Source organism: Streptococcus australis, from assembly GCF_047463015.1.
Lineage (GTDB): Bacteria > Bacillota > Bacilli > Lactobacillales > Streptococcaceae > Streptococcus > Streptococcus australis_F.
On the sequence record NZ_JASHER010000001.1, the window covers coordinates 288,358 to 346,028 of the forward strand.

General features: G+C 44.1%; 51 protein-coding genes (1 of these 51 running past the window's edge). 18 read left to right on the plus strand and 33 right to left on the minus strand.

Annotation, left to right across the window (positions count from 1 at the left end; genetic code table 11):
* Positions 1 to 106 precede the first annotated feature (106 nt).
* The 4 genes from QM873_RS01400 to zapA all read right to left on the minus strand — a co-directional run bounded on the left by QM873_RS01400 (position 107) and on the right by zapA (position 4,894).
* The gene (locus QM873_RS01400; RefSeq protein ID WP_342991590.1) at positions 107 to 1,525 is read right to left on the minus strand and encodes a C69 family dipeptidase; all 1,419 of its coding nucleotides are present in this window, start codon (positions 1,523 to 1,525) and stop codon (positions 107 to 109) included.
* A gap of 80 nt (positions 1,526 to 1,605) precedes the next feature.
* Positions 1,606 to 3,942 (minus strand): endonuclease MutS2, encoded by a 2,337-nt coding sequence (locus QM873_RS01405; protein ID WP_414278668.1) that lies wholly within the window; start codon positions 3,940 to 3,942, stop codon positions 1,606 to 1,608.
* 96 nt (positions 3,943 to 4,038) lie between these two features.
* The gene (locus QM873_RS01410) at positions 4,039 to 4,593 is read right to left on the minus strand and encodes a CvpA family protein (RefSeq protein WP_129269979.1); all 555 of its coding nucleotides are present in this window, start codon (positions 4,591 to 4,593) and stop codon (positions 4,039 to 4,041) included.
* A 10-nt stretch (positions 4,594 to 4,603) separates the two neighbouring features.
* Positions 4,604 to 4,894, minus strand: coding sequence for a cell division protein ZapA (zapA, locus tag QM873_RS01415; protein ID WP_023024429.1), 291 nt, complete (start codon positions 4,892 to 4,894; stop codon positions 4,604 to 4,606).
* Positions 4,895 to 5,046: 152 nt separating this feature from the next.
* Between zapA and QM873_RS01420 the strand changes: the two genes are divergently transcribed.
* The 4 genes from QM873_RS01420 to recD2 all read left to right on the plus strand — a co-directional run bounded on the left by QM873_RS01420 (position 5,047) and on the right by recD2 (position 9,643).
* Positions 5,047 to 5,526 carry a glutathione peroxidase gene (locus QM873_RS01420; protein WP_414278669.1) on the plus strand — a complete coding sequence of 160 codons (480 nt, stop codon included), beginning with the start codon at positions 5,047 to 5,049 and terminating at the stop codon, positions 5,524 to 5,526.
* A 55-nt stretch (positions 5,527 to 5,581) separates the two neighbouring features.
* Positions 5,582 to 6,472: a ribonuclease HIII gene (gene rnhC, locus QM873_RS01425; RefSeq protein ID WP_414278670.1), complete on the plus strand. Its 891-nt coding sequence runs from the start codon at positions 5,582 to 5,584 to the stop codon at positions 6,470 to 6,472.
* A gap of 3 nt (positions 6,473 to 6,475) precedes the next feature.
* Positions 6,476 to 7,114: a signal peptidase I gene (gene lepB / locus QM873_RS01430; RefSeq protein ID WP_023024433.1), complete on the plus strand. Its 639-nt coding sequence runs from the start codon at positions 6,476 to 6,478 to the stop codon at positions 7,112 to 7,114.
* A 93-nt stretch (positions 7,115 to 7,207) separates the two neighbouring features.
* On the plus strand, positions 7,208 to 9,643 hold the full coding sequence (recD2, locus tag QM873_RS01435; RefSeq protein WP_414278671.1) for an SF1B family DNA helicase RecD2: 2,436 nt from the start codon (positions 7,208 to 7,210) through the stop codon (positions 9,641 to 9,643).
* 28 nt (positions 9,644 to 9,671) lie between these two features.
* On the opposite strand, the gene dinB is transcribed toward recD2, so the two are convergent.
* Positions 9,672 to 10,784: a DNA polymerase IV gene (dinB, locus tag QM873_RS01440; protein WP_023027275.1), complete on the minus strand. Its 1,113-nt coding sequence runs from the start codon at positions 10,782 to 10,784 to the stop codon at positions 9,672 to 9,674.
* Between the two features lie 225 nt (positions 10,785 to 11,009).
* Between dinB and pflB the strand changes: the two genes are divergently transcribed.
* From pflB to QM873_RS01470, 6 genes are all read left to right on the plus strand, one after another.
* Positions 11,010 to 13,325 (plus strand): formate C-acetyltransferase, encoded by a 2,316-nt coding sequence (gene pflB, locus QM873_RS01445; protein WP_023027276.1) that lies wholly within the window; start codon positions 11,010 to 11,012, stop codon positions 13,323 to 13,325.
* Between the two features lie 140 nt (positions 13,326 to 13,465).
* Positions 13,466 to 14,224 (plus strand): threonine/serine exporter family protein, encoded by a 759-nt coding sequence (locus tag QM873_RS01450; RefSeq protein WP_006595565.1) that lies wholly within the window; start codon positions 13,466 to 13,468, stop codon positions 14,222 to 14,224.
* Positions 14,225 to 14,228: 4 nt separating this feature from the next.
* Positions 14,229 to 14,696 carry a threonine/serine exporter family protein gene (locus QM873_RS01455; protein ID WP_023027277.1) on the plus strand — a complete coding sequence of 156 codons (468 nt, stop codon included), beginning with the start codon at positions 14,229 to 14,231 and terminating at the stop codon, positions 14,694 to 14,696.
* A 106-nt stretch (positions 14,697 to 14,802) separates the two neighbouring features.
* Positions 14,803 to 15,033 (plus strand): hypothetical protein, encoded by a 231-nt coding sequence (locus QM873_RS01460; RefSeq protein WP_023027278.1) that lies wholly within the window; start codon positions 14,803 to 14,805, stop codon positions 15,031 to 15,033.
* Between the two features lie 344 nt (positions 15,034 to 15,377).
* Positions 15,378 to 16,556 (plus strand): hydroxymethylglutaryl-CoA synthase, encoded by a 1,179-nt coding sequence (locus QM873_RS01465; protein ID WP_414278672.1) that lies wholly within the window; start codon positions 15,378 to 15,380, stop codon positions 16,554 to 16,556.
* On the plus strand, positions 16,549 to 17,817 hold the full coding sequence (locus QM873_RS01470) for a hydroxymethylglutaryl-CoA reductase, degradative (protein ID WP_125334964.1): 1,269 nt from the start codon (positions 16,549 to 16,551) through the stop codon (positions 17,815 to 17,817). The genes QM873_RS01465 and QM873_RS01470 overlap by 8 nt, the downstream gene beginning before the upstream one ends.
* A gap of 46 nt (positions 17,818 to 17,863) precedes the next feature.
* On the opposite strand, the gene fni is transcribed toward QM873_RS01470, so the two are convergent.
* The 7 genes from fni to QM873_RS01505 all read right to left on the minus strand — a co-directional run bounded on the left by fni (position 17,864) and on the right by QM873_RS01505 (position 24,909).
* On the minus strand, positions 17,864 to 18,880 hold the full coding sequence (gene fni / locus QM873_RS01475) for a type 2 isopentenyl-diphosphate Delta-isomerase (RefSeq protein ID WP_414278673.1): 1,017 nt from the start codon (positions 18,878 to 18,880) through the stop codon (positions 17,864 to 17,866).
* The gene (locus QM873_RS01480; RefSeq protein ID WP_414278674.1) at positions 18,858 to 19,883 is read right to left on the minus strand and encodes a phosphomevalonate kinase; all 1,026 of its coding nucleotides are present in this window, start codon (positions 19,881 to 19,883) and stop codon (positions 18,858 to 18,860) included. The genes fni and QM873_RS01480 overlap by 23 nt, the downstream gene beginning before the upstream one ends.
* A complete protein-coding gene (gene mvaD, locus QM873_RS01485; protein WP_414278675.1) occupies positions 19,873 to 20,823 on the minus strand; it encodes a diphosphomevalonate decarboxylase in 951 nt (316 codons plus the stop codon). The genes QM873_RS01480 and mvaD overlap by 11 nt, the downstream gene beginning before the upstream one ends.
* Positions 20,805 to 21,683 (minus strand): mevalonate kinase, encoded by an 879-nt coding sequence (gene mvk / locus QM873_RS01490; protein WP_125334968.1) that lies wholly within the window; start codon positions 21,681 to 21,683, stop codon positions 20,805 to 20,807. Before mvk ends, mvaD begins: the two co-directional genes overlap by 19 nt.
* A gap of 119 nt (positions 21,684 to 21,802) precedes the next feature.
* Entirely contained in the window at positions 21,803 to 22,756 is a 954-nt protein-coding gene (locus tag QM873_RS01495) for a serine hydrolase domain-containing protein (protein WP_023027285.1), read from the minus strand.
* 35 nt (positions 22,757 to 22,791) lie between these two features.
* Positions 22,792 to 23,526 carry a CppA N-terminal domain-containing protein gene (locus QM873_RS01500; protein ID WP_023024457.1) on the minus strand — a complete coding sequence of 245 codons (735 nt, stop codon included), beginning with the start codon at positions 23,524 to 23,526 and terminating at the stop codon, positions 22,792 to 22,794.
* A 105-nt stretch (positions 23,527 to 23,631) separates the two neighbouring features.
* Complete coding sequence (locus QM873_RS01505; protein ID WP_414278676.1) at positions 23,632 to 24,909, minus strand: DUF308 domain-containing protein; 1,278 nt, start codon at positions 24,907 to 24,909, stop codon at positions 23,632 to 23,634.
* A 101-nt stretch (positions 24,910 to 25,010) separates the two neighbouring features.
* Between QM873_RS01505 and QM873_RS01510 the strand changes: the two genes are divergently transcribed.
* From QM873_RS01510 to QM873_RS01520, 3 genes are all read left to right on the plus strand, one after another.
* Complete coding sequence (locus QM873_RS01510; RefSeq protein WP_129269961.1) at positions 25,011 to 27,290, plus strand: Xaa-Pro dipeptidyl-peptidase; 2,280 nt, start codon at positions 25,011 to 25,013, stop codon at positions 27,288 to 27,290.
* 112 nt (positions 27,291 to 27,402) lie between these two features.
* Entirely contained in the window at positions 27,403 to 27,918 is a 516-nt protein-coding gene (locus QM873_RS01515; RefSeq protein ID WP_048690819.1) for a DUF536 domain-containing protein, read from the plus strand.
* 87 nt (positions 27,919 to 28,005) lie between these two features.
* Positions 28,006 to 28,599 (plus strand): 3'-5' exonuclease, encoded by a 594-nt coding sequence (locus QM873_RS01520; protein WP_238656735.1) that lies wholly within the window; start codon positions 28,006 to 28,008, stop codon positions 28,597 to 28,599.
* Between the two features lie 37 nt (positions 28,600 to 28,636).
* Here QM873_RS01520 and QM873_RS01525 read toward each other — a convergent pair whose 3' ends face one another.
* The gene (locus QM873_RS01525) at positions 28,637 to 28,936 is read right to left on the minus strand and encodes a YbaB/EbfC family nucleoid-associated protein (RefSeq protein ID WP_156676976.1); all 300 of its coding nucleotides are present in this window, start codon (positions 28,934 to 28,936) and stop codon (positions 28,637 to 28,639) included.
* Positions 28,937 to 29,076: 140 nt separating this feature from the next.
* Positions 29,077 to 30,423: an Nramp family divalent metal transporter gene (locus QM873_RS01530; protein WP_156676975.1), complete on the minus strand. Its 1,347-nt coding sequence runs from the start codon at positions 30,421 to 30,423 to the stop codon at positions 29,077 to 29,079.
* 285 nt (positions 30,424 to 30,708) lie between these two features.
* Between QM873_RS01530 and QM873_RS01535 the strand changes: the two genes are divergently transcribed.
* From QM873_RS01535 to QM873_RS01545, 3 genes are all read left to right on the plus strand, one after another.
* On the plus strand, positions 30,709 to 31,239 hold the full coding sequence (locus tag QM873_RS01535) for a hypothetical protein (RefSeq protein ID WP_006595548.1): 531 nt from the start codon (positions 30,709 to 30,711) through the stop codon (positions 31,237 to 31,239).
* Between the two features lie 87 nt (positions 31,240 to 31,326).
* On the plus strand, positions 31,327 to 32,499 hold the full coding sequence (locus QM873_RS01540) for a BaiN/RdsA family NAD(P)/FAD-dependent oxidoreductase (RefSeq protein ID WP_414278677.1): 1,173 nt from the start codon (positions 31,327 to 31,329) through the stop codon (positions 32,497 to 32,499).
* A gap of 197 nt (positions 32,500 to 32,696) precedes the next feature.
* Entirely contained in the window at positions 32,697 to 34,034 is a 1,338-nt protein-coding gene (locus tag QM873_RS01545) for a sodium-dependent transporter (RefSeq protein WP_414278678.1), read from the plus strand.
* A 323-nt stretch (positions 34,035 to 34,357) separates the two neighbouring features.
* Here QM873_RS01545 and QM873_RS01550 read toward each other — a convergent pair whose 3' ends face one another.
* The 7 genes from QM873_RS01550 to tsaB form a co-directional block, all read right to left on the minus strand.
* A complete protein-coding gene (locus QM873_RS01550) occupies positions 34,358 to 35,029 on the minus strand; it encodes a hypothetical protein (RefSeq protein WP_414278679.1) in 672 nt (223 codons plus the stop codon).
* 122 nt (positions 35,030 to 35,151) lie between these two features.
* A complete protein-coding gene (locus QM873_RS01555; protein ID WP_414278680.1) occupies positions 35,152 to 35,481 on the minus strand; it encodes an AzlD domain-containing protein in 330 nt (109 codons plus the stop codon).
* Positions 35,468 to 36,163: an AzlC family ABC transporter permease gene (locus QM873_RS01560; protein WP_048690835.1), complete on the minus strand. Its 696-nt coding sequence runs from the start codon at positions 36,161 to 36,163 to the stop codon at positions 35,468 to 35,470. Before QM873_RS01560 ends, QM873_RS01555 begins: the two co-directional genes overlap by 14 nt.
* 99 nt (positions 36,164 to 36,262) lie before the next feature.
* Entirely contained in the window at positions 36,263 to 37,174 is a 912-nt protein-coding gene (locus QM873_RS01565) for a hypothetical protein (protein WP_414278681.1), read from the minus strand.
* Positions 37,175 to 37,342: 168 nt separating this feature from the next.
* Positions 37,343 to 38,353, minus strand: coding sequence for a tRNA (adenosine(37)-N6)-threonylcarbamoyltransferase complex transferase subunit TsaD (tsaD, locus tag QM873_RS01570; RefSeq protein ID WP_414278682.1), 1,011 nt, complete (start codon positions 38,351 to 38,353; stop codon positions 37,343 to 37,345).
* Entirely contained in the window at positions 38,343 to 38,780 is a 438-nt protein-coding gene (rimI, locus tag QM873_RS01575) for a ribosomal protein S18-alanine N-acetyltransferase (protein ID WP_123159589.1), read from the minus strand. The genes tsaD and rimI overlap by 11 nt, the downstream gene beginning before the upstream one ends.
* On the minus strand, positions 38,777 to 39,460 hold the full coding sequence (tsaB, locus tag QM873_RS01580) for a tRNA (adenosine(37)-N6)-threonylcarbamoyltransferase complex dimerization subunit type 1 TsaB (RefSeq protein ID WP_023027296.1): 684 nt from the start codon (positions 39,458 to 39,460) through the stop codon (positions 38,777 to 38,779). Before tsaB ends, rimI begins: the two co-directional genes overlap by 4 nt.
* 283 nt (positions 39,461 to 39,743) lie before the next feature.
* On the opposite strand from tsaB, the gene QM873_RS01585 reads away from it, so the two are divergent.
* The gene (locus tag QM873_RS01585) at positions 39,744 to 39,974 is read left to right on the plus strand and encodes a DNA-dependent RNA polymerase subunit epsilon (RefSeq protein WP_023027297.1); all 231 of its coding nucleotides are present in this window, start codon (positions 39,744 to 39,746) and stop codon (positions 39,972 to 39,974) included.
* 3 nt (positions 39,975 to 39,977) lie between these two features.
* A complete protein-coding gene (rnjA, locus tag QM873_RS01590; RefSeq protein ID WP_006595536.1) occupies positions 39,978 to 41,660 on the plus strand; it encodes a ribonuclease J1 in 1,683 nt (560 codons plus the stop codon).
* 97 nt (positions 41,661 to 41,757) lie between these two features.
* Here the strand turns inward: rnjA and glnA are convergent, their stop codons facing one another.
* The 12 genes from glnA to QM873_RS01650 form a co-directional block, all read right to left on the minus strand.
* Positions 41,758 to 43,104 (minus strand): type I glutamate--ammonia ligase, encoded by a 1,347-nt coding sequence (gene glnA / locus QM873_RS01595; protein ID WP_006595535.1) that lies wholly within the window; start codon positions 43,102 to 43,104, stop codon positions 41,758 to 41,760.
* A 41-nt stretch (positions 43,105 to 43,145) separates the two neighbouring features.
* Positions 43,146 to 43,511, minus strand: coding sequence for a MerR family transcriptional regulator (locus tag QM873_RS01600; protein WP_061564425.1), 366 nt, complete (start codon positions 43,509 to 43,511; stop codon positions 43,146 to 43,148).
* Between the two features lie 69 nt (positions 43,512 to 43,580).
* Positions 43,581 to 44,114, minus strand: a complete 534-nt coding sequence (locus QM873_RS01605; RefSeq protein ID WP_125329229.1) for an FUSC family protein — start codon at positions 44,112 to 44,114, stop codon at positions 43,581 to 43,583.
* A 409-nt stretch (positions 44,115 to 44,523) separates the two neighbouring features.
* Positions 44,524 to 45,723, minus strand: coding sequence for a phosphoglycerate kinase (locus QM873_RS01610; protein WP_048715731.1), 1,200 nt, complete (start codon positions 45,721 to 45,723; stop codon positions 44,524 to 44,526).
* 211 nt (positions 45,724 to 45,934) lie between these two features.
* Complete coding sequence (locus QM873_RS01615) at positions 45,935 to 50,737, minus strand: endo-beta-N-acetylglucosaminidase (RefSeq protein WP_414278683.1); 4,803 nt, start codon at positions 50,735 to 50,737, stop codon at positions 45,935 to 45,937.
* A 228-nt stretch (positions 50,738 to 50,965) separates the two neighbouring features.
* Positions 50,966 to 51,976, minus strand: a complete 1,011-nt coding sequence (gene gap / locus QM873_RS01620; protein ID WP_129269939.1) for a type I glyceraldehyde-3-phosphate dehydrogenase — start codon at positions 51,974 to 51,976, stop codon at positions 50,966 to 50,968.
* A gap of 257 nt (positions 51,977 to 52,233) precedes the next feature.
* Positions 52,234 to 54,315 carry an elongation factor G gene (gene fusA, locus QM873_RS01625; RefSeq protein ID WP_223357270.1) on the minus strand — a complete coding sequence of 694 codons (2,082 nt, stop codon included), beginning with the start codon at positions 54,313 to 54,315 and terminating at the stop codon, positions 52,234 to 52,236.
* Between the two features lie 265 nt (positions 54,316 to 54,580).
* Positions 54,581 to 55,051 carry a 30S ribosomal protein S7 gene (gene rpsG / locus QM873_RS01630; protein WP_048715723.1) on the minus strand — a complete coding sequence of 157 codons (471 nt, stop codon included), beginning with the start codon at positions 55,049 to 55,051 and terminating at the stop codon, positions 54,581 to 54,583.
* A gap of 19 nt (positions 55,052 to 55,070) precedes the next feature.
* A complete protein-coding gene (gene rpsL / locus QM873_RS01635; RefSeq protein WP_001142332.1) occupies positions 55,071 to 55,484 on the minus strand; it encodes a 30S ribosomal protein S12 in 414 nt (137 codons plus the stop codon).
* A 216-nt stretch (positions 55,485 to 55,700) separates the two neighbouring features.
* Entirely contained in the window at positions 55,701 to 56,237 is a 537-nt protein-coding gene (locus QM873_RS01640; protein WP_306474702.1) for a hypothetical protein, read from the minus strand.
* Between the two features lie 22 nt (positions 56,238 to 56,259).
* The gene (gene purR, locus QM873_RS01645; RefSeq protein WP_048715719.1) at positions 56,260 to 57,084 is read right to left on the minus strand and encodes a pur operon repressor; all 825 of its coding nucleotides are present in this window, start codon (positions 57,082 to 57,084) and stop codon (positions 56,260 to 56,262) included.
* A gap of 130 nt (positions 57,085 to 57,214) precedes the next feature.
* A protein-coding gene (locus QM873_RS01650) for a 3'-5' exoribonuclease YhaM family protein (RefSeq protein WP_129269931.1) crosses the window boundary here: on the minus strand, positions 57,215 to 57,671 show its final stretch. Its footprint extends 494 nt past the window's final position; the window shows 457 of its 951 coding nt (coding positions 495-951); the start codon falls outside the window, past its right edge — the gene reads right to left on this strand; the stop codon is at positions 57,215 to 57,217.

Sequence of the window (57,671 nt, forward strand, 5' to 3'; positions counted from 1 at the left end):
GAAAAACTTCATCCGGTATGATGTTCAATTTGTTCTATTTTAGCATAATTTGAAAAGAAAATCAATATTTTCAGAAACTATCATGAAATAGTACAACTTGGTCCAACTAGTCACTCAAAGAGAAATGGTTGGTCATCAGGTTACTAGCATCCAACAAGACCTTATCCAATAAGCAATCCGTCGCTTCTTGAATCTGATCACTCATTTCCTGATTTTCTCTTTCGAAATCAACGGTTTGTCCTGCTGCCAAGGCTTGATCCACTCGTCCAATCCGGGCATGCCCAAGGGCCATAGTGCTTTCTTGGTAATCTTCTAAATCTCCAACATGATGACTATAGTGGGCATCTGCCAGACCAGCAATGATTCGATTGGTCCAATAGAAGGAATCTGTCGTCACTTTTTCTGTCGTATTGGCAAAATAATCCGGTGTCGTATCGACCTGGGTAAAGAAAGGAACGGCCGTATTGAAAGGCATTGACCCATAGCAAAGCCATTGAATCCCGGTTGTCTCTTGAGGACGATTTGGCCGCAACTGGAGAATGGCCGTCTGGCTGGTCCGGTTAATGCCAATGGTACGGAAGGTCCGACGACTATGACTATCCCCTTCTAAAGCGTAAGGATCATAGGCTGAATCCTGGTAGTGACTGCTGAGGACATATTTGACATCTTCAATCGTAATCTTGCGGTAAGGTTTTTGACACCAAGGAAGGAAGAAGGAACGAGGATCTTGCTCCACTTCTGGGTTGAGGAATCGTTGAATATCCCAAGCCCGTGGCGTGTTGTAATGGCGGTCCTTATCTCGTTGGCTCCCAAAAGCATAACGAGGGTTAAAAGACGAACCGTCAAAATCCAAGGCCAGGTGATGGCGTTCCACAAAATCTTTCAAGTCTGGGTCACATAAAAACTCTTCCGGGCGATCAAACTCAAAGCGATCACTTCCCAATTGATTGGGATTGGTCACATAGGCATCGTCTGGCACACGGCGGGCCATCCAGTGATGACCTCCGATGGTTTCCAACCACCAGATCTCATTGACATCGCTGATAGCTACTCCGTTAGACTCATAGGTTCCGTATTCTTCTAGGATTTTCCCCAAGCGAAGCACTCCTTCTCGGGCAGTCTGGACATAAGGAAGGACCAAGGTCAGCATGTCTTCCTCCCCAATTCCACTTTCCACCAGAGGGTCCGCCCCCAAGACTCGGCTATTGGTCGTAATGGTCTCTGTCTCACTCATAGCCACATTGTACCGATTGATCCCCGCTTCTCCCCAGATACCATCTTTTGGAATGGCATCTGGAACAGCTGTGTAACGAACAGGGTTATCTGGCAGGTCTAACTCAAAAGGAGATAGGACCGACCGATAATGACGGGGTTGATCCTCTGGCTGAACAACGATAAATTTCTTAGGAGTAAACACTCCGTTTTGAGAGTCTTCCGTGCGAGCTACAATGGTTGAACCATCATAACTGGCATCTTTTCCGACAAGTATGGTAGTACAAGAATCGGACGAACGATTAGGGGTCATATGCTTTCCTTCTTTCCGTTTAAACTGACTGTATTATAGCAAAAAGCGTGCCTGATTAAAAGGCACGACTGACTCTTTGCTTATTTAAAGGTCACAATTGTCGCTCCGCTTCCTCCTGCATTTTGAGGAGCGTACTCGAAGCTTTTGACATGCTTATTGCGACGGAGGTACTTGGTAACTCCTTCCCGGATGACCCCAGTTCCGATACCGTGGATGATATCGACTTGGGCCATATTATTGAGAAGGGCTTGGTCGATAAAGCTGTCCAATTCTTCCATGGCTTCCTCATACCGTTTGCCACGAAGGTCCAAGCGAGCCCGAGGTCCATTGGCATTGGAACGTTTGACTACGTGGACCTGGTGTTTTTTCGGTTGAGAAGCATCTTTTTCAGCTTTCAACAGATTAAATTCTTTTTCTTCCAAGGTCATCTTGATCAGTCCCACTTGGGCTTCCCAACGACCATCCTTGAGCTGCTTGGTAAGACTTCCTCTTTGTCCATAGCTGATGACCAAGATCTCGTCTCCGACTTTTGGAGCACGGGCTTTCTTAGCCTGTTTCAAGACCTTGTTTTTCGATAGATCGACTGTTTCTGGGGCCAATTTTTTCAACTGAGACTTGGCTTCAATAATTTCATGGGGCTTGAGTTGCGATTTGGCATGAAGACCTTGCAAAATCTGATCGCTTTCTGCTAGAGCAAGATCCACAATTTCTTGCGCTTCTTTACGCGCCTTGTTGAGCTCTGTTTCCCGCTCTCGGGTCAACTCATTGTACAATTTCTTGAGGACGCGGTTGAATTTCAGATTTTCCTGTTCAACATCTCGGATGGACTCGAGTCGTTTGCGACTTTCTAGGGTCTGAGCTTCCAACTTTTCAATGATGCGGTTGACATCCCGATCCTGATTGGTCAACCCCTGCGCTTGACGAACAATCACTTCTGACAAGCCTAGACGACGCGCGATTTCAAAGGCATTGGAACGTCCTGGTACCCCCTGCATAAACCGATAGGTCGGACGCAGGCTGTCCGTATCAAATTCCATGCTGGCATTTTGAACACCAAGTGTCTCAATCCCATAGGCCTTAAGTTCTGGATAGTGGGTGGTCGCCATGGTCTTGATCCCTCGTAAGCGGAGATCTTCTAGGATGGCGATCGCCAGTGAAGCCCCTTCCTGAGGATCCGTTCCAGCTCCCAACTCATCCAGCAAGACCAAGGATTCCTCATCGACCTGCTCCAAAATAGAGACAATATTGGTCATGTGACTGGAGAAGGTAGACAGGCTCTGCTCGATCGACTGCTCATCCCCGATATCAGAGAAGATTTGCGTGAAGACAGCTACCTTACTCCCAGCATCTGCTAGGATTGGCAAGCCCGACTGGGCCATTAATTGGGCTAGTCCCAGGGTCTTGAGCATGATGGTCTTCCCACCCGTATTCGGTCCGGTAATCACAATCTCTGTGAGGTCTTTGCCAAAGTGGATATCATTAGGAACAGCCTTCTCAATCAAGGGATGGCGAACCTGCAAGAGCTGAATCTCCCCTTGATCTGACAAGGTTGGAATAGTTCCTTTTCGGTCCTGTAAAAAGCGATGTTTGGCCCGAACGAGGTCAATATGACCGATCAGCCAAGCATTGTTTCGGATTTCCCCCGCATGAGGACGAAGGAGGTTTGAAATTTCTTCCAAGATCCGGAGCATCTCGAAGCGTTCATCTGCACGATGGTTGGCAATATCTTCATTAAGATTGACGACCGCTCGAGGTTCGATATAGACGGTATTTCCACTAGCTGAAATATCGTGCACCACACCGGCAATCCGATTGCGGTAGGTGTTTTTGACTGGCAAGACATTTCGTCCATTCCTGCTAGCAATGATCTGATCAGCCAGCATTTCTGACTTGGTCTTCAGCAATTCTTGGAGAATGTCTCTTACTTGGTGTTCATTCTCTTGAATACGCCGACGAATTTTAGCCAAGGTTTCACTGGCAAAGTTTTCAATAAATCCTGCCTCATTAATGGCATGGAGACTTCCCTGCAACTGTGGAAGGTCGACTAGATTTTCAAATATCCGATCCAGTTTTTCTAAGCGGACATTTTCTAATTCATCATAAAAATTTCGCAATTCATGGGTCACGCGCAGGACTTTCTTCACCGCTAACAATTCATCGATATTGAGCGATGTTTCTAGTTCTAAACGCTTGGTCACTGGACGAATTTCTTGGATGGTGGGCACGCTAAAGTGCGGATGCTCCACAAAGATCTGAGCCATATCTGCCATTTCAAGAAAGGCGGTTTCAATTGCTTCTTTTTTTGCAAGTGGAGATAATTCCTGCAACTCCACTTCACCCTGCTCCGTTTGCAAATAAGGCTCTACTAAGTTTTTAACTTTTTGAAACTCTAAGGTTTCGAGAATTTTTTGATTCATGTTTCTCCACAACAGAAAAGGAGGCTGATTTTGGTCTGAGCCTCCCCTTCCTTTCTATAATATCTCTCATGAACTGTTAGACATGATGAGAAGTGATTACGCACCTAAGATTTTTACAACCCAAAGTTGTTTCAAGAGGCCTGCTGTAAGGGGGCTATACTGCACCATAAATCGAATGAGGAAACTTCCATGGAGTCGATCTTGAATTGCCGCCATGGGGATGGTTGACAAAATCGTGAATCCCATTTGCAGAACAAAGTAGGTCACAAGTACAGCTAACACACCACTGGCAATCTGAAACGGATACTCCTCCCACTTTTCAGGCGTTGGAATTAAGGGAATAAAAAGTCCAATCACTCGACCCATCGCATAGACTAAAACAAACAATATGAAATAAGCCAAACCAGCGTAAAAAACTTTGTCTAAGTGAAAGAGTTGATCTGCACCATAAAAATAGGTTTTTGAAGCTTGTGTTGCACTCGAAAATGGGATCCATAGACTAATGGTTTTTGCCAAGGACTGATAGCCTGATCCTGCGACCAACATGGCAACAATCATGGTTAAAAAATAATATCCTTGAAGCAAAATCCCTCTTGAATACCCAATATAAAAACTCCAAGCTAGGATGAATAAAATCAGGATTGAAAACATGCAACTCCCCTTAATTAGATGATCTACCGACCAGGCCATCTAGGGCCTTGCGACGAAAATCTTCCAATTCTTTTTCCTTATCGTCAAACTCAATCTCACGACTCAATTGTGTTGATAAACTATTGATTGCTAGTAAAATGGCCAGGGTCTCATCATCAGCAGCTGGCATTTGTTCTTTAATCGCTTCATATTTTTCCTTCGCGACCCGTTCAACCTCTTCCATAAAGAGATTATCATGATTGGTTGTAAGAGTCAGCGATTTATTACCGAAAGTAAATTTGTATCTATTTAAGCTGGACATAAAAATCACCTCACGATATTATATCAAAATCTAGCCCGCTTGTCAGTAGGAAAATCCCCTTCCCATAGGAAATACCAAAGCACTAGGGCCACGGTTTAACTTTTTTCGACTCAAGCATGATACAATAGAGAAAGTAGGAAAGGACGTGTAAAATGACTATCTATGATTTCACCGTAATGGCCCAAGATGGGAGCCCCTTCTCCCTCGAAGCATATCGAGGCCAAGTACTCCTCATCGTCAATACAGCAACTGGTTGCGGTCTGACGCCTCAATACCAAGGATTGCAAGAGCTCTATGAGCGCTACCATGACCAAGGATTTGAAATCCTTGACTTTCCATGCAATCAATTTATGGGCCAAACACCGGGAAGTGCGGAGGAGATTAATCAATTTTGTAGCCTCCATTACCAAACCAGCTTCCCACGTTTCGCAAAAATAAAAGTCAATGGGAAAGAAGCCAGCCCCCTCTACCAATGGTTAAAAGAACAGGCTAGCGGTCCTTTGGGCTCCCGCATTGAATGGAATTTCGCCAAATTCTTGATTAATCGCCAAGGCCAGGTCGTCCACCGCTTCTCTTCAAAAACCGATCCTCAAGCAATTGAAGCAAGCCTAAAAGAAGTTCTTTCAGACTAAACTCAGCTGGTCTTTTTCTGGCCTTTCATCTAGCTTTTATGATACAATAAGGACTATGGAAACAATTACATTGTCCCCTCAAAATGAGGATATCCAAGCATTTGTTGGTCAGTACCAAGAGCATCTGGCACCTTCAAAAAATCCATATATCCGTTATTTTTTTAAGGCACCTGGGGCAACAATTTCGATTTACACATCAGGAAAGGTTGTCCTACAAGGTAGTCAGGCAACGCGCTATGCAGAGTTCTTCGGTTACCAACAAGATCCGATAGACCAAGCACAGGCCGGACAAGACTTCCCCTTAATCGGAACAGACGAAGTCGGAAACGGCTCTTACTTTGGAGGGCTTGCTGTAGTGGCTTCACTGGTCAGCCCGGACCAACATGCCCGCTTAAAAAGTCTAGGAGTTGGGGATTCTAAGACCCTGGATGATCGAAAAATTCGAGCTCTCGCACCGATTCTCAAAAAAGAAATCCCACATCAGGCCTTACTGCTGACACCTAAAAAATACAATCAGGTCATCGCCTCTGGCTACAATGCGGTTTCTGTCAAGGTCGCCCTCCACAATCAGGCTATTTTTTTGCTCTTGCAACAAGGGGCAAAAGCTCAAAAAATTGTGGTCGATGCCTTTACGACCAAGAAAAACTATGATCGCTATGTTCAGGCAGAAGCGAATCAGGTCCCACAAGTCGTCACCCTAGAAGAGAAGGCCGAAGGAAAATACCTGGCGGTCGCTGTGAGTTCCATTATTGCTCGTGACCTCTTCCTCCAAAATCTGGAAGACTTGAGTCAAGAACTCGGCTATACCCTTCCTAGTGGAGCTGGTACGCCCTCAGATAAGGTAGCTGCTCAACTATTACAGGCCTATGGCATTCAAGCCCTTGACTACAGTGCCAAACTTCATTTTAAAAATACAGAAAAAGCAAAAAAATTGATAGAAAGATAAAGCATGAAACGTTCAAAAAAATCAAATAATCCAGTCCGTTCTTTCCTGAAAGAATGGGCGCTCTTTGGCCTCATTATTGGAGGCATTATTCTCTCGCGTATTTATCTGTGGACGCCTGTCCGTGTCGATGGCCATTCTATGGATCCAACCTTGGCAGACAGTGAATACCTTCTCGTTATCAATAAACTACCTATCGACCGTTTTGATATCGTGGTCGCTAGTGAAACAGAAAATGGAAAAACCAAAGAAATCGTTAAACGGGTCATTGGACTCCCTGGCGATACAATTGAGTACAAAAACGATGTCCTCTATATCAACGGCAAAGAAACTGACGAGCCCTACTTGAAAGAATACATTCAAAAATTCAAAGAGGATAAATTACAGTCAACCTATTCTGGAAAAGGGTTCGAAGAAAATGGAGAACTCTTCCGCCAAATGGCACAGATAGCCGAAGCTTTCACCGTTGATAAAGACGGAAGTGCGACCTTCACGAAAAAGCTCTTGGATGATGAGTATCTACTCCTTGGTGATGATCGCATCGTTTCAAAAGACAGTCGCCAGGTTGGGGCTTTCAAGAAGGATCAAATCAAAGGAGAAGCCGTTCTTCGCCTCTGGCCACTCCTTCCATTCCAGACGTATTAACCCATGATGAGGTTGGGACTCTTGTTCCAATCTCTTTCAATATCTTCATGAGAGATAAGCTCTCTCAGACTTTTACTTAAAAGGAAACTCTGCATGGAATACTATTTCTCAGGAACCATTGAGCGGGTCATTTTTGAAAATCAAAGTAGTTTTTTCCGTATCTTATTGTTGGATATCAATGATACAGATGCAGAGGACTATGATGACTTTGAAATTATCGTTACTGGAACGATGGCAGATATCGTCGAAGGGGAAGATTATACCTTCTGGGGAGAGCTGGTCCATCATCCGAAATATGGCCAACAGTTGCAAATGAATCGCTATGAACGAGCCAAACCCACTAGCAAAGGCTTGGTTAAATACTTTTCTAGCGACCATTTTAAAGGAATTGGACTCAAAACCGCCCAAAAGATCATGGATCTCTATGGTGAGGATACTATTGATAAAATCCTTCAAGCACCTGAAAAGCTGGCCTCTATCTCCGGACTTTCTAAAAAGAATCGCGAGGCCTTTGTCGAAAAACTACAGCTCAACTATGGTACGGAACGGGTCCTCGCCCAACTTGCTAACTATGGCATCCCCAATAAACTAGCCTTCCAAATCCAAGATTTCTACAAGGAAGAAACCTTGCAAATCGTCGAATCGGCTCCTTATCAACTGGTCGAAGATATTCAAGGCATGGGCTTTAAAATTGCTGACCAATTAGCAGAAGAATTAGGGATTGCCAGTGATGCACCTGAACGCTTTCGAGCTGGACTGGTTCATAGTCTTTTAACCCTCTCCTTAGAAACAGGGGACACCTACGTTGAAGCCAAAGAATTGCTCCAAGCCACCATCCAACTCTTAGAAGCATCTCGTCCAGTCGAGCTCGATCCAGCCAGCGTCGCCCAAGAATTGGCCAGTCTCATCGAAGAAGACAAGGTGCAAAATATTGACACCAAGATCTTCAACAACAGCCTCTTCTTTGCGGAAGAAGGGATCCGAAGCCATATCGGTCGCCTGCTAGAAAAAGGAAAGCAAGAATCTTTCGACCCAGAAAAAATCGAACAAACGATTGATGACATTGAAGATGAACTCCACATTCACTACGACCCCATCCAACGGAAGGCTATCCAAGAAGCCATCCAGCAAAAAGTCTTTGTCCTTACAGGTGGACCAGGAACGGGGAAAACAACTGTTATCAATGGGATCATCGGGACCTATGCCCGCCTGCACCAATTAGACCTTCGCAAGAAATCTCAATTACCAATCCTCTTAGCTGCTCCAACTGGTCGAGCAGCCCGTCGAATGAGTGAACTGACGGGCCTTCCGAGCGCCACCATTCATCGTCACTTAGGAATGACGGGAGACGACGACACGAGTCACTTGGACGATTATCTTGATGCGGATTTTATCATTGTCGATGAATTCTCTATGGTGGATACTTGGCTGGCCAATCAGCTTCTCAGCAATATCTCTTCCAATACCAAACTCTTAATTGTTGGTGATGCTGATCAGCTTCCTTCTGTGAGTCCTGGACAAGTCTTGTCCGATCTCCTACAGATTCCCAGCATCCCTCAAGTCAAACTGGAACATATCTTCCGTCAAAGTGAGGATTCGACCATCGTCACTCTAGCCAGTCAGATTCGCAAAGGCCAACTGCCTCCTGATTTCACAGAGAAAAAACCTGATCGTTCCTACTTTGAAGCGCCAAGTGAGCTCATCGCTCCCATGATTGAAAAAATCACCAGCGCTGCCCTTCGCAACGGTATTCCGGCTCGAGACATCCAGGTCCTCGCTCCGATGTATCGAGGTTCTGCAGGCATTGACCAGATTAACAGTCTCATGCAAGAGCTTCTCAATCCATTAGAAACGGATGCTCTATTCTTTCAAGCACTGGACTGCCAGTATCGAAATGGTGACAAGGTCATCCACCTGGTCAACGATGCCGAAAGCAATGTCTTTAACGGTGATATTGGCTACATCACCGACCTCTTGCCAGCTAAGTATACCGAATCCAAGCAAGATGAACTCACCATCCAATTTGATGGCAATGAATTGGTCTACCCCCGCAATGAATGGTACAAGATTCGTTTAGCCTATGCCATGAGTATCCATAAGTCTCAAGGGAGTGAATTCCCTGTTGTCATCCTTCCCTTGACCAATCAGAATCGGCGCATGCTCCAACGTAATCTGATCTACACAGCCATCACCCGCTCCAAAAGCAAGCTCATTCTCCTAGGAGAATACACTGCATTTAACTTTGCGACAAAGAATACTGGAACTGCTCGCAAAACCTATCTGATTGAGCGTTTTTCGGATGGAACCCCTCAAGGTAGAGACTCTGCCTCACAGAGCCCTGTCCACCTGGAAGAGCCCATAAAAAAAACAGAGCCCCAAAGGGAGCCCCTCTCAGTTGAAAACCACTCTGACTCACCTGCTTCCCCAGCCTCTCAACAAGGCTATCGATTAACAGAGGACAACTACTTAAGCATTAATCCCATGATTGGCCTCACAGAGGAAGAAATTCAAGAATTCTTCAAAAACTAGCTAAAAATTCCCCGTAGGTCAAGTATACCTACGGGGTTTCTTCTATTAGAGATCCTTCATGGGTTTCCCGAGACTCGGAAGAAAAATTAGTGAGGGTCACCCCTAAAAGGCGAATACCTGAGGAGTTACTTTCTAGGCTCTGGTAGAGCTCCTGGGCCAGTCTCTGAATGACTTTAGGGTCTCTGGTTGCTTCCTCTAAACTTCGTCTCTTGGTCAAGGTCGTAAAATCGGCATAACGAATCTTGAGCACCAAGGTCTTACCAATTTTCTGATGCTTGGCCAAACTGTTCGCTACCTTTTCAGATAGGTTGGCTAATTCTTTTAGCACATCATCCTCGGCCACCAGCAATTTTCGGTAGGTGCGTTCCTTCCCAATGGACTTGCGAATACGATTGCTCTTGACAGGACTGTTATGGATCCCCCGAGCCTTTCGATAAAGATCAAAACCAAAGCGACCGAAGTGATCGATGAGAGTCATTTCCGGCACTTCTAAGAGATCTGCACCTGTATAAATTCCCAAATCATGAAGCCGCTCCACTGTCCGTTTTCCCACACCATGAAACTTAGCTACATCTAGCTGACTTAAAAAATCTTGAGCTTGCTCGGGTAAAATAACGGTTAGTCCTCGAGGCTTCTGGTAATCACTGGCAATTTTTGCAAGAAACTTATTGTAGGAAACTCCGGCAGAAGCAGTCAAATGCAATTCATTCCAAATATCATGCTGAATCAAGCGAGCTACCTTGACAGCAGACTGAAGACCAAGCTTATTGTTGGTCACATCCAGATAGGCTTCATCAATGCTCATGGGCTCAATCAGATCGGTGTAGCGTTTAAATATTTCTCTGACTTGGAGACCAACAGCCTGGTACTTCTCGTAGTTGCCAGGGATGAACACTGCCTGAGGACACCGTTCATAGGCCTCTTTGGAACTCATAGCCGAATGGACCCCGTATTTTCTGGCTTCGTAATTGCAAGTCGATACCACTCCTCTTCCACCAGACAAACGGGGATCATGACCAATGATGACAGGCTTTCCCTTCAATTCTGGATGGTCGCGCTCTTCAACGGACGCAAAAAAGGCATCCATATCGATATGAATGATCTTACGACTCGTATCATTTACTAAAGGAAATATGAGCATGGGCAACCTCCTCTTTCATTATATCCCTATCACCGATTTTTTCCTACTAATTTTCACTTTCCTCAAGACAAAAATATAATACAGTTTATTCATCTGTGCTGTTCTGTATTATAAAAGAATCCAAAATCTTTTTGCTATTCCCTTTGTGAAACCGATTTCTATGTGGTATACTACTATTGTAAGTGCAACAGATTTGTTGCTAGAAAGATATAAGAGGATTTAAACATGGTTGTTAAAACAGTTGTTGAAGCACAAGACATTTTTGACAAAGCCTGGGAAGGCTTCCAAGGGGAAGACTGGAAAGAAAGAGCCAGCGTCTCACGCTTTGTACAAGCTAACTACACTCCTTATGATGGAGACGAAAGCTTCCTAGCTGGACCAACTGAACGTTCTCTTCACATCAAGAAGATTGTTGAAGAAACAAAAGCACACTACGAAGAAACTCGTTTCCCATACGATACTCGTCCAACTTCTATCGCTGATATCGCAGCTGGATACATCGACAAAGAAAACGAAGTGATCTTCGGTATCCAAAACGATGAATTGTTCAAATTGAACTTCATGCCTCGTGGTGGTATCCGTATGGCGGAAACTACTTTGAAAGAAAATGGATATGAGCCAGATCCAGCTGTGCATGAAATCTTCACTAAATATGTAACAACAGTTAACGACGGTATCTTCCGTGCTTATACTACAAACATCCGTCGTGCACGTCACGCTCACACAGTAACTGGTCTTCCAGATGCATACTCTCGCGGACGTATCATCGGGGTTTATGCTCGTTTGGCCCTTTACGGAGCTGACTACTTGATGGCTGAAAAAGCAAACGACTGGAATGCGATCACTGAAATCGATGAAGAATCAATCCGTCTTCGTGAAGAAGTAAACCTTCAATACCAAGCACTTCAAGAAGTTGTTAAATTGGGTGACCTTTATGGTGTAGACGTACGTCGTCCTGCCTTCGATACAAAAGAAGCAATCCAATGGACAAACATCGCCTTCATGGCTGTCTGCCGTGTGATCAACGGTGCTGCTACTTCTCTTGGACGTGTGCCAATCGTTTTGGACATCTACGCTGAACGTGACTTGGCTCGTGGTACTTACACTGAGTCTGAAATCCAAGAATTCGTTGATGATTTCGTTATGAAATTGCGTACTGTTAAATTTGCTCGTACAAAAGCTTACGACCAATTGTACTCAGGTGACCCAACCTTCATCACAACTTCTATGGCTGGTATGGGTAACGACGGACGTCACCGTGTTACGAAGATGGACTTCCGTTTCTTGAACACTTTGGACAACATCGGTAACTCTCCAGAACCAAACTTGACAGTTCTTTGGACTGACAAATTGCCATACAGCTTCCGTCGCTACTGTATGCATATGAGCCACAAACACTCTTCTATCCAATACGAAGGTGTAACTACTATGGCTAAAGACGGATACGGTGAAATGAGCTGTATCTCATGTTGTGTATCTCCACTTGACCCAGAAAATGAAGAACAACGCCACAACATCCAGTACTTCGGTGCTCGTGTAAACGTGCTTAAAGCTCTTCTTACTGGTTTGAACGGTGGTTACGACGACGTTCATAAAGACTACAAAGTATTTGACATCGATCCTATCCGTGACGAAGTTCTTGAATTCGAATCTGTTAAAGCAAACTTCGAAAAATCACTTGACTGGTTGACTGACACTTACGTAGATGCTTTGAACATCATCCACTACATGACTGATAAGTACAACTACGAAGCTGTTCAAATGGCCTTCTTGCCAACTCACCAACGCGCAAACATGGGATTCGGTATCTGTGGATTCGCTAACACTGTTGATACTTTGTCAGCAATCAAATACGCTACTGTTAAACCAATCCGTGACGAAGATGGCTACATCTACGATTACGAAACAATCGGTGAATACCCACGTTGGGGTGAAGATGACCCACGTTCTAACGAATTGGCAGAATGGTTGATCGAAGCTTACACTACTCGTCTTCGCAGCCACAAACTTTACAAGAACGCTGAAGCTACAGTTTCACTTTTGACTATCACTTCTAACGTTGCTTACTCTAAACAAACTGGTAACTCACCAGTCCACAAAGGGGTATTCCTCAACGAAGATGGTTCTGTGAACACAAGCAAATTAGAATTCTTCTCACCAGGTGCTAACCCATCTAACAAAGCGAAAGGTGGATGGTTGCAAAACTTGAACTCACTTGCTAGCCTTGACTTTGGTTACGCAGCTGACGGTATCTCATTGACAACTCAAGTATCACCACGTGCTCTTGGTAAAACTCGTGACGAACAAGTAGACAACTTGGTAACTATCCTTGATGGATACTTCGAAAACGGTGGACAACACGTTAACTTGAACGTTATGGACTTGTCAGACGTTTACGAAAAGATCATGAGCGGTGAAGATGTTATCGTTCGTATCTCTGGATACTGTGTAAACACTAAATACCTCACTCCAGAACAAAAAACTGAATTGACACAACGTGTCTTCCACGAAGTTCTTTCTATGGATGATGCATTGAGCTAAGATTCAAATAGATTTTTCAAACCAGTCGGAAACGGCTGGTTTTTTCTTGTCCTGTCTTGACTAAATCCGTGGTAACACTAGTACAAATCAGTGAAATTTTGATATAATGGAAGCAATCTATTAACAGAACAGGAAGAACAATGGAAGCGTCTAAAGATATGGACCGCGTGATTGATGTCCTCATGTTGGCAGGAACCCTCCTTTTAGAGAGTGGTTCTGAAATCCATCGAGTGGAGGATACCATGATCCGGATTGCTCATTCTCAAGGAATCGATGATTGCAATGCCTTAGCGATGCCAGTCGCTATTTTCTTTTCAATCGAAAATGCCAATATCACGCGGATGAAGCGGATCCTGCGGACCAATTACAATATCGAGAAGGTCTGTGATGTCAATCAGATTTCTCGCCAATTAGTCTCTGGGCACATCAATCTCGAAGAAGCCTACCAAGCCTTGAGCCAATTGAAACAGAAAGCAGTCCCTTATACCAATCTGCAGTTAACCATCGCGGCTACTCTTAGTGCCCCTTTTTTCTCTATTATGTTTGGCGGGAATTTTTATGATGCGATTGGAGCAGGTATTGCGACCGTCTTTGCCTTTGCTTTCTCTCTAGTAGTTGAGAAATACGTGCGCATCCCTTTTGCCACTGCTTTTGCAGCAGCCTTTGTCTTTGGCTTTTTGGCCCATATTTGGTCTCAATATAGTGGTTTTCCTTCCAATACTGATCTCATTATTGCCGGTTGTGTCATGCCTTTCGTTCCTGGGATTGCCATGACCAATGCCGTCAGGGATCTGATGAACAACCACCTCAACTCTGGGATGAGTAAACTCTTTGAGACCCTGCTCATTACTCTTGCCCTTGGTGCCGGAACGACCGTCGCTCTTGTCCTTATGAAATAGAATCATGAATCTAATCGAATTTTTAATCCAAGCGGTGGCTAGTTTGATTGCCATCATCACTTTTTTAATCGTCCTCAACGTGCAACGCTCGATGTTAGTCCCTGGAGGAGTTCTAGGAATGGCTATCTGGTTGCTCTACTATATCTTGAAAGGACCTACCAATGTTATTGTCGCGACGTTTATTGCAGCGATTGTGGGTTCTTGTATCAGTCAAATTTTAAGTATTATCTATAAGACACCTGTCGTTGTCTTTATGCTGGCTATTCTTGCTCCCTTGGTTCCTGGATATATTTCCTATCGGACCACCTCCTTCTTTGTTAGCGGCCAATATCGGCAAGCCATGACCAGCGTAACCTTGGTGGTTATTCTAGCCTTGGTCATCTCTATCGGGATGGCTAGCGGGTCTGTCGTCTTGAAACTCTACCATTCTTATCAACGCCATCAAAAAAGAAAAATGACCAATGCCAACTAGCATTGGTTTTTCAAAACTTATCTATGTAATCGCTTGCATTTTTATTTAAAAGGAGTACAATGATAGTGAAAAAACAAATCCTTTAAAGTATGCGAGGTGCTGTATGATGCTAAACAAGTATATCAAGTATCTTCCTTGGATGATCCTAGGAGCCCTCCCCTCCTATCAATCAGCGACTATCTATGCCCGTAATTCATTTGACTTGTTCTATCTGACCTTGAACTTTCTGATTGTGTACATCGCTTTAATCGTCTTCTACGAAAATGTTCTAAGAGACAAATGCAAAGAACTCTTCATACGGGTTATGAGTAACCCTAAGAAAGATAAGCAAGCATAAGAGTTGAAAAGGCTGGGACAAAAGTCCTAGCCTCTCAATTGTTTTTGGATTGTCGAGCAAGACGCAGTGGTTGAGTGGGCTCTACTACGCTGATTTCATCAGCTTTTACAGCCCTACTCAACTGTGCGGAGGTGGGACGACGAAATCGAATTCTAACGAATTACCGATTTCTGTCCCACTCTCTTTTGTTTTTCGTCCTCTTTTTTTCAAAAAATCCCCTTGTCCAACTCGGTCCTAAGAATGATTTCCATACTGTTCTGGCTTTTTCAAGGGAGTTTTGCTCTCAAATATGGTAAAATAGTAACGAAATATACTAGTAGATATCAAATTAAAAGAGGTTATTTATGACAATCGGTATTGATAAGATTGGATTTGCGACCAGCCAGTATGTCTTGCGCTTAAGTGAGCTTGCGGCTGCTCGAAATACAGATCCAGAAAAACTCAGTAAAGGGCTTTTATTGAAAGAACTGAGTATTGCCCCTATTACAGAGGATATCGTCACACTTGGAGCAAGTGCCAGCCATAGTATTTTAACCGAAGAAGAAAAAGAAGAAATCGATATGGTCATCTTGGCGACTGAGTCAGGAATTGACCAGAGTAAGGCTGCTGCTGTTTTCGTTCACGGTCTCCTAGGAATCCAACCCTTTGCTCGGAGCTTTGAAATGAAGGAAGCCTGCTATGCTGCAACGGCCGCTTTGGACTATGCTAAACTTCATGTTGAAAAGTTCCCACAGAGCAAGGTCTTGGTCATTGCCAGCGATATTGCAAAATATGGGATCGACACCCCTGGAGAACCGACTCAAGGAGCTGGATCTGTCGCTATGCTAGTGACGCAGAACCCACGTATCCTAGCCTTTAATGATGATAATGTAGCTCAGACCCGTGACGTCATGGATTTCTGGCGTCCTAACTATTCCAGCACTCCCTTTGTCAATGGGATTTATTCGACCCAACAGTACTTGGATTGCCTGAAAACAACTTGGACAGAGTATCAAAAACGAACTGGCTTAACCTTGGATGATTTTGATGCGATCTGCTTCCACCTACCTTATCCCAAGCTTGCTCTTAAGGGCTTAAAAAAGATTCTTGATAAGAGTCTTTCTCCTGAGAAACAAGCCCAATTGCAATACAATTTTGAACAGTCCATTCTCTACAGCCAAAAGGTTGGGAATATCTATACGGGTTCCCTCTTCCTAGGTTTGCTTTCTCTCTTAGAGAATCAGCCTCAACTAGTGGCTGGCGACCGGATCGCCCTCTATGGATATGGAAGTGGCGCAGTCGCTGAGATTTTTAGTGCTCACTTAGTCGAAGGATATGAGCAAATGCTCCATCCAAATCGTATGGCAGAATTGGATCAGCGAAAAGCTCTTACGATTGCCGAATATGAGAAGATCTTCTTCGAAGAGGCAGAATTAGATGGTGAAGGCAATCAAACCTTCCAAAGTTACCAAGATCAAACCTTTGCCTTATCAGAAATCAACGAACACCAACGAACCTATGTAAAGGTAGAACACCATGGTTAAATTAACTGGTTTTTCAAAAGCAAGTCCAGCAGAGCGTATCGAGAAACTGGCTCAGGCCGGACTCCTTTCAGAAGAAGGACTACAAACAGTAAGGGACAATGACACATTGCCCCTTTCTCTTGCCAATGAAATGGTCGAAAATGTCCTCGGCACCTTAGCCTTGCCCTTTGGTATAGCTCCTGGCTTCCAGATAGATGATCAGGAAATTCAGGTCCCAATGGTGACGGAAGAACCCTCTGTCATTGCTGCTGCTTCTTATGCTGCAGGGTTGATCAAGCGTTCAGGTGGGTTTCAGACCCAGGTTCACAAGCGTCAAATGATTGGGCAAGTGGCTCTCTATGATGTCAGCAATAAAGAAAAGGCCAGTCAGGCGATTACAGAAGCTAAAGAAGAACTGCTCCAACTGGCCAATCAAGCCTATCCTTCCATCGTTAAACGGGGAGGTGGGGCACGAGATCTCTGGACAGAGGTGAAAGGTGACTTTCTCATTTGCTACCTATCCGTTGATCCAAAAGAAGCCATGGGGGCTAACATGCTCAACACCATGTTGGAAGCTCTGGTCGACCCTTTAGAAGAGTTATCCGGGGGCCAAGGCTTAATGGCTATTTTGTCCAACCTAGCAACAGATGCCCTCGTCACTGCAAGGTGTCACATAGACTACCGCTTTCTCAGTCGTGATCCCAAGGAAGCTGCCGAAATTGCTCAGAAAATAGCTCTGGCCAGTCAATTAGCGGCTGTTGATCCTTATCGAGCAGCGACTCACAACAAGGGAATTTTCAATGGCATCGATGCTGTCGTCTTAGCAACTGGAAATGACTGGCGGGCGATTGAAGCAGGTGGCCATACCTATGCCAGTCGATCCGGACAAGCTCTAGGACTATCTAACTGGATGGATCATCCAGAACAGCAAGTCCTAGAAGGTCAGCTGACCCTTCCCATGCCTATCGCTACCAAGGGAGGCTCCATCGGACTCAATCCAAGTGTTCAAGTGGCTCATGAACTACTTGGAAATCCTGACGCCCAGACTCTTGCACGGATTATTGTATCCGTTGGCCTAGCTCAAAACTTTGCAGCGCTTAAGGCCTTGGTCAGCACCGGTATTCAACATGGGCATATGAAACTCCAGGCTAAGTCACTCGCCCTACTTGCTGGAGCTACTCCGTCAGAGGTGGCTCCGGTGGTGCAAGCATTGCTAGAGGACAAACCCTTTAACCTGGAAAAAGCCCAAGCTGTTTTAGAGGAAATTCGTCAAAGTAAGTAAAAAATCCTTCCGTGTAAACGGAGGGATTTTTGCTAGTTTCTTCAAGTTAATCATGGATGGAAGAGATTTGTTCGTGTCCTTCTTTTACTCGTCCGTAAAGAATATAGGGAACCTTTCTTAAATCGGCAATTGTCTGACAAGAAAGGGCACACATAATCAGGCGTAAATCCTCTTTCCAAGCATTGACTTGGGCGATGGCCTCGTCAATCGGCTTTGTCTCTACCAATTCTAAAATGGTCCGAGAAAGACCGACCCCCTTGGCTCCTAGAACCAGTGCCTTGATCATATCCAAGGGATGACGAACGCCACCAGAGGCGAGAACCTCGACCTGATCCATCAGTGGTTGAGCCCCAAGTAGGGCTTGGACCGTTGTTTGTCCCCAGTCATTGAGATAGGAGCGATTGCCTCCCCGACGGTTTTCGATATAGGCAAAACTGGTCCCACCTCTACCAGAAATATCAACTGTCCTGACACCTAGTTCGATAGCTCTTTGGATAGTTCCGGCATCCATACCAAAACCGACCTCTTTTAGCACCAAGGGCACTGGAAGTTGCTTTGCATAACCTGCTAAATGGCCTTGCCAGTTTCTAAAGCTTCGTTCCCCTTCGGGCATGAGAAGCTCCTGCATGAGGTTGACATGGAGTTGGAGAAAGAGGGGCTGGGTCTCTTCAATCGTCTGTATGCCCAATTCAAGCGGTTTGTCAATCCCGATATTGGTCGCAAAGAGTAGGTCCGGATGAAGGTCCTTGACTCGATAGGAGCTATCCTGAGGATCCTTCAAAGCTGCACTATAAGAACCTGTCACAAAGAGAATACCACAGGCTTCTGCCACCTGGGCCAACTTCCGATTGATTTCTCCCCCCTTGGCACTGCCACCTGTCATGGCATTGATATAAAAAGGGTAGTCCCAATCACGACCCGTAAAATGAGTTGTCAAATCGACCTGATCTAAATCAATACTTGGTAAAGAGGAATGAATCAACTCAACCTCATCAAAGCTATTGTAACCTGGAGTCTGCTCCAAGGCCAAACGAATATGTTCATCCTTTCGGTTGGTCGTCATACTCTCCCATCCTTTCTGAATATAATAAATCAATCCCTGCTTCTTGCCAGCGTCTGACGATTTCTTGGGCAGCAGCCTCCTCAAATGCGAGGGCGATTCCACAATCTCCTCCTCCAGCGCCACTGGATTTTGCAATGACCTTTAACCCCTCTTCTGCCCTCTTTAATTGGGCTAGTTTTTTGGTATAAATTACCTCATTAAGAGATAGAAGTAAGTCACTAGCCCGACCGATAGAGGACCAGGCTAAGTCTCGGTCTGCTTCTTGAAAGGCCACTAAGAGGTCTTGTACAGCCTGCTCCGTCCCCTCTAAGAAGACAGGATCAATAGCTGAACGAACCTGGTTAATCAAGTCCCTTGAAATAGCAGGTTCTTGGGTCCAACCCACTAAAAAAGTATAGGACAACTGAGGGGCAAGAGGCCGGATTTCATATCCCCAATCAAGGGCTAAGACCTGGTCCAGATCCTGATCTTGTAATTGATCAGCCAGCGCCCGTCTGTCAAAAGAGCGGTAGCTAACCAAGCCTTCATAGGCAATACAAGCTAGGTCTCCCATGGACCCATTGTCACCACGCTGAATCAAGACCAAACAGGCCAAACGAAAGAGCAAATCTGCTGACAGGGGAAAATCATAAAGAGCTGCCATGGCTTTGAGGGTCAACAAGACCACACTGCCACTAGAGCCAATTCCGAATTTCTTACCCTCTCGCTCAAATTTCCCCTCAATACTTAAATCAAAGGGAGCAAGTGCCACTCCTTGCGACTGGAGGTAGGTGTTCATCAGATGCACGGTTTCTTGGATTAGGGCATAGTCCGCCTGCGGAGTCAAATCAACCGCAAAGGAAAACATGTCCGACTGAATCCGATAAGTAGATGACGGTTGGATTTCTGCCTGCATGTAAATGGGAATAAACTGAATAATGGCTGTTTGTCCCGGGGTTAAGATAGAATATTCCCCAGCGATATACAACTTCCCACCTGCTCGAACTGCTTTCTTATTCTTCATGGGATAGATCCTTGGTCTTAGAAACAATGATACGGTAGTCTTGTTCAAAAAATGGAACCAACTGATCCAGATCCTCTTCTAGACAGAGGACTTTTACATTCGGTCCTGCATCCATGGTGAAGTAGCAACGTTTCCCTTCGTTACGAAGAGAGCGCACGAAATCCATGGCCTCATAGCTCTGTTCCGTCAAATAGGAGAAGGCTGGGCTAGCAGTCTTGGTTGTAGAATGCATGAGAAGAGCATTTCGTTCGGTCAATTCCCCTACTTTTTCAAAGTCATTGTCCTTCAGGTAAGCCAGCATATCTTGGTAATCTTGAGCTGACTGGCGGATCCATTCTTGGAAATTGCTAGAGGTTTCCGTGCACCGCTTCATCCCTTCCCGACTGGAAAGAATCTTTTGTTGGTCGTTTAACACCAACATAATCATCGCCAGTTTGAGGTCCGTTTCCACCTGGTAGATTGCTCCAGTATCCTTGTCCCAAGCCGCTAGAGGACCAAAGAAAGAACGAGAAGACGAACCGGAGGCAAACTTAGCCGCTTGAGCTTGTTCTGCCTGCGTCATCCCCAGTTGGTAATAGCGATTGCAGGCTTTTACCAAGGCAGATAAACCACTGGAACTAGAAGAAAGCCCTGCAGCTGTCGGCATGTTGTTGCTGGTGTCAACCCGCACAAAGCCTGTTTCCCCTTCTGGTTTAAAGCGGTCGATGACTGCTCCAATCTTGGCCTGCTCCGCTTCATTCTGGAAGACCCCATCAATAAAGAAGGCATGGGACTTGGCTTCAGGCCCCAAAGGACTAAGTCGAGTCTCCGTATACATATTTTCCAAGGTCAAGGAAATGGAACTAGTTGATGGCACCATTGCTTCACTGTTTTCCTTGCCCCAATACTTAATAATGGCGATATTGGCATACGATTTCACGCTTACAGGTTTTCGATCCATAACTCCTCCACTCCTTTATTTCTTAGTTCTTTTGCGATCATCTCTGCTTGTTCCTGGTCTGCAGCAAGGGCAATGATACAGCCACCGAGCCCACCACCACTCATCTTGGCTCCCAAGGCTCCACTCCCTAAGGCTAGTTCCACCAATTGATCCGCTTCTGGACAACTCACTCCCACTGCTTGCAAATGATGATGGCAGTCTGTTAAGATGCGTCCCAAGGTGAAAGCATCTTTTTGAGCAAGAGCTTTTTCTGCGTACTCAGTTAGAAGTCCAATTTCATGGAAACTAGCGAGGGCTGCTGTTCCCAACTCCTTGACCTTCTGAATGGCTTCTTTGGTATGGCCATGGATACCTGTATCTGCAATGACCAGCTTGGCACCCAAATTAACCTCTAATTCACTGAAGCCGACATTTCGAATGAATTTAATCGGCTGATCGCTGAGACAGGTCTTGGCATCCAGCCCACTTGGATTCACATGGGCAATCATTTCCGCTCGATTAACCAAGATTTCCAAAGTCTCTTGACTCAAATCTCGCCCAAAGTAATCAAAGACTGCTCGAATTGCCGCAATACTGACAGCAGCCGAGGACCCCATCCCCCGCTGGGACGGAATCATGGAGTCAATCCGGCAAGCGATAGCCGCCTCCTCAATCCCCAAATGCTCTAAAGAAGCGTAAACGGCCATAGATAAGCTATCATTCTCAAAAAGGACCCACGGACGCTCCGCAGGTACAATCTGACAAGTGACCTGAATGTTAAGGAGGGGCAAGGCAATGGCTGGATAGCCATAAACAACCGCATGCTCTCCTATTAAAATAATCTTGCTATGTGCTTGTCCGACACCTATCGATCTAGTCATATGTCTCTCAGTTATCTTCGTTCTTTCTGCTATAGATTGCTTAATACAATCCTCTCTCCTTCCATTTTAATATAAAAAAAGAAAAAAAGCGATGGCTAAACCACGCTTCTTTCTCCGTCTTAGGAAGGATTTTTTCCGGTTCCTTCCATTTCTCTTTTGATGAGCTCCATGAGTTGATTCCGATCCAGGATCCATTGGGCCCGCTCATCTTTTTCATAGGTCCGATTGGATAGGAAAATAGCTGCCAATTGGAGCTTGCGATTATAGAGAAGGAAGGTTCCTGTATAACCTGTATGGTCCAACCAGTCTCCTTCCAGATTCCAGGCCAGAGAGCGCATCTTCCCTTTTTCTAAAGCATAGTTCTGCGATAAAATCTCTGCAAAAGGATCCTGTAAGTAATGCTCCAGGAAAATTTCCATATCTCTAATGGTCGAAAACAGACCTGCACTTCCGGCATGGACTCCCAGTACACGCGCTTTCGGATCATGGACGACACCAGCTGGAACGCCACGAAGGGTTGGCACCGCTTGAGAAACCGGGCCAAAAGTAGTCTCCTTCATTTGCCAAGGTGCAAAGACTTGCTCCTGAAAAATCTGGGCCAAATCCTGACCATACCACTTCTCCAGAAGAAAGCCCAACAAAAGAAAATTGACATCTGTATAGTGGAACTGGCGATTGTCCTTGAGCTTCAAACGGTGCAGGGCTTCTTTTAAGCCCTCAGCATCCAAGTCATCTCGTCTAGGGATGAAAGGATCCAGCCCAGAAGTATGGGTTAAAAGCTGACGGATGGTCACCTCTGCCTGCTCCATATCCGGATAGTGAGAAGCTAAGGGACGATCGATATCAATTTGCCCTTGTCGGACCAGAAAAGCAAGAACCGTTCCAACTCCGACGACCTTACTCACACTGGCTAAATCATAGGTCAAGCCAGGAATAACTGGCTCTTGCTTGTCTGGATCAGCTAGTCCCAAGTAATACTCCTGCCAGCTTCCTTTCTGATAGAGCGCAAGAGAGGCACCTGGGTAGATGCCTGCTCCTATTTGCTCTTGAATTTTTTGGATGATTTTTTCCATTTTTCTTCACTCATTTCAATCAGCCAAAGACTTGCTTAGGCTTCGAACCACCATTCAATCTTGCTTGGATCCTCAACCAAGACAAATTGTTGCCTTTTTGGTACAAAAGTCACCTGATCTCCAAAGCAAGAGGCCACTTCACTTGCTACAAATGGCTCTAGAATGACCTTGACCTGACAAAGGTCCCAAGTCTGTCCATTAGCTAGTGTGAGGTCCGGACCATCTGATGCTTCTAAGTCTAAATACTCTTCTAAGCCAGGTAGTTGTTGATAGAAAGCTGTAGAAGTCTCTACATTAGGTACACGAAGAACTATCTTTTCTACGAAAAACTCCGTCAAGGTTGTAAACTCTTCATTCGCTTGAAAATCTGGAACTTCCTCAATTTCAGTTAAACTGTCCACTTGCTCTTCCGCATGGAGCAAGATACGATCTCCTTCTGGCGAAAGAGCTTCAAAGGCATAGCCATTTTCCCCTCTGAAGAGGCGATCAACTTGATGACCACGAGCCAGAAGCCACTCAATTTCTTGCGGGTTGGTCACGCGAATCTTTAAGCAAGCCAAGCGTTTTGGTCCCTCAACCTTACGGGTTCTCATACTAGGGGATTCCTCTAAATAGAGGCGGTCTGTCTTCGATTGATCTCCAAGGGATAATAAAGCCCCATCTTCCAACAGGGTTTTCATTCCTAAGACCTTTTCAAAAAATTCTTGATTGACATTTCGATTGTTTGTTTTTAATACGGGTGAAATACTACTAATCTTATTTATGCACATAATTCCTCCAAGTCTTTTATATTTTAAAAGATTTTCTTTTTTTTTACAAGAAATCTTGTGCAAAAAAGACAGATTTCTCAAAATTTTGAATCTGTCTTTCTTTACTTAATATACTGTTCGTGTATGGACCCGCCCGTTTGGAGCTTCAAATTCGTATTCTAAGTAATCCTGATAGGTCCCTGGTGCAATCACTCCACGCACATCTAATACAGCCGTTCCCGCCTGTCCCACAATGGAATCTGCTAACAGGCAGCAATTAGTAGACAGAACAAAGTAAGATTTAAAACGCGAAGAAGTAAATTTATATAGCTCAGCCCCTAAATCATATTTCAATTTGTAAGCGTAGGTCGGCTGACCGTCTTCCAGTAACCTCCTAGGTGGATCCCAAGGTTCTAACAACTGATCAATTTCAGCTAGACGCTTCTCTACTGCCTGATTATCTTCTTCGGTAAGGGATAGGCTGTAGCCAAACAGCGTCTTTTGACTCTCTTTTTTACATAGTTCGATGTATGGTTCCTTATCCACTTTAAACAGTACGCCATCCCCAATCGTCCCAAATAGACGCTCTGAAAAGGGATCGTAACTTCCGTAAGAAATGACCTTCCCCTGATAACAAATATCTACATGCCCAATCGCTCCAAATAAGTTGCTGTCAGAAGTATGAACCAAAATTTCTAATTCCCTTGCCTCTTCTTCTTTTTTCACCAATCGATAAGGGCCTGTGTGTCCCGCCGAGCTCCCTTTTTGAAGAAACTGGTTAAACCGTTTTAACTCCTTAGCAGGGATAAAGGCTGCAAAGATAACCGGTAGGCTAATACGAAAGCGACGTTTTAACTCTTGGCCTTGTTGGTCTTTGTCAAATAAAATACCATCTCGAATATTAGAAATCCCCAACAAGACCAGATAAGCCCCCAAGAGGATAAATTGGAAGTGCCCATCTGAACCAGGTTCCAAGACAGTTGCTAGACCAAGCCCACCGTTTAAAAGCGCATCCCATAAATAGAACCAGCCTCCTTTTACCCGATTGGCCTTATAAAGCCAAAATGTGATCCCATAGACAATGGCACTCCCCAACTGATATGCCCCTAAACAAATCACAACTAAGTTTACGGGCAGACTACTCAGTCGATTCAACCAGATCAACGCAAGTGAAAGAAAAATAAACCAAATAGAGTGGCTATAGGAAATAGACTTGCTACGTAACAAAAAGCGAAGAAGAAAGCTTCCTAGTCCATCAACTAAAAAGTAAATGGCTAATAGATCCAAGGAAAATTTGGTGAAACCAACGCCGTTTCGAAAAATGAGAATCCCAAAAATGACGGCAAGAACCCCAAACAATAAGGTCCGTCTTCTTGCAACTTGTTCAAAAGATATTTTTTTCAATATTCCTTCTCCTTATAGACGAAAGGTCTTTAGACAAATACTATTTTATCAAGTATAATATAAAAAGTAAAGAACAAAGAAACTGATAAAAGGAGCAGTCTATGAAATACAATCAATATAGCTATCTATCTGTTGACCAAAAAGACATTCTTAAGGAACTAAAAGAAATTGGGTTTGACCTTCCCACCCACCTCCCAGAAAAAGAACTGTTTGAATGGTTTGTCCGCAAGGTTTACTTCACCTATAAAGATACAGATTATCCCCTCTCTAACCTAGTGGTGGATTCTAAAACAGACTTTTTAACGTATATCCAATCTGACTGCGAATGGTCTCCGAACATTTTTTACACAGTAGCCCTCCAATTACTCGGTTTCCGCTATTTTATTGATTTTGAAGATACGGATAGCTTCTTGAAAGAAGTCCAATTTCCGATTGAGTATGGAAACTTGGTAGAAAACCTCTACCACCTCCTCAATACTCGAACAGTCAAAGGGAATTTACTAATTGAGCAGTTGGTCAGCGATGGCTTGATTCCTGAAGACAATCGCTACCACTTTTTCAACGGAAAAAGTCTAGCTACCTTTAACTGCCATAATGTGATTCGTGAGGTGGTCTATGTGGAAAGTCGGATTGATAGCGACCAAGATGGCCTTCCAGATTTGGTCAAGGTCAATATTATTCGCCCTCGCTATGAAGGAAAAATCCCAGCCGTCATGACTGCAAGCCCTTATCACCAAGGAACCAATGACAAGGCTAGTGACAAGGCACTCTATAATATGAATGTGGACCTCGAGGTCAAAGAACCTCATACCATTCAAGTAGAAGAACCTCAATTAGAATTGGTGGATCCTGTCGGTTCAGCTCAACTAGTCTCTGAGGCTGAAGAAACCCTCACTCATATCAACAGCAGTTATACTCTCAATGACTACCTGCTCGCTCGTGGCTTTGCCAATCTCTACGTCTCCGGTCTTGGAACCAAGGATTCCCAAGGCTTGATGACCAACGGGGATTACCGTCAAATCGAGGCCTATAAAAATGTCATCGACTGGCTCAACGGACGCTGTCGTGCCTTCACAGACCACAGTCGCCAACGCCAAATCAAGGCCGATTGGTCCAACGGCAAAGTTGCTACGACAGGCTTGTCCTACCTAGGGACCATGTCCAATGGACTGGCTACCACAGGTGTCGATGGCCTAGAAGTCATCATTGCTGAAGCCGGTATCTCCTCTTGGTACAACTACTATCGGGAAAACGGACTCGTGACGAGTCCTGGTGGCTATCCTGGAGAGGATTTTGATTCACTCGCTGAGTTGACCTATTCACGCGCCCTTCGGGCTGGAGACTATCTCCGCCACCATGCAGCCCATCTAGCGGATTTGGAACGGCTTAAAGAGCAAATAGATCGCAAAACAGGGGACTACAACCAATTCTGGCATGACCGCAACTATCTCCTTCAGGCAGACAAAGTCAAGGCAGAGGTCGTCTTCACCCATGGTTCCCAAGACTGGAACGTGAAGCCCCTCCATGTATACCAAATGTTCCAAGCCCTTCCAGCCAACATCAAGAAACACCTCTTCTACCACAATGGTGCCCATGTCTATCTCAACAACTGGCAGTCCATTGACTTCCGTGAGAGCATGAACGCCCTCCTTTCTAAAAAATTACTGGGCTATGATTCAAGTTATGAATTGCCAACCGTCATCTGGCAGGACAATACAGGAGAGCAAAGTTGGACCTCCTTGGAAGACTTTGGCAATCAAACAGCCCAGCGCACCTTCTCGCTCGGAGATGGTGAGAAAGTTATCCAAAACCGCTATGCGACAGAAGACTATGAGCGCTATGGCAAGGCCTATCCAACTTTCCTAACGGACCTCTACCAGGATAAGGCGCAACAAGTGACCATCGATCTTCCGATTGCAGAAGACCTACACCTCAACGGAAAAGCTCACCTTCACCTGCGGCTCCAATCTAGCACTGACAAGGGCTTGCTCTCAGTCCAACTCATGGAGCTAGGAAGCAAGAAATATCTCCAACCCTATCCAGCTGTCCTATCCGTCCGTACACTGGATAACGGTCGTTACCATATGCTGGACAACTTGACTGAATTGCCATTTAAGGAAGCCGGCCAACGAGTGATTACAAAGGGGTGTCTTAACCTCCAAAACCGTCATGACCTCTTAGAGGTTGAGCCCGTAACACCAGGAGAATGGATGGAATTCGACTTTGAACTCCAACCAACCATCTACAAACTGGAGAAAGGGACCACTCTTCGTCTCGTCCTTTATACAACCGACTTCGAGATCACTGTTCGCGACCAAACGGACTACCAACTCACTATTGATCTGGCCAACTCGAGCTTAACCCTTCCTAAGATGGATTAAGGAATTTCATGCTTTTTCCTTGTCGTCCCTTCCCTTGCTTGATTTGACAGCCTTGCCTACTTATGATAATATCTAAGAGAGTATTTCATAGAAAAAGAGTTTAGAGGATATTATGGCTATCGAAAAAACAGTCAGCGAAATTGCTGAAATTCTAGGAGTTAGTCGCCAAGCGGTCAACAACCGTGTCAAGGCCCTAGATCCTGAAGATACAGAAAAAAATGATAAGGGAGTTACCGTCGTAACCCGTAGTGGCTTGATCAAGCTAGAAGAGATCTACAAAAAAACCATCTTTGAAGACGAACCAGTCAGCGATGATGTGAAACAGCGTGAATTGATGGAAATTTTGGTAGATGAAAAAAATGCTGAGATTGTTCGTCTCTACGAACAACTAAAAGCAAAAGACGACCAGCTAAAATCCAAAGATGAGCAATTAGCTAAAAAGGATGAGCAGTTGCGTGTCAAAGATGTTCAGATCGCTGAAAAAGACAAACAGCTCGACCAACAACAACAGCTAACCCTTCAGGCTATGAATGACCGCGAAACATTGAAATTGGAATTAGATCAAGCCAATGAAAAGGTTCAAGAACAAGAGAGTAAAGGCTTCTGGAGACGCGTCTTTGGTCGCTAAAAACTGACTTCGGTCAGTTTTTTCTATGCCTTTGCCTCCCCTCAATAATTAGAAAATCCAAAAAAAACATTAGATGAAGGAGTTCCCTTGAAAGAATTAAGCCACTATGTCTCCTTTGATTTAGAATTTAATCAATTTGAAGGAAAGCACCACATTATCCAAGTTTCTGCTGTCCGCTTTGCAGATGGCCAAGAAGTTGCCCACTACGATTCTTATGCCTATACGGATAAACCACTAAAGAGCTTTATCAATGGCCTCACCGGGATCACATCTGATAAAATCCTCCAAGCTCCCCCACTCGAGCAAGTCCTAGCGGAGTTCCGAGATTTTGTTGCAGATAGTCCCCTCATTGGATACAATGCCATCAAGAGTGACCTCCCTATCCTAGCGGAAAACGGGCTAGAGTTCACAGACCAATATGCTGTTGATGTCTTTGAGGAAGCTTCTAAACGCCGGCCTTCTGACCTCCATGGGATTAAAAACTTGCAGCTCCATACAGTTGCTCAGTTTTTAGGAGTAGCAGGAAAATCGCATAATAGTCTAGAAGATGCCCGGATGACTGCACTTGTTTATGAAGCCTTTCTCGAATCAGACCGGGCCCGACAACTCCTAACCGAACAAGAATCCTTTTCTACCTCTCCTTTTGGTGGATTGGACCTCTCCAATTTTTTTAACGACTAAAAAACCTCTATCATCGATAGAGGTTTTCTCTGTATGCTTAGAATGGGAATTTACCAGCAAAAGCTCCCAATTTTTTCTTGGTTGCTGCATCAATTTCTTCGATGGCCGCATTGATAGCTTGAACAGTCATATCAGAAAGAGTTTCTGTATCTTCTGGGTCCACGACTACCGGGTTAAATTCGATGGATACCACCTTTTTATCACCTGTCAAGGTAGCGACAACCAAGTCCTGAGCAGACTTGCCAACAAATTGAGAAGCCGCCAATTCTGCCTGACTTTGTTCCATTTGTTTCTGAAGCTTTTGTGCTTGCTTCATCATATTTTGCATATTCATCATAAGATTTTCTAGATTCCTTTCGTATCAAGGGTTTAGGCCCTGTTTCTTAATTTTTACTACCCACTTCTGCCCATTTTCTAGCTAGATGGGAACTTCCCTTCTATTATAGCATGTTTTCCCCATCCGACAAAGCTGATTTTTTATTTAAAGAGCGTCGTCACAATGAGTTGGACGTTTAAAAGAGTCAGAAGAGTAGCGACTCCGTAAGCTAAGTAGGTATTCCATTTTGCATTGACAAATTCTCCCATGATTTTTTTATTGGAGGTAAAGTAAACCAAGGGAAAAATTGAAAATGGTAGAGCCAGAGACAAGAAGACTTGAGAATAGACCAACAAATCATCTAGAACACTTTCCTGGTCTCCAAAGAGAAAGGCGACAATCAGGACAGGAGTGAGGGCCAACATCCGTGTAAAGAGGCGGACTAGCCATTGAGGAAGACGGAATTTAAGGAAACCTTCCATGACAATTTGTCCCGTCAAAGTGCCTGTAATTGTTGAATTCTGACCACTTGCTAACAAAGCAACAGCAAACAAAGTGGACAGAAAAGGACTTGCAATAGCTCCTGCAATGGCATTGTTTTGCAAGGCATCATACATACTAGAGAAGGCTCCAATTTCTTCTGCGTGTCCAAAAAAGAGGGCCGCTCCGAGAATCAGCAAGAGTGAGTTGACAACAAAAGCCAGAGTCAATTCAATATTGGAGTCCCAGGTCATGAAGCGCACAGCCCGACGAACATCTGCAGGATCCTCATAATCGACCTTGCGTGTCTGTGAAATGGAGGAATGCAAATAGAGATTATGAGGCATGACGGTTGCACCAATTATCCCCAAGGCCAGCGTCAAGGCTTGTGATCCCTTGGGAAGACCGATGCCTACGATTTCCTTCTGAGGAAGAAAGCCAGCAAAAATGCCACCTATATCTGGTTTTGATAGGACCACAAGGTAGATAAAAATCCCCAGAATGGTCAAAATCAAGGTGGAGACAATAGCCTCAATCTTACGAAAACCTAAGTGCATGAGTCCAAGGAGGAGGAAGACATCCAGGATGGTGACCAAAATAGAAAAGAGCAAGGGCCATCCGAACAGCAAATGGAGTGCAATCCCTGAACCAATGACTTCTGCTAAATCTGTCGCCATCAAGGCTAATTCAATCACTATCCAGAGCATATAGCGGAGCCACTTGGGCAAATGCGTCGCTGTTGTCTGGGCCAAATCTTTCCGATGGACAATCCCTAGTTTCCCAGCCATCTGTTGCAATTGCATGGCAATCAAGGAAGACAAGAGAACCACCGACAAGAGCAAGTAACGATAGTGAGCCCCTCCAACAACGCTGGTGATCCAGTTCCCAGGATCCATGTAGCCCACTGCTACTAGGCTCCCCGGACCTGAAAACAATAATAAGGTCCTCCAAAAAGAAGTTCCCTTGGGAACCTTGACGGATTGATTGATTTCTTGGAGCGATTTCCGCTCTAACTGTTCTAAACTCATGATACCCTTCTTTCCATGACGTCACTTCCCCTTGATTATAGCACAAATGGAAGGTTTCGGTAAATTTTTTTGCATTTTCAAAAAAATATGCCCTTCTTCTCCCCACTTCCCCATTTTCTTCGTATTCCTTTAGCAACTTTTTCTCCTTTGCTCCTCTAAAATGAACCAAATAGCTTCAAAAATGAACCAAATAGATTTTTCCCCCTATCTGACTTCAAAAGCTTGTATACTATTCGTAACTGAAAGATAGCTCAGTTATTTACTCAATAGCAAAGGAAAGAAACTATGATCTATGTCATTGAATACAATTATCCCTCTAAGATGTTGGTCGAACATATTAACAACTATCTAGAGAAAAAACGGGTTCGTAATCTACCAGTCAAGCTGGTCTATAATGGAAATATCTCCTATATTGACTATGACTTGAAAAACATTTACTTCTTCTCCTGTCAAGGAAATTCTGGAATCAACGCCTACAAAGAGCTCGAACGCATCCGAAGAAATGATCCCTTCGGACGCATTATCGTTCACTCTAACAAGGTGGACGGACGTAGACTCATGGACCATAAGCTACAAGTCTATGGTTTGATGGAACTAAGCCTTAGTGACTACGGAAAGCCAGACCTCTATTATCAAGAGCTCGACTTCTTGCTCGGCGATCTCTACGAAGAGCTCTGGGAAATGGCGGCAGAAGCCAAGTACGCTGCTGGGAAAAAAACCAATCAGCTCTTCCCACGCTGGGGTCCTGAAATCGGCATTTACCCACCTAAGCGTTATTCCATCCACCTCCGTCAAAATCCAGACGAAGACAATTAACTCATAAAAAGTGGAGCCTGGGGACAGGGTCCATTTTTTATGTTACAATGAACTGGAAATAAAACGAGACAAGAAAAAGGAGACCTTATGAACCACTACGATACCATTGTCATTGGAGGAGGACCTGCTGGTATGATGGCCACCATCTCCAGCGCCTTCTACGGGCAAGCAACCCTCCTCTTGGAAAAGAACCGCAAACTAGGGAAAAAACTAGCTGGGACTGGTGGAGGCCGGTGCAATGTGACCAACAATGGAAGCCTGGACGATCTCCTAGCAGGCATTCCAGGAAACGGACGTTTCCTTTACAGTGTCTTTTCTCAATTTGACAATCATGATATCATCCGCTTCTTCACAGAAAACGGGATCAAGCTCAAGGTCGAAGACCATGGTCGTGTCTTTCCAGCTTCAGATCGTTCCCAAACGATTATTCAAGCCCTGACAGATAAGATTGCCGAGCTTGGCGGTCAAGTCCGCTGCCAGGTAGAGGTAACCTCTGTGAAGAAAATCGATGGACAATTCGTCATCAAATCAAAAGACGAGACCTGGACGGCAGATCGCTTGATTGTGACAACTGGTGGAAAGTCCTACCCTTCGACGGGCTCTACCGGCTTTGGCCACGATATCGCCCGTCACTTCCACCACACTATTACAGAACTAGAAGCTGCTGAAAGCCCGCTCCTGACAGATTTCCCCCACAAGGCCCTTCAAGGGATTTCCTTAGATGATGTGACCCTCCACTATGGCAAACACCACATTACCCATGACCTCCTCTTTACCCACTTTGGCCTGTCTGGCCCGGCCGCCCTTCGCATGTCAAGCTTTGTCAAAGGAGGAGAGATCCTAACACTAGACAGTCTCCCTCACTATTCTAAGGAAGAACTCTCAGCAATCCTAGAGGAAAACCGGGAAAAATCTCTAAAGAATGTTCTGAAGGCCTATCTGCCAGAACGCCTGGCGGAATTCTTTGCCCAGGATTTTCCCGAAAAGGTGAAGCAACTCTCTCCTAAAGAAATCGATGCCGTACTAGCGAAAATAAAGGAACTCCCAATCCCTGTAACAGGGAAGATGTCCTTGGCCAAATCCTTTGTAACCAAAGGTGGCGTCAGCCTCAAGGAAATCAATCCCAAGACCTTAGAAAGTAAGTTGGTCCCCGGTCTTCATTTTGCTGGAGAGGTCCTGGATATCAATGCCCATACAGGAGGCTTTAACATTACTTCTGCCCTCTGTACCGGTTGGGTGGCCGGAAGTCTCCACTATTGACAGCTTTTTCAAAAGATGTTAGGATTATTTTTAGAACAAATCCAGCAACAAACATAAGAGTCATCTTCTAAGAGATGTCACTTTGCGTTTTTATGGCTATTTAGTTCGTACTAAATAGCCTTTTTCTTTTGTCTATGAAAGAGTCTTTGCTGGCCTTTGCCTTCTTCCTATATTTGAATTAGAAATGGAGAATTCATATGGAAAAATCTCAATGGGGTTCCAAAATTGGCTTTATCCTAGCTTCTGCAGGTTCTGCAATTGGGCTTGGGGCTGTTTGGAAGTTCCCTTATATGACCGCTGCTAATGGGGGCGGAAGTTTCCTTCTTGTTTTTTTGATAGCAACTCTACTTATCGGCTTCCCTCTCTTACTAGCTGAATTTACTCTAGGACGTGCAGCTGGTGTCTCTGCCATTAAAACCTTTGGAAAACTCGGTGGCCGTCGCCTCTATGATGGGATCGGTTGGATCGGTGCCTTTGCCCTGTTTATCCTCCTCTCCTTCTACAGTGTCATCGGTGGCTGGATCCTGATTTATTTGGGAGTCGCCTTGGGAGAGTTATTCCAGCTTCTCTCAGTTAGTGACTATACCCAGCTCTTTGGAGAGATTATTTCAAATCCCTGGTTGGCTCTTGGGGCCCAGGCCATCTTCATCCTCCTCAATGTCTTGATTGTTTCCAAGGGGGTGGAACAAGGGATTGAAAAGGCCTCAAAATTCATGATGCCACTTCTCTTCATTATCTTCTTAGTCATGATTGGTCGTTCCTTGACCTTACCTGGCGCTTGGGAGGGAGTTAGCTATTTCCTCAAGCCAGACTTCTCCAAGATGACTAGCCAAGGTCTACTCTACGCTTTGGGCCAATCATTTTTCGCCCTCTCGCTAGGGGTGACAGCCATGTTGACTTATGCTTCTTATTTGGACAAGGACACTGACCTGGTCCAATCCGGGATTTCCGTCGTCCTCATGAATATCGCCGTTTCTATCATGGCGGGCTTGGCGATCTTCCCAGCCATGTCAGCCTTTCAAATCCCTTCTACTAGTGGACCGGGCCTCCTCTTTGTAGTCCTGCCACAAGTCTTTGACAAGATGCCTTTTGGGCCCCTCTTCTACCTACTTTTCCTTCTTCTCTTCCTCTTTGCGACCATTACCTCATCCGTCGTCATGTTAGAGATTAATGTCGGGAACGTCACCAACCAAAACAACAAACAGCGGGCTAAATGGAGCCAAATCATTGGTCTTCTGACCTTTGTCTTTGGGATTCCATCTGCCCTTTCCTATGGGGTGCTCTCCAAGTGGACCCTCTTTGGAAAATCCTTCTTTGATTGCATGGACTTTTTGGTTTCCAACCTCCTCATGCCTTTTGGAGCTCTCTGCCTCTCCCTATTTACAGGCTATATCTTTGATCAAGTCCTAGCCCAGGAAGAACTCAAGGTGGGAGAAGAGAAAACCAAGCGCCTCTTCTTCAAGCTCTGGATTTTCTTGCTTCGCTTTGTGATTCCAATCGTCATCCTCATCGTCTTTATTACACAATTTATCTAAAACAAAATCCACGACTCCTTAAGGATTCGTGGATTTTTGAATGCAGACAAACTATTATTTTTTTATAAAACAGCTGGATAATTTTTAAAAAATGACTTTCATTTTTTAGTCATTTAAGAAGATGAAAAACTTTACGGCGTGAGAAAAGTGCCTGAAACAACTGTGTTTCAGGCACTCGGGAATTTTGAGACCTTAGGCTCAAAATTAAGTCATGGAACTTCGTAGAAGTTCCATGACGTCCGTACTCACCTAAGGAAAGTTTCTAAAATAACTTTATCTTCAATCTGAAATCCACGACTCCTTAGGGATTCGTGGATTTTTCTTTATTTTGTAAGGGAAACACGGAAATCATTGTATTTGCTATAATCAAAGTCTTCATTAAGCCCTGTTACAAATACAATCGGTGTATAATGGCCCTCTTCTAAGATGAAGCCGGGTTTTACCTTCATATTGGCTCCTCCAAGTCCAGCAATCCCTGGAAGAAGGGCATCAAAAGCGCCAGGTTCGTCTGTTTCCCAGTAATAGACATTACCAGATGCTTGAACTGCCTTGGCTTTCGTTGTTGCAGTACGAACAGGATTCAAATCAGCTTGATAAAAGTTCGCTGTTGTAGTGACCGTACCGTCTGCAGCCACGGTCATTTGAACATCTTTGGCAATTTCGGTTGTTCCTGTCCAAGTCCCTACCAGCTCTTCTGGCACCATTTGAGACGAATCTGTGGCCTTATCAGTGCTTGCTGCACCAGATCCTGCAGCGGTTTGACCTGAGTTTCCTGCATCTTGAGAAGCAGCTTGTGCCCCTTCTTGCGCATCCGTTTCAGTAGATTTTGTCTCTTTCTTACCAGAAGCTGCCTTTGTTTTTTTCTGACTAGACTTCACCGTCGTTTGTGCTTCTTTGGCAGAAGATTTGTTCTCTTCTTTTTTTGAACCACAGGCTACGAGTAGGCTTGCAGAAGTTAATCCTAAAAGTGCTAAACTTGTCCATTTTTTCATCATGATGATCCCTCACTTCATTTGATAAAAACTATTATATTACAATATTACTCAATGTCAAGTGTTTTTGAAATATTTTTGTAATATTTGTAACAAGCAGTAATCTATCTAAAAATTCAGGGGATTCAGGCGACAAGCAAACGTAAGAGGGCAACCAAGACAATCCCGAATAGAACCGTACCCATTAGGTTTTTGTAGCGAAAGGCTACTATCATGGTCGGAATGGTTGCGACCAGATCCACCCACCGAACTTGAGGAAACTGGCCTACTTTCCCCTCTACCAGACTGGAAAGGATCAAGGCAAAAATAATAGCAATGGGAAGATACTTTAGAAAACGCAGAACTGGATCTGGCAGACCCCGGTATTTGACCAAAACGAAGGGCAGAATGCGTGGAATCCAGGTGACCACTGCGGACGTCAAAATAACCAAGAAAATCCAACTATTCACGCGCATCGCACATCACCCCCACGAAACAACCTGTTAAAGTAGCCACTAAAACGGCCAAGGATTGGGTCAAAAAGAAGGTCAAGAGGAAAAAGCTAAGGGCTACTGCACCTAAAACAAGGAGCATGGTAGCCATCTTCTCCGTCAAACGCATGCCTTGAAACTGACCTGCAAAAATCCCAATAAACATGGCAACTAAGGCGAAGTCCAGGCCGAAGGCACTAGGATTGGGCAAGAGGGACCCCAGGGCTGTCCCCAAAATGGTTGATAATCCCCAGGCTAGATAACCGACCACATTATTGCCATGCATCCAGGGAACAGTGATCCGGTCACTTTTCAATTTTTCACTCAAATAGACTCCGTAACTCTCATCTGTCAACAAACTACCAATTCCAATATTATGGACCAGGCTAGCCTCCTTAAAATCAGGGGAGGTATGCAGACTCATAAGCATATTGCGCAAATTGATGAAAAAGACGGTTAAGGCAATATTCATAAGGGACGAATGAACGGCAATCAAAGAGATCATCGCAAACTGAGAAGCCCCTGCGTAAACCAAGAGACTCATCAAGCCCATTTCTAAAGGGGAGAGATAGGGAGACGCCACCACACCACAGGCTAAGCCAATACTGATATAACCCAAGGCCGTCGGAAGGGCATCCCTGACCCCCTGCTGAAAATTCTTTTCCACTCCTTCTTCCTTTCCTTTTTTGATGCTATCTATTATAACAAAAGAAGATGAGTAAAAAAAAGATTCTGACAGGGAAGCTAAGGGAGTCAACTGCTCTCTCTAATCGGCTAGTTCCCCACCTTGTCCATTGTAGTATTGTTTAAACTCATCATAAGAACGAATTTCATGTTCTTGACCATCTATTGAATACCGAGCTTCAATTTTTACCCCAGGTAAGGTGTCCTGTCCTTTAGGTGCAAACCAATGAAGAAGAGTATCAAACCATTCCTTACTACTTAATAACTGTAATCTAGGATAAATCCCATAGTTCCCACTCAACATTTTCTCTTTGAACTCCGGATAACGTACAAATAAATTGATATCTGTATTCACATTTTTAATCTGTTTCTGAAATCTCAATTCAGTTTGAACAACAAAGCCGGTATTCTTTTTAATCAACTCTTTTAAATTTGTACAGTATATAATATTTTCCTTAACTGTACTGCCCTCTGGGATGGTATACTTGCTGTAGTATTTCTGTTCATCCAACTTGTAATAAATACTTTTCTCATCACCGATATTACGTTCCATAGCTCTACGAGACACATAATATCCCATATCCACAACACTCACTCCGCTATTAATGTTTATTTGATAATCATTAATAAAAGCTTTTGGTTCTGTCTTTCGAATCTCATCTAAAACATTTACGGTTGTTTCTTTAAATTGATTGTCAATCTCGTAATATCGAAATCCAATATACTCCTTTTTTACATCTTCGTCCCCATTTACATAGTCAAATCCAACCAGATACTTCCCATCAACTAATTTCAGATCTTTACTCAAAACAAATTGATTTTTCTCACCAAATAGCTGAACATCCTTGAGATTCCCTTCATGAATGACTTTTGTTGAGCTCGGTCTCTTTTCGACAGAATTTTTCTTGGTCTCCGAAGGTTTAAAATAAAATACCAAAGCAACTACAAGGCCCACTATAAAAACTAATTTCAAACTTAAAAATTTTTTCAACATTTCTACCTACTTTTTATAGAACTATACTGGGAACCAATCCCATTCCATCATTCTTTCATTCCTTCTATCATAACGAATTTTTCTTAGGGTCGCAAATCCGCTACTAGTTGGTGAATTATTTGTCAAAAAAGCCATCTGGATAGTGGTACCCAGATGGTTCTTCAATCCTTATTCAATTCCTTCAAAAGCAAGGCTAGGCTTAGCATTGAGATCTAAGCTAGCAAAATTTCCCTTATTCCATTCGCTGACACTGGCATAGGCAATCATCCCCGCATTGTCCCCGCAGAGGCGCAGAGGAGGAATGATGACCTTAACATCTGTGATCTCAGAAGCCAGGCGTTCACGAAGACCTTGGTTGGCCGCGACTCCTCCCGCCACCACCAGGGTCTTAACCGGGTATCTTTCTAGGGCTTTTTTGGTATTGGCCATCAAGATATCCATCACCGCTGCTTGGAAGGAAGCCGATAGGTCTTCCTTGGACAGACTCTCGCCTTTTTGCTCGGCATTGTGGTGGAGATTGATAAAGGCTGATTTGAGCCCTGAGAATGAGAACTCCAGATTGTCTTCCTTGATCATGGCACGTGGGAAATCGTAGATATCCTGACCCTTATGCGCCAACTCGTCAATCTCGCGACCGGCTGGATAGGTCAAGCCCATGACGCGGCCGACCTTATCATAGGCCTCACCCAATGCATCATCACGCGTTTCTCCAACGATCTTATAATCACCCGCCTCCGAGACATAGACCAACTCGGTGTGTCCTCCGCTGACCAGCAAGGCCAAGAGCGGAAATTCTAAAGGCTCAACGCTTTGAGCAGCCATCAAGTGGCCAGCCATATGATTGACAGGAATCAAAGGAATCCCATGGGCCCATGCAAAGGCCTTGGCTGCAGCAAGACCGACCAAAAGAGCTCCAACCAGACCTGGTCCGTAAGTTACCGCAACCGCTGTGACTTCTTCTTCTGTAATTCCCGCTTCTTCTAGGGCTTCCTCAATACAGGCCGTAATGACTTCGACATGGTGCCGACTGGCAACTTCTGGAACCACTCCCCCGAAGCGTTTATGGCTTTCAATTTGGCTGGCAATAACATTGGACAAGAGTTCTGTGTCATTCTTTAAAACGGCAACACTGGTCTCATCACAAGATGTTTCAAATGCCAAAATATATCTATCCTTCATTTGCTTCCCTTTTCATCATAATGGCGTCTTCGGTAGGTGCATGATAATACCCTTTCCGGCAACCAATTTCTTTAAATCCTTGTTTCTGATAGAGAGTCCGAGCCGGAGTGTTTCCTTCTCTCACCTCTAAAAAGACCTCTTTCTCCTGAGGAACAGTTTCTAGTAGCTGACGAGCAATCCCGCGCCCTTGCCACTCTTTTCGAACAGCAATTTGGACGACCTCTAGCTCATAGAGATTTTCTTGCATGGCCAAGAAGCCCACCAATGCTTCCCCACTGTAGGCCAAGGCATACCAATTTTGAGGTTGACCGAGATCCGCTAGGACTTGCTCCAAGGTCCAAGGACTTTGTCCATAGACATCGTCTAAGATTTCTACCAACTGAGGGGCTAAATCGAATCGCCCCGCCTCCTTCTCGATACGGATCATAGGCGTTTGATGTAGGACTGACCGGACTCTTGATGGTCCTTGAGCCAGTTTTCCTCAGCTTCTACCCGCTTGAGGTAGTTGGGCACAAAACCATGAACGGAGACAGCTTCTTTTGTTAGTCCTAGTCGACCGATCCGTACCGCATCCGGTAGGGTTTCTACCATCTGAGCACTCGGTAAGGCCTCTTGTATCTGCTCGCGAAAGGCTTCCACTTCCCCAAGGAAGGTCACCTTTTCAGCTCCCTTTACTCTTTCTAATACGGCTTCAAAAGAAAGGTGCCCCTCCGGGTAGACCAACTGATCCTCTTGGTAAAAGCCCGCATAGACATGGTTGCGCCGCGCATCCATGACTGGAATGGCCAGACCTTCTATCTCTTCTGGTACCAAGGCTAGTAAGCTCGACACCCCTACTAAGTCAATCTTTAGCGTTTGAGCTAGGGTTTTAGCCGTTGCTACCGCAATTCGTAAGCCAGTATAGGATCCAGGCCCTTCTGCTACTACGATACGGTCCAAATCCGTCGGTTTCCAATCAATGCTGGCCATCAAAAATTCAATGGTCGGCATCAAGGTAATGCTGTGGTTTTTCTTGATCGTCAGCGTTAACTCTGCTAATCGGTTTTCTTCCTCCAAAAGGGCAACGGATAGGGCCTTACTGGAGGTGTCAAATGCTAATACTTTCATGTTTTCTCCTCGTTGTCTGCTTCATATTATACTACAAATAGACGCCAAACGGTAGAGGAAGCACCCCCAGACTGTGAAATCACCTGCTCTCTATCCCTTCTAAAAAAGCGCTTCCTTCTGCTCTCAGAACCCGCTTGCATCTTTTCCTTAGAGGCTATTTATGGTATAATGGATAATAATTGTATCGAATCAGGACAAAAGAAAGCAAGAATAGGTGTCTCAGCTAGCTACTAGCTGTTTCTTTTCTGCTACAGTCCGAACAAGTGAAAGGAACCGAAACGAAATGATTTACAAAGTTTTCTACCAAGAAACAAAAGAACGCAACCCTCGTCGTCAAACGACTCATGCCCTCTATCTCGATATTGATGCGAAGAATGAGTTAGAAGGACGCATTGAAGCTCGTCGCCTTGTTGAAGAAAATACATCTTACAACATCGAATTTATCACTCTCTTGTCAGACCAACACCTAGAATATGAAAAAGAGTCTGGCGCATTTGAAATTACGGAGTTCTAATCCATGGCATATACCTTAAAACCTGAAGAAGTTGGTGTTTTCGCCATTGGAGGTCTCGGGGAAATCGGTAAAAATACCTATGGGATTGAATACCAAGACGAAATCATCATTGTGGATGCTGGGATCAAGTTCCCTGAAGATGATTTGTTAGGGATCGATTACGTGATTCCTGACTATTCCTATATCGTTGAAAATATCGACCGTGTCAAAGGTGTCTTGATTACCCACGGACACGAAGACCATATCGGAGGAATTCCCTTCCTCTTGAAACAAGCTAATGTACCAATCTATGCTGGACCTTTGGCTCTAGCCCTTATTCGTGGAAAATTGGAAGAGCATGGCCTCCTTCGTGGTGCCAAACTCTATGAAATCAACCAAAATACGGAGCTGACCTTTAAGCATATTAAAGCGACCTTCTTCCGGACGACCCACTCCATTCCAGAACCTTTGGGGATTGTTCTTCATACGCCTCAAGGAAAAATCGTCTGCACGGGAGACTTTAAATTTGACTTCACACCTGTTGGGGAGCCGGCCGACCTTCACCGGATGGCTGCACTAGGAGAGGAAGGCGTCCTCTGTCTGCTTTCTGACTCAACCAACGCGGAAGTCCCAACCTTTACCAACTCTGAAAAAGTCGTTGGCCAATCCATTATGAAGATTATTGAAGGCATTCATGGACGCATCATCTTTGCTTCCTTTGCATCCAACATCTTCCGTCTCCAACAGGCTGCAGATGCCGCTGTTAAAACCGGCCGCAAGATTGTTGTCTTTGGACGCTCGATGGAAAAAGCCATTGTCAACGGAATTGAACTTGGCTATATCAAGGTACCGCCTGGAACGATTATTGAACCAAGTGAAATCAAAGACTACCCGGCAAATGAAATCCTCATTATGTGTACAGGAAGCCAAGGGGAGCCTATGGCGGCACTGTCTCGTATCGCTAACGGAACCCACCGCCAGGTGCAATTGCAACCGGGTGATACCGTTATCTTCTCATCTAGTCCAATTCCTGGGAATACAACTAGTGTGAATAAATTGATCAATATCATCTCGGAAGCGGGAGTCGATGTCATTCACGGGAAGATCAACAACATCCATACCTCTGGACACGGTGGCCAACAAGAACAAAAGCTCATGTTGCGTTTGATCAAACCCAAATACTTCATGCCTGTCCACGGTGAGTACCGTATGCAGAAGATTCACGCTGGACTTGCGCGTGATTGTGGAGTAGAAAAAGATAACATCTTCATCATGAGCAACGGAGATGTTCTTGCCCTGACAGCTAACTCAGCTCGTATCGCGGGAAGCTTCAATGCTCAAGATATCTATGTCGACGGAAATCGCATCGGAGAAATCGGAGCGGCTGTCCTTCGTGACCGCAAAGATTTATCAGAAGATGGGGTTGTCCTAGCTGTTGCGACAGTTGACTTCAAGTCGAAAATGATTTTAGCTGGACCAGATATCCTCAGCCGTGGCTTCATCTATATGAGAGAGTCCGGTGACCTGATCCGTGAAAGTCAACGCATCCTCTTCAATGCTATTCGAATCGCCTTGAAGAACAAAGATGCCAATATTCAAACCGTACACGGTGCCATTGTCAACGCCCTTCGTCCTTTCCTTTACGAAAGCACGGAACGTGAACCTATCATCATCCCGATGATTTTGACACCAGATGAAGAAAATTAAGTAAAAAGAATGGATGAGGCCTGTCGGTCCCATCCATTTTCTTTGTATGAAAAATGAGCCAGGTCATCAAACCTAGCTCATTTTCGGATAAATTTGCTTAGTACAAGTCCAAGTAGTTATCAATTTCCCATTGTGAAACAAAGGTTGCATAGCTTGCCCACTCGATCCGTTTGGCTTCCAAGAAGCTGGTATAGATATGTTCGCCAAGAGCATCCTTAACAACTTCATCTTCGGTCAAAGCTTTCAAAGCATTGTGAAGGGTAGATGGGAGGTCAGTGATTCCAGCTTCTTTCCGCTCTTCTGCAGTCATGATGTAGATGTTTTCTTCGATAGGAGCCGGTGCTTCGATTTTGTTCTCAATCCCGTGCAAACCAACTTCCAAAAGAACAGCCATAGCAATATAAGGGTTGGCCATTGGATCCACTGAGCGCAATTCCAAACGTGTTCCCATACCGCGTGAAGCAGGTACACGAACCAATGGTGAACGGTTGCGACCAGCCCAAGCGATGTAAACAGGTGCTTCATAGCCTGGAACCAAACGTTTGTAGGAGTTAACGGTTGGGTTCATGATTGCTGTGTAGTTGTAGGCGTGCTTGATCAAACCGCCAAGGAAGTGATAAGCTGTTTCTGACAACTGCATTCCTTTTGGATCATTTGGATCAAAGAAGGCATTGTTTCCTTCCGCATCAAACAAGGACATATTGCAGTGCATACCAGAACCAGCGATCCCAAATTTCGGTTTAGCCATAAAGGTTGCATACAAACCATGTTTGCGAGCAATGGTTTTGACAACGAGTTTAAAGATTTGAATCTTGTCACAAGCACGAAGCACTTCATCGTACTTAAAGTCAATTTCATGCTGACCTACGGCCACTTCGTGGTGACTGGCTTCTACTTCAAATCCCATTTGAGTCAAGACATTGACGATCTCACGGCGAGTGTTATCAGCAAGGTCTGTAGGCGCCAAGTCAAAATAGCCACCCTTGTCATTCACTTCAAGAGTTGGATCCCCATTTTCATCGAGCTTAAAGAGGAAGAACTCTGGCTCTGGTCCAAGGTTGAAAGATTTGAAGCCAACTTCTTCCATGTGACGAAGGGCACGTTTGAGGTTTCCACGTGGGTCTCCTGCAAAAGGTTCCCCTTCTGTTGTATAGACATCACAAATCAATCCTGCGACACTACCGTTCTCGTCTCCCCAAGGGAAAACAGTCCAAGAGTCCAAGTCTGGATAGAGATACATATCAGACTCATTAATCCGAACAAACCCTTCGATAGAAGATCCATCAAACATGGCCTTGTTTGAGAGAACCTTTTCCAACTGTTCATCTGTCGCTGGAATTTCAACGTTTTTCATGGTTCCTAAGATATCTGAGAACATCAACCGAATAAAGGTTACATTTTTTTCTTTGACTTCGCGACGAATATCTTCAACAGTAATTGACATGTGTGTCTCCTTATGAGTATAGCATTTAGCAAAAAGAATGATCAGCGTAACTGACCATATGGCGATGAGGTCGTATGAAAGCGGCTTTGCTGGAGGATATCACGGTGAAGGGCCTTGCGGACATCCTTTTCACTGACAATCTTGGCAGCTTGACGTTGAGCTTCTTTCTCAGCAATCCGTTTTTTTATTCCTGCAATATTAAGGCCTTCAGACAAATAATCCTTAATCTCCAACAGGCGATCCATATCGTTGAGAGAAAACATCCGACGATTGCCCTCTGTACGAGCTGGAGTAATGAGTTGTTGATCTTCGTAGTAACGAATCTGACGAGCTGTTAAATCTGTCAATTTCATAACACTACCAATCGGAAAGACCGCTAATGTTCGTCTTAATTCCTTTTCTTTCATACAAGACCCCCTTTCTATTCTATTATAACGCAAAAAAAACCGATGTCAAGATTAAAATGTCACATAATCTCACATGGTTTTTTTTCTTTCATTTATAAAGTCCCGAATCCGATCCACATCTGAATTGACTAAAATCGCAACGAAGACTCCGATAAAGGTTTCAAAGATGCGGGCAAAAACATATAGGAACGTTTCTCCTGTCGGAATGGAGAGGGTGATGATGAGCATGGCTGAAACTCCACCGATGATTCCAGCTTTGTTGTTCATAGCGACGTTTGTCATTATGGTTAACATGGTCGCAATGGGCACAAAAATCAGGGTCACCCAAAAAGCATTGTGGAAGAGAATCTTAATCATAAAGAACAGCAGGGCATAAAAACCACCAATACTGTTGCCCATCACGCGCGAAGCACCGAAGTGAACACTCTTATCAAAATCTTCTCTCAAACTAAAGACAGCTGTCAGTGCCCCAATCTGCAAGCCCCGCCAGCCAAAGATACCAAAAATCAATAGAACCAGAAAAACGGCTATCCCTGTTTTGAAGGTTCGCATTCCTAACCGAAATTTGGAACGGTCAAATTTATGTCGTTTAAAGTAATCCATTGTCCCCTATCTTTCTATCTCTTTTATTCTAACATATTTCTAGAAAGGTTCAAGCGGGGAAATGAAGATCGACTAGCTTCCTTCTACTCTACAAAGTCATTTTAAAAACTTTCCTTAGGTGAGTACGGAGGTTAGGTGAAATTATCCAGTGGATGATTTCAGCAATCCAGGAAGTTCCATGACTTAGTTTTGAACCTAAAGTTTCAAAACTCCCGAGTGCTTGAAACAAATGTTTCAAGCACTTTTATCACAGCGGAAAGTTTCGGGATTTTCTTGATTAATTTTAAAAATGAGATCACATTTTATTTCGATACAGAATCACTTAACTTATCTTATATAAAAATTTGGTTGTATACATTCTAAAAAAAGCACCTTTCGGTGCTTCTTCTATGGTTCATGAGGAACCGTCTTATTTTTCAGTCAAGGCTGCAAGTCCTGGAAGAACTTTACCTTCAAGAAGTTCCATTGAAGCTCCACCACCAGTAGAGATCCATGAGAACTTGTCTGCACGTCCAAGGTTGATCGCTGCGGCAGCTGAGTCACCACCACCGATGATTGATTTAACGCCTGGTTGTTTAACGATAGCGTCCATTACACCGATTGTACCAGCTTGGAAGTCAGGATTTTCAAATACACCCATAGGTCCGTTCCATACAACTGTTTTCGCACCAGTCAAAGCTTCGTCAAATTTAGCGATAGATTTAGGACCGATATCCAAACCAAGGAAACCTGGGTCTACTGCTTCACCTTCAGTGTCTTTCACTTCAGTGTAGTCAGCAAATGCGTTTGCTTCTTTTGAGTCAACTGGCAAGATCAATTTACCGTTTGCTTTTTCGAGAAGAGCTTTGGCAACATCCAATTTGTCTTCTTCTACAAGTGAGTTACCGATTTCGATACCTTGAGCTTTGTAGAATGTGTAAGTCATCCCACCACCGATAAGAACTTTATCAGCTTTTTCAAGCAAGTTTTCGATCACACCGATCTTGTCTGAAACTTTTGAACCACCAAGGATGGCTACGAATGGACGTTCTGGAGCTTCAACTGCTTCTTGGATGTAAGCAATTTCGTTTTCAAGAAGGAATCCAGCAACTGCTTTTTCAACGTTTGCTGAGATACCAACGTTAGATGCGTGTGCACGGTGAGCTGTACCGAATGCATCGTTTACGAAGATACCATCTCCAAGTGATGCCCAGTATTTACCAAGTTCAGGATCGTTTTTAGATTCTTTCTTGCCGTCAACATCTTCGAAACGAGTGTTTTCAACCAAAAGAACTTGTCCATCTTCAAGAGCGTTAATCGCTGCTTCTAATTCAGCACCACGAGTAACACCTGGAAGGAAAGCAACGTCTTGACCCAATTTAGCAGCCAAGTCAGCCGCTACAGGAGCAAGTGATTTACCTTCTTTGTCTGCTTCTTCTTTCACACGTCCAAGGTGAGAGAAGAGGATTGCACGTCCACCTTGTTCAAGGATGTACTTGATTGTTGGAAGAGCAGCAGTGATACGGTTGTCGTTAGTGATCACGCCATCTTTTACAGGTACGTTGAAGTCAACACGAACGAGAACTTTTTTCCCTTTCAAGTCAACGTCTTTAACAGTCAATTTTGCCATTGGATATGACTCCTTCTATTTTTAATACATGATAATTATATCACAAAAGCTGTAAAAGAGGTAGAAAAATAGTGGATTTCTACCTCTTATTAGCAAGTCTGGAGTCCTGCTCCTAGATTAGAATCTGCATCATAAAACCTCCCTTGTTTTTTACAAAGGAGGTTTACGATTCATCATGACCTTTTCAGTCAGTATCAAAACGCTTAAAAAGTTACTCTTCTTTCTTCTTGCCAGCTAAGAGGAAGCCACCAAGCGCTGCTAGGAGAACAGCTTCCGCTGCAAACGTAGCCTCTAAACTTGCCGTTGTTGGCAATTCCTTGTCAGTAACTTTGCTAGCTTGATCTTGTTGAGAAGTTCCTTCTTTAGATGGTGTTAAATAGCGACTCAAAACTTGTTGAACTCGTTGATCCAGAAGATCTGGTCCGTTTTCCTTTTGATTCAATGTATCAGTTGGTTTCGTCGGATTCAATTGTTCTGGTGTCGGTTGATTGCCATCCGGTTGTTCTGGTTTTGTTGGATTCTCCGGCTGAACTGGTTGATCTGGTGTCGCTGGTTGATCCGGTTTAGTAGGCTCCTCTGGTTGAACAGGCTGATCAGGTTTAGCAGGTTCTTCTGGTTGGATCGGTTGATCCGGTCCTTCCGTTTTTGCTGGCTTATAGACAATCGCATAGTGGGTAAAGTGAGGAGCTGTAAAGATAACGGTATCTCCTTCTCGCTCAAAGGCTAAGGATTGAGGTGCTTGACCTTCTGGGAAGAAGAGAACTTGCTCCACTTCTTTATCCTTATCCACAGGGATTTTCACAAGTGATGGATGCTGGGTATCGACATCCTGACCACTTGCATCGACTCCTTCGATATCAAAGATAGTCGCTTCTCGTCCCTTCAGCTCTTCTTTTTCTGCCTGATTGGCTTCAACTTTCGCGACTTTTAGTCCCTTAATAGCAGTAGGATCCAAGTTAGAGAACTGAACTTCGACTCCAGTCACAGGGTCTACAAAGACCGCTGGCTTATCTTCTTTCAGGAGCGCAATCAAGGTTTCTAGACCTGTTTTTGCGGTTGCAAGCGCTTCAGGAGTGAGCTCTGAAGAGTCTAGGAGTTCTTTATTTTTCTCAACCAGTGCCTGCAAAGCGTCACCAGAAGGGTGATTTGGCTTACTTGCTAATAGAGCGGTCGCTTCCTCTGTCAGAGCAGAAAGAGCTTCTTTCTCTTTGACTAGATTAGCTTGTCCATCCAAGGCTTTCAAGAGAGCGGTCAATTGGTTCAACTGCTCATTGACTTGATCTTGTGTGCTGGTATCATGTTCTTTCAAGAGTTTTTCAGAAGCAGCCATTCTAGCCAACAAGGCTTCTTTGACTTCAGGACTGGCAAATGTAAAGTCTACTTTGGCTTTTGCAGCTTCAGCTTCAGCCAATTTTTGCTTGAGGTATTCATCGTTGAGAGCTGGTTTTGGATTAACGAGGACATCAAAGCTTGTGCTAGCTCCTTTGTAATGGATAGTGATGGTTTGACGGCCTTCCTTGCTCGCATCAAAGCCAGTTACTTCAACCCCTTCATCGGTCAAGGCGTGCGTTTCGGTTGTTTCATCATCAAAGACAACTGTAAAGCGTCCGCCTTCTTTCTCCAATGCTTCTCCGACGATATATTCTACTTTTGGTTTGTCGGTCAATTCTAGACCAGCAACTGCTTTTTCACCTGCTTCCTCTGCACTGACCACAAAAACAGTGAGAGTCTTATCCAATTTCTGACCAAGGTAAGAAACTTCTAGGTGTTGTTCTCCAAGCTTGCTACTGTCAAATCCATGAATCTCTACACCTGAGTTGGTGAGGTTGACCAGTTGATCTGCTTGGCCATCTTTATAATGAACACGGAGAGTCGCCCCTTTCAAGGAAAGAGCATCCCCTTCCCGGTAAACCTTCTTGGTCAAACCATCTTCAAATTGAAGTCCCGCAATTTCTTTATCATTTTTTGGAACTTCGATCGCTAGAACATTACTGATATCTTTGCCAGGTTCTTGCGCACGATAGTAGAGAAGAGATGGGGTTGATTCAAAAGCCAGTGGTTTAAAGATCAGATTTCCAGCTTGATTGGCTGTCATGGTCGCAATTGGGCTAGTCGCTTCTTTATCGGCATAAAGAGTCAGTGTGGTATTGGCCGGTACATCTTTGAAGCCGACTTGGACAAAATGATTGCCTAAGTTTTGCGCTGCAGCATGTTTCATCGGGATGTTGACCGTTTCCGTATCCAGACTTTCATACATCTTCCAGTTGTAAATCCGGATGGCTTGCCATGGGGTTCCGTTATCTGCCGTAATGACATGGAGACGCCATTCTTGAGCCTTGATTGGATGGTCGAGTGTAATGTCGGACACATGGGCTTTATTGCCACGAACTTCCTTAGCGAGCTTCCACTCACCCGCTTCATCCTTGTAGTAAAGGTCGAAGTCACGGGTATTCATCTTGCCATCGTCGACAGATTCTCCACCCGCACCGGCATGGTCCATGACCCAACGAACAATGGTCCGTGGTTGTGTCAAGCGAATATCGACGGTTCCACTCAATTGAGCAGAAGACCATTTATCTGAAAGACTGGTAATGGTACCATTTAACATACCTTCGATGCCTTCACTACCATCCGCATCTGGGAAGCTCGAACCAATGACTTTGGCTCCAATCACCACGTTTGGTGCAAGGGCTTTTGGAAGACTGGTATCTGACACGGTCATACCCCAATCAAAGGCCACAGTTCCTGCATCTGAACGTTGGCCGTTCTTCCCAACTGCCACAACCTTGAGGTCCTGAGTCGTTCCTTCAGCACTTGCTGAACGGCTAACTTTTGGTAGATAGACGGTTGTCGCAGAAGACCCTGTTAAGAGACGCCAGTTGTCGCCGTCTTTTTCATAGACTTCATAATAATCTGCGTCCGCAACCCCTTTAAAATTAAGGACAGCCTCCGCTTCCTGGGCATTTTGCAGACGTTTTGCCCGAACAGTCACTTCAGATGGGGCTACTGGTTTTTCTTGGTTGGACGTAATCGACAATTGACCGAGGTTGAACTTGTAATCTTTGACATCTGCATCATGATCAAAGAACATCTTAACGGCATAAATAGTCTTACCCGCCAAGCCTCCCAAATCAAAGGTTTGAGTAGACCAATCCGCACTCGGTGTCAATTCCTTCCATTCGTATTCAGAGTAGTCTTCTTTTGTGGCAACAGCTACCCAAGCAGCAGCTCCGACCCCACCCTTGTGAGACACACTTAATTTTGTCGTTTCTGTCACAGGAATCTTAGTAGAATAGAGCATAACATTTTGACTGCTATTAGCTTTCAAATCCCCTTCAAAGGTTAAAGAGTTCCCTCCATTGTAGGCTTGATCAAAATCATAGCGACCTTTTAATGGCGTACTATCTTCACTATGCTCTACCCACCAGCGCCATGTTGGAAGGTAGCCAGAAACAGAACGGTAGTTCCACTCCCCTTCTTTAGAAATCTTGCCATCCACAAACCAATGTTTGCCGTGGCCTGTATTAAAGGACGTATTGAAATTAGCACTTGTAATTGGCGTTTTATCCACTACTAGATTGGACATCCCGTACCAAGATTGGTCTGCTGGTTTTCCTTTGGTTGGATCCCCTTGGAAACCAGTCCAGAATAGATCTTCATGGGTATGGTAACCTTCTCCTGTCTTTCCTAGACCTGTAATGGTATCAGGTGCATAAAGCCCAAGAGATAGACGCAACTTGCCATGCTCATCTAGAATCGCATTCCAGTCGACATTGGTCTTATAAGAACCTCCTTTTTGAAGTTCGAGACCCGCTAAAACATCATAAGGATTGCGGTTAATCCATTTGGCTGTACTAATCGAATAATCAACTTCTGATTTGCCCCAGTTAAAGTTGGCAAAGAAGGTATCTACAGGATTTTCCCCGTTTTCAGGCTGCATGAAATTGTAGTTGTACTCACCCAGTGCATTTTCATGGTAGCGACCATATTCATAAGTCATAGCATCATACCAAGAATACTTGATCGGATAGTTGACGCTCTTCGCATATTCCTTGGTATAAAGAAGGAAATCTCTTAATTTTGGCCCCAAAGGCTCTACTAAGTTCCCTGTTGTTTCTTGGTTGATAAAGTAACCATCGAAACCATAGTACTTGGCTAAATCAACCAATTTACGAGCAATCGGGAAGGTTTTTGAGCCTTCACTATCTTCTTTCAAGGTTTCTGCAAAGCGCTCTTGATCCTTGATGCTACTAGACCAGTTGTAAAAGAGTGTTCCGTAAATGGGAACCCCATTTCGGTGGGCCGCATCAATCACATCTGCTGAAGGGACAAGTCCTTCCCAAAAGACCATAGAATCCAAATATTGCCAGTAGTCAAAAGCATAAGCCTTAAACTCTTCCCCACCGACGGAAGCATGATCCTTAGCCTTTGAGTTCATGTTAGAAAGGGCTTGGATCTTTGCTTCTGGGTTGGCTTGCTCGTTGATTTGCTTCCCTTGAAAACGGCTAGCTAGGGGAACACTCGCTTGGTTCAAATCATCATCTACTCGTTTACCAGGTTCCCATTTCAACAAATCGTCCCAAGTATCAAACTTGACCTCTTTCGGTCTTAATTGTTTTTCTTCATTGGTTGGTAAATCTTCCACTTTTTCTGCAGCTACTTTTGGTTGTTCCGTCGCTGAAACGGCTAGAGTATCTGTCGTCGTCGGGCTAGCTTCTGTGCTAGCAGGACCAGCCTCTGTCGTTGCTGGAGTTGCTACCTCAACTGGTTTTGCTGTTTCTGCAGTTGGCAAAGCAGCATCTGCAGTGTAGACTCCCGCTTCTCTGATCAAACGATTGACATCTTCCGTATTTGCTGTGGAAGCTTCTAAGGGTTGTTCATTAGTCGCATGCGTCTCATCTGCTGAGACTACCCCCGTTCCTAAAAATGCCAATCCAATCAATGCAGAACAAACTCCTACACTGAATTTTCGGATACTAAAACGTTGTTGTTTTTCAAATTGATGACTTTTCATCTTGACCTCCATCTTATTTTACTGATTTCCAATCTCCTAAAACACTCCTCCTCCACTAGCGTGCATTCGCTTACATTTTTTTGAATTGGAAATCTTCACTCAGATTTAGTTTACCCCTTTAAAGAGAGGTCTGTCAATTCATTTTAGCAAATCCTATAATAAGGTGAGGAGGAACTAAAAAAAGTACAAAAAAAGAGGAGGTTACCCTCCTCTCATCATACAGATGAATTATTTAGCAATTTTTGCGAAGTATTCAAGAGTACGAACAAGTTGTGCAGTGTAAGACATTTCGTTGTCATACCATGAAACAACTTTAACCAATTGTTTACCGTCAACGTCAAGAACTTTAGTTTGAGTTGCGTCAAACAATGAACCGTAAGCCATACCTACGATATCTGAAGATACGATTGGATCTTCTGTGTAACCGTATGATTCGTTAGATGCTGCTTTCATAGCTGCATTTACTTCATCAACAGTAACGTTCTTTTCAAGAACTGCAACCAATTCAGTAACTGATCCAGTTGGAGTTGGAACGCGTTGTGCAGATCCGTCCAATTTACCGTTCAATTCTGGGATTACAAGACCGATAGCTTTAGCAGCACCAGTTGAGTTAGGAACGATGTTAGCTGCACCAGCGCGAGCACGACGAAGGTCACCACCACGGTGTGGTCCGTCAAGGATCATTTGGTCACCAGTGTAAGCGTGGATAGTAGTCATCAATCCTTCTACAACACCGAAGTTATCTTGAAGAGCTTTAGCCATTGGAGCCAAGCAGTTTGTAGTACATGAAGCACCAGAGATAACTGTTTCAGTACCATCAAGAATGTCGTGGTTAGTGTTAAATACAACTGTCTTAACATCGTTTCCACCAGGAGCAGTGATAACAACTTTCTTAGCTCCACCTGGGTGCAAGTGTTTTTCAGCAGCTTCTTTCTTAGCAAAGAAACCAGTTGCTTCAAGAACGATTTCTACACCGTCGTTAGCCCAGTCGATTTGTTCTGGATCACGTTCAGCAGAAACTTTAACGAATTTACCGTTAACTTCGAATCCACCTTCTTTAACTTCCACAGTACCGTCGAAACGACCTTGAGTTGTGTCATATTTCAACAAGTGTGCAAGCATAACTGGATCTGTAAGGTCGTTGATGCGAGTAACTTCAACACCTTCTACGTTTTGGATACGACGGAAAGCAAGACGACCGATACGACCGAAACCGTTAATACCAACTTTAACTACCATTCGTGATTTCCTCCTTATGAAAATCAAAAAATTTTTTATGTGAAAAGAGTAACTTGATAGGTTACAAATCATCTTTCAACAATATTATTATATACTTTCTTCCCCTAAAATGCAACTGATTTCATTAGGATTAGAAATATTACACAAACTTTCATATTCATTTTCACTATCTCTTATGAGGAAGAGGCCTTAAGTTCTTTTCGAATCAAAAAAAAAGCTTTCCTCATAGGAGGAAAGCTTTTAGCTAGACGGTAAAATTATGCTTCACCTTTAGCTTTTTTAATGATTTCTTCTTGTACTGATTTCGGTACATCTTCGTAGTGGTCAAATACCATCATGAAGGTACCACGTCCTTGAGTTGCAGAACGAAGGACAGTAGCGTAACCGAACATTTCAGCAAGTGGTACATAAGCACGAACGATTTGGCTTGCACCATGTGCTTCCATACCGTCTACACGTCCACGACGAGCAGTTACGTGACCCATAACATCCCCAAGGTTTTCTTCAGGAACTGTGATGGTTACAAGCATCATTGGTTCAAGGATAGCTGGTTGTGCTGATTTAGCTGCTTCTTTAAGAGCAAGAGATGCCGCGATCTTGAAGGCAGTTTCAGATGAGTCGACATCGTGGTATGAACCATCGTAAAGCTTAGCTTTCACGTCAACCATTGGGTAACCCGCAAGAACACCGTTCGCCATAGATTCTTGAAGTCCTTTTTCTACTGCAGGGATGAATTCACGTGGAACCACACCACCGACGATCGCATTTTCGAACTCGAATCCTTTACCTTCTTCGTTTGGAGTAAATTCGATCCAAACATCACCAAACTGACCTTTACCACCAGATTGACGTTTGAAGAATCCACGTGCTTGTGTAGAAGCGCGGAATGTTTCACGGTAAGATACTTGAGGAGCACCAACGTTTGCTTCAACCTTGAATTCACGTTTCATACGGTCAACAAGGACATCCAAGTGCAACTCACCCATACCAGAGATAACTGTTTCACCAGTTTCAGGGTTTGTTTCAACGCGGAATGTTGGATCTTCTTCAGCCAATTTTTGAAGGGCGATACCCATCTTATCTTGGTCTGCTTTAGATTTTGGCTCAACCATCAATTGGATAACTGGTTCTGGAACTTCGATTGACTCAAGGATAATTTTCGCTTTTTCATCTGTCAATGAGTCACCAGTTGTAGTATCTTTCAAACCAACGGCAGCAGCGATATCTCCAGAATAAACTGTTTCGATTTCCATACGAGTGTTGGCGTGCATTTGAAGGATACGTCCGATACGTTCACGTTTACCTTTAGATGTGTTCAATACGTAAGAACCTGAGTTCAAGACACCTGAGTAAACACGGAAGAATGTCAAACGACCTACGAATGGGTCAGTCATGATCTTGAAGGCAAGCGCTGCAAATGGCTCTTCATCAGATGCTGGACGTTCTTCTTCTTCGTCTGTATCAGGGTTTACACCCTTGATTGCAGGGATATCAAGTGGGCTTGGAAGGTAGTCAAGGACTGCATCCAACATCAATTGAACCCCTTTGTTCTTGAAGGCAGAACCACACAATACTGGGAAGAATTCAACATTGATAGTTGCTTTACGGATAGCAGCCTTCAATTCTTCGTTAGTGATTTCTTCACCTTCAAGGTATTTCATCATCAAGTCTTCATCAGTTTCAGCAACTGCTTCAACCAATTTTTCACGGTATTCTTGAGCTTGGTCAAGGTATTCAGCTGGGATATCTTCTTCAAGAATGTCTGTACCAAGGTCGTTGGTGTAGATTTCAGCTTTCATCTTGATCAAGTCGATGATTCCACGGAAGTCATCTTCCGAACCGATTGGCAATTGAATTGGGTGTGCGTTTGCTTGAAGACGATCATGAAGTGTGCTTACTGAGTAAAGGAAGTCAGCACCGATTTTATCCATCTTGTTCGCAAATACGATACGAGGAACACGGTATTCAGTTGCTTGACGCCAAACTGTTTCTGTTTGAGGCTCAACACCTGATTGTGAGTCAAGAACCGTTACAGCACCGTCCAAAACGCGGAGTGAACGTTGTACTTCGATCGTGAAGTCCACGTGTCCTGGTGTGTCGATGATGTTAACACGAGTGTCTTTCCATTGAGCGGTTGTCGCAGCAGATGTGATGGTGATACCACGTTCTTGCTCTTGCTCCATCCAGTCCATTTGTGACGCACCTTCGTGAGTTTCACCGATTTTGTGAATTTTACCAGTGTAGTAAAGGATACGCTCAGTTGTAGTTGTTTTACCAGCATCGACGTGGGCCATGATACCGATATTACGAGTTTTTTCAAGTGAAAATTCGCGTGCCATGAGGTTTTGTTCTCCTATATTTTTTATTTCTATACTATTATAACATGATTTAACAAAAACGGATAGGCAGGACCTACCCGTTCTCATTGTTTATTCTGTTTGGTTTAGCTGATTTGAGCTCAATTGAACCCAGGCTAAAGTTAGTTAGCCGATTTGAACCCGAGCGAGGCCCGGCGCAAAAAAGATAAACTGCTTTGTATTCATGGAACACTGCATCAGTTTCCTATTTTTGCATGGGGCCTTTGCCGCTCTTAGTATCATTTTATTACCAGCGGAAGTGTGCGAAGGCACGGTTAGCTTCAGCCATACGGTGAGTGTCTTCACGTTTCTTAACTGCTGCACCAGTGTTGTTTGCAGCATCCAAGATTTCTTTAGCAAGGCGATCAACCATTGTGTGCTCACCACGTTGACGAGCGATGGTTACCAACCAACGAAGTCCAAGTGTTGTACGACGTTCTGGACGAACTTCAACTGGGACTTGGTAGTTAGATCCACCAACACGACGTGCACGTACTTCAAGTACAGGCATGATGTTTTCCATTGCTGTTTCAAATACTTCAAGCGCATCATTTCCAGTAACTTCTTTGATTTGCTCAAAAGCACCGTAAACGATTGAAGCTGCTGTACCACGTTTACCATCAAGCATAACGCGGTTGATAAGACGAGTAACTAGTTGTGAATTGTAAAGCGGATCTGGCAATACATCGCGCTTTGGAGCTCTATTTTTACGACTCATTTCTCTTTATCCCCTTTCCTTATGCTTTTGGACGTTTAGTACCGTATTTAGAACGGCCTTGTTTACGATCGTTAACACCTGCAGTATCAAGTGCACCACGGACGATATGGTAACGTACCCCTGGAAGGTCTTTTACACGTCCACCGCGAAGAAGCACCACGCTGTGCTCTTGCAAGTTGTGTCCGATACCTGGGATGTAGGCAGTAACTTCGATCAAGTTGCTCAAACGTACACGAGCGAATTTACGAAGGGCAGAGTTAGGTTTTTTAGGTGTCATTGTTCCAACACGAGTTGCAACACCACGTTTTTGTGGTGAAGAAACGTTTGTTTGAACTTTTTTATGACTGTTGTAACCAACGTTCAAAGCTGGTGATTTAGATTTTTCTACTTTTGATTTACGCGGTTTGCGAACCAATTGGTTAATTGTAGGCATCTACATTCTCCTGTATTTTTTTATTTTTGGTGATGATACACTTGGTGACAGCTATCATCTGTGTGTACTTTTGCAACATTTGTCAGCACGTCCCTGTACACTCTTGAGAGACCAAAAGTAAAAAGTACCATCTATTATTGTAACATAGCGGTACTTTCACTGTCAAGATTTTTTTCTCTTTTTTGCACGATTGCTTCTTCCTAAAACCGCGCTAGATTATTGTTCAGTTTGTTGCGTTACAGCTGGTGTGGTAGCATTCGAAACCTGAGGAACCTCATTGGACTGATACTGAGGGACTTCTGCGGGAACGACTTGTTGAGGTTGAACCGTTTGGCTAGCTTGATTCGTATCAGTTGATTGAGTATTCTGATTGGTTTGCATTCCGTAATAGTCTACAATGTACTGAATACGAGCTTGAAAGGCCTGTTTCTTGGTTTCGTCCTTCACTTTTTCTACAGCCTCTTGCGCAGCGGTTAAGGTTTCTTGAGTTGCTGTGGTTTCAAAATGAGCAACTGCTTTTTCAGCCGCTTCAGCGATTTTCGCTTCCTCTTCTTCTTTGGCTTTTTTAGGGTCTTTTTTCTTAATAGGAAGAGAACCTGTTTTTTTGGTTTCTTGCTTCACTACTGTAACTTGGTCTGCAGAATTTTTACGAACCGTATAAAGTCCACCGACAAGAACTCCTGTCAAGATGAATATCGTTGCCAATCGAAGCCATAGGGGACTACGATCAAAACGGTCTAAAATTGTTTTCATTTTCCTTTCTCCCTCTCCAGCCTTAGTTCTTATCGAAAATATTTCCGATTTCTACATCAATTTTATTTTCTGCTACATCAATGTTGGTCACACGTAAAAGTGACTTGTGATCGAATAAATCTTTACTTCTAGCCGAAGCATTGTCCGCAAAAATAGCGACTCCTGCCAACTCTGAATCAAACTCAGCCAAGAGACTAACCATCCCACTGATAGTTCCCCCTCCTTTAAGGAAATCATCGACAATCAGGACACGGCTTCCAGCTTTCAAACTACGTTTTGATAGGAACATTTTCTCAATCCGATCGCCACTGGAACCAGATACGTAGTTGACACTGACCGTTGAGCCTTCTGTAATTTTCAAATCGCGTCGTACAATGACAAAAGGAACATTTAAGACATTGGCTACCGCGTTTGCTAATGGGACACCCTTAGTGGCCACCGTCATGACTGCATCGATTTTTTGATCTCGGAAGGCCTTGGCAATAATGCGCCCAATATTATTTAAGATTTTTGGATCACTTAGCAAATCCGAAAGGTAGATATAACCACCTGGTAAAATCCGGTTGCTTTCTGACAGTTGATCGCACAAATTTTGGACGATTTCTTTTGAATCTGCATCCGAAATCGATGGTGTAAAGATGACCCCTCCACCTGCACCGGTAAGAGTTTCAATGCTTCCAATTTCCATTTCTTCAAAGGCCCGTTTAATAATGACAATGTCCTCAGAAATAGATGATTTAGCAGATTCGTATTTTTCGGCAAATGTATTTAAACTCGTCAATTCGTAGGGATGATTAATCAAGTAATTCGAAATCACAACCATCCGCTCACTTCTTCTTAGTTTCATTTTCTCTCCACATAGTTTTTTTATTGTATTATACCATATTATACCAAAAAACGAACATTGTTAGTCTCACAACATTCGTTTTTGGTTTTTTTACTAACAAACTAAGAGTGACCTTTTTGGCTCCTATTTATTAGGAATCTTTTAAATTTGGCTTATAGAAGGAGCGATTGTCCAAGGCAAAAATCTTATTGGTCATCTCACCAGGGCCCACTAAAGCTAAGGCAGAAGTCATCATCATCATTTCTGCATCTAGGTTATCAATCATATGGATGATCTCGGCTTCCATGATTTTTGGACGAACCGGGCTACCATATTCTAGTAGACCATGGTGACTCAAAATCACATGTCGCAACACGATCACATCTTCTTTTTGATCGTCAATCTTCAACTCTTGTAAGACCTTGGTAATTTCTTCATCGATTAGAGCGATGTGCCCGATGAGGTTGCCTCGAACTGTATACTCTGTATTTTCAGGCCCTGATAGCTCCAGTACCTTGGCAAGATCATGGAGCATGATGCCAGCATAGAGGAGACTCTGGTTTAATTGAGGATAAACCTGAGAGATGCTCTCAGCCAAACGAACCATG

What these genes read in the sequence shown, in the direction of transcription:
- QM873_RS01400 (WP_342991590.1), bottom strand. Translation starts at nt 1,525, where the DNA reads ATGACCCCTAATCGTTCGTCCGATTCTTGTACTACCATACTTGTCGGA.
- pflB (WP_023027276.1), top strand. Translation starts at nt 11,010, where the DNA reads ATGGTTGTTAAAACAGTTGTTGAAGCACAAGACATTTTTGACAAAGCC.
- QM873_RS01405 (WP_414278668.1), bottom strand. Translation starts at nt 3,942, where the DNA reads ATGAATCAAAAAATTCTCGAAACCTTAGAGTTTCAAAAAGTTAAAAAC.
- gap (WP_129269939.1), bottom strand. Translation starts at nt 51,976, where the DNA reads ATGGTAGTTAAAGTTGGTATTAACGGTTTCGGTCGTATCGGTCGTCTT.
- dinB (WP_023027275.1), bottom strand. Translation starts at nt 10,784, where the DNA reads ATGCTCATATTTCCTTTAGTAAATGATACGAGTCGTAAGATCATTCAT.
- glnA (WP_006595535.1), bottom strand. Translation starts at nt 43,104, where the DNA reads ATGTCAATTACTGTTGAAGATATTCGTCGCGAAGTCAAAGAAAAAAAT.
- fni (WP_414278673.1), bottom strand. Translation starts at nt 18,880, where the DNA reads ATGACGACCAACCGAAAGGATGAACATATTCGTTTGGCCTTGGAGCAG.
- QM873_RS01480 (WP_414278674.1), bottom strand. Translation starts at nt 19,883, where the DNA reads ATGAAGAATAAGAAAGCAGTTCGAGCAGGTGGGAAGTTGTATATCGCT.
- recD2 (WP_414278671.1), top strand. Translation starts at nt 7,208, where the DNA reads ATGGAATACTATTTCTCAGGAACCATTGAGCGGGTCATTTTTGAAAAT.
- rpsL (WP_001142332.1), bottom strand. Translation starts at nt 55,484, where the DNA reads ATGCCTACAATTAACCAATTGGTTCGCAAACCGCGTAAATCAAAAGTA.
- QM873_RS01540 (WP_414278677.1), top strand. Translation starts at nt 31,327, where the DNA reads ATGAACCACTACGATACCATTGTCATTGGAGGAGGACCTGCTGGTATG.
- QM873_RS01470 (WP_125334964.1), top strand. Translation starts at nt 16,549, where the DNA reads ATGGTTAAATTAACTGGTTTTTCAAAAGCAAGTCCAGCAGAGCGTATC.
- QM873_RS01465 (WP_414278672.1), top strand. Translation starts at nt 15,378, where the DNA reads ATGACAATCGGTATTGATAAGATTGGATTTGCGACCAGCCAGTATGTC.
- QM873_RS01420 (WP_414278669.1), top strand. Translation starts at nt 5,047, where the DNA reads ATGACTATCTATGATTTCACCGTAATGGCCCAAGATGGGAGCCCCTTC.
- QM873_RS01530 (WP_156676975.1), bottom strand. Translation starts at nt 30,423, where the DNA reads ATGAGTTTAGAACAGTTAGAGCGGAAATCGCTCCAAGAAATCAATCAA.
- tsaD (WP_414278682.1), bottom strand. Translation starts at nt 38,353, where the DNA reads ATGAAGGATAGATATATTTTGGCATTTGAAACATCTTGTGATGAGACC.
- QM873_RS01585 (WP_023027297.1), top strand. Translation starts at nt 39,744, where the DNA reads ATGATTTACAAAGTTTTCTACCAAGAAACAAAAGAACGCAACCCTCGT.
- mvk (WP_125334968.1), bottom strand. Translation starts at nt 21,683, where the DNA reads ATGACTAGATCGATAGGTGTCGGACAAGCACATAGCAAGATTATTTTA.
- zapA (WP_023024429.1), bottom strand. Translation starts at nt 4,894, where the DNA reads ATGTCCAGCTTAAATAGATACAAATTTACTTTCGGTAATAAATCGCTG.
- mvaD (WP_414278675.1), bottom strand. Translation starts at nt 20,823, where the DNA reads ATGGATCGAAAACCTGTAAGCGTGAAATCGTATGCCAATATCGCCATT.
- rimI (WP_123159589.1), bottom strand. Translation starts at nt 38,780, where the DNA reads ATGATCCGTATCGAGAAGGAGGCGGGGCGATTCGATTTAGCCCCTCAG.
- QM873_RS01605 (WP_125329229.1), bottom strand. Translation starts at nt 44,114, where the DNA reads ATGGATTACTTTAAACGACATAAATTTGACCGTTCCAAATTTCGGTTA.
- QM873_RS01495 (WP_023027285.1), bottom strand. Translation starts at nt 22,756, where the DNA reads ATGGAAAAAATCATCCAAAAAATTCAAGAGCAAATAGGAGCAGGCATC.
- QM873_RS01545 (WP_414278678.1), top strand. Translation starts at nt 32,697, where the DNA reads ATGGAAAAATCTCAATGGGGTTCCAAAATTGGCTTTATCCTAGCTTCT.
- QM873_RS01460 (WP_023027278.1), top strand. Translation starts at nt 14,803, where the DNA reads ATGCTAAACAAGTATATCAAGTATCTTCCTTGGATGATCCTAGGAGCC.
- purR (WP_048715719.1), bottom strand. Translation starts at nt 57,084, where the DNA reads ATGAAACTAAGAAGAAGTGAGCGGATGGTTGTGATTTCGAATTACTTG.
- tsaB (WP_023027296.1), bottom strand. Translation starts at nt 39,460, where the DNA reads ATGAAAGTATTAGCATTTGACACCTCCAGTAAGGCCCTATCCGTTGCC.
- QM873_RS01510 (WP_129269961.1), top strand. Translation starts at nt 25,011, where the DNA reads ATGAAATACAATCAATATAGCTATCTATCTGTTGACCAAAAAGACATT.
- QM873_RS01500 (WP_023024457.1), bottom strand. Translation starts at nt 23,526, where the DNA reads ATGTGCATAAATAAGATTAGTAGTATTTCACCCGTATTAAAAACAAAC.
- rnhC (WP_414278670.1), top strand. Translation starts at nt 5,582, where the DNA reads ATGGAAACAATTACATTGTCCCCTCAAAATGAGGATATCCAAGCATTT.
- lepB (WP_023024433.1), top strand. Translation starts at nt 6,476, where the DNA reads ATGAAACGTTCAAAAAAATCAAATAATCCAGTCCGTTCTTTCCTGAAA.
- QM873_RS01410 (WP_129269979.1), bottom strand. Translation starts at nt 4,593, where the DNA reads ATGTTTTCAATCCTGATTTTATTCATCCTAGCTTGGAGTTTTTATATT.
- rpsG (WP_048715723.1), bottom strand. Translation starts at nt 55,051, where the DNA reads ATGAGTCGTAAAAATAGAGCTCCAAAGCGCGATGTATTGCCAGATCCG.
- QM873_RS01455 (WP_023027277.1), top strand. Translation starts at nt 14,229, where the DNA reads ATGAATCTAATCGAATTTTTAATCCAAGCGGTGGCTAGTTTGATTGCC.
- QM873_RS01535 (WP_006595548.1), top strand. Translation starts at nt 30,709, where the DNA reads ATGATCTATGTCATTGAATACAATTATCCCTCTAAGATGTTGGTCGAA.
- QM873_RS01565 (WP_414278681.1), bottom strand. Translation starts at nt 37,174, where the DNA reads ATGTTGAAAAAATTTTTAAGTTTGAAATTAGTTTTTATAGTGGGCCTT.
- QM873_RS01550 (WP_414278679.1), bottom strand. Translation starts at nt 35,029, where the DNA reads ATGATGAAAAAATGGACAAGTTTAGCACTTTTAGGATTAACTTCTGCA.
- QM873_RS01640 (WP_306474702.1), bottom strand. Translation starts at nt 56,237, where the DNA reads ATGAAAACAATTTTAGACCGTTTTGATCGTAGTCCCCTATGGCTTCGA.
- rnjA (WP_006595536.1), top strand. Translation starts at nt 39,978, where the DNA reads ATGGCATATACCTTAAAACCTGAAGAAGTTGGTGTTTTCGCCATTGGA.
- QM873_RS01610 (WP_048715731.1), bottom strand. Translation starts at nt 45,723, where the DNA reads ATGGCAAAATTGACTGTTAAAGACGTTGACTTGAAAGGGAAAAAAGTT.
- QM873_RS01450 (WP_006595565.1), top strand. Translation starts at nt 13,466, where the DNA reads ATGGAAGCGTCTAAAGATATGGACCGCGTGATTGATGTCCTCATGTTG.
- QM873_RS01600 (WP_061564425.1), bottom strand. Translation starts at nt 43,511, where the DNA reads ATGAAAGAAAAGGAATTAAGACGAACATTAGCGGTCTTTCCGATTGGT.
- QM873_RS01555 (WP_414278680.1), bottom strand. Translation starts at nt 35,481, where the DNA reads ATGCGCGTGAATAGTTGGATTTTCTTGGTTATTTTGACGTCCGCAGTG.
- fusA (WP_223357270.1), bottom strand. Translation starts at nt 54,315, where the DNA reads ATGGCACGCGAATTTTCACTTGAAAAAACTCGTAATATCGGTATCATG.
- QM873_RS01615 (WP_414278683.1), bottom strand. Translation starts at nt 50,737, where the DNA reads ATGAAAAGTCATCAATTTGAAAAACAACAACGTTTTAGTATCCGAAAA.
- QM873_RS01515 (WP_048690819.1), top strand. Translation starts at nt 27,403, where the DNA reads ATGGCTATCGAAAAAACAGTCAGCGAAATTGCTGAAATTCTAGGAGTT.
- QM873_RS01525 (WP_156676976.1), bottom strand. Translation starts at nt 28,936, where the DNA reads ATGATGAATATGCAAAATATGATGAAGCAAGCACAAAAGCTTCAGAAA.